The organism is Rhizobium halophilum, from assembly GCF_021648825.1.
Lineage (GTDB): Bacteria > Pseudomonadota > Alphaproteobacteria > Rhizobiales > Rhizobiaceae > Neorhizobium > Neorhizobium halophilum.
Window position 1 is genome coordinate 1 of sequence record NZ_JAKJHS010000012.1, and the last position, 55258, is coordinate 55258.

Sequence of the window (55258 nt, forward strand, 5' to 3'; positions counted from 1 at the left end):
ATCACTACTTCAGCATTGCGTGTTGATGCACCGGCCAGGACGGCCTTGGCCATGGGACAAAAGTCATGAGCAAGTGCAGTGCCGTTGGGGAGAAAAAGAGCAAGCGAGCCACAGAAGCGCTCAGTTTGATTGCCGAGAGCAGGGCTTCGCCCCCAAAGGTCCGCGGCCTCTCGGTTATAGCGAACGAGCCAGCCGTCGTGGTCGCAGATATAGACAGCGCCTGGTATGGCATCGAGTACACTTGGAGCTGCTGCTGTGAGCGCCTCGAATTCCGTGAGCCGCCGCGCCGCGGCAGGAAACTCCTCAACATTGGACATAGCTATTCTATCCCCTCGTGGCCTGACCCAGTGCCAATGCTGCGCGCCCGTCCCGCACCCGAAACTCTGCAAAGGTTGCCGCCCATCAGAAGTGCAACTAAAGCAAACGCGCCGATTGAACAATGGTTCCAGATTATCGGGCTGAAGGAACTTGCTTGGTTGCGAGCGATCGTAGCTGGGAAACCTCTTCAGTACCCGCTTGGGGCACACGAAATTTAGAACCTCGACCTGCATCAACAATGCCCTTATGGGCATCGTCAACTTAACGGCAACGAGCGCAGCCGTAACACCGGCTGAGTTCGTCGGTCATGCTCGGGCGATCTTCGCCCACAGGTTCATCGCCTCCGAACGCAATTCGCGGTGGTGGCTGGAGGAGATGTCGTGGCGGGGGATGTGGAACAGGTTGGCAATCGGGTCATGGATTGAGACGAAGCGTTGCAAATGTCGCGGTGACTTGAAGCGCTTCATGATCCGCTCTCGTCGCCGAACTGGCTGATGGGAATTCTCCGCCCGATTGTTCAGGCCTTTGTGGGAACGGTGCTCGACACCGTGCATGGTCTTCCGCTTTGCAGCGTCGTAAGATCGAAGCTTGTCAGTGATCATCACTCGCGGCGCTCGGCCTTGGCTCTTCAAGAGCTTACGCATCAGACGCTTGGCCGCCTTGGCATTGCGGCGGCTTTGCACCAGTACCTCCAGCACGAAGCCGTCCTGATCGACAGCACGCCAGAGCCAGTGCTTCTTGCCGCGGATCGAAACAACGGCCTCGTCGAGGTGCCATTTATCGCCGAGCCGACCGGAAGAGCGCCGGCGGATCTCGTTGGCGAAGGTACGTCCGAATTTCTCGGCCCAAAGCCGGACCGTTTGATGCGAAACAATGATCCCTCGGGCGGCCAGCAAGTCCTCGACCATCCGCAGGCTCAGAGGAAAACGGAAATAGAGCCACACGGCATGGGCAATGATCTCAGCGGGAAAGCGATGGCGGCGGTAGAGGGGATCACGGTCTGTCATGGCCCTACATCCCACAACGCCATCCACGCTTCGTTAAGTTGACGATGCCGCTTTGGCGCAGGACCGCCTTGCGCAGATGTGTTCCGGGCAAAAACAACGTCGGCCGCAGCGCGTTGCGGTTTTCTGGTCGAGGAAGTCGCCGCTGTCTTTCTGGCCATCATCAAAAGACGCGAAGACAGATAAACAGATCATATGCAGTCAAATGATCCAAAAAAGTATCTTTTTATATTGACCTGTACGATGAGGATGAGATATTTCCTCCCGTACCAAGGAGAATGGCTGGGTAGGCGATATGGCACGGTCTGAATCAGACGCCCTGCTGGAAATCGGGCATTTGCTGAAAGCTGCGCGTAAAGCCCGACAACTGACACAGGAACAGCTTGCCGAGATAGCCGGCATATCGCGTCCCCGGTATCGTGAGATAGAAACTGGAAGAAGTGCTGCGCGCACCACAACCCTTATCAACATCGCCCGCGCGCTCGGGCTCGAATTAATGCTCATCCCGCAGGCGATGGTTCCGGCTGTTGATGCCCTGCTGCGGCCGCACGACGATCTGGATGATCTCCCGGCATTCATTGCTCACCCAGATGAGGGTGAGAATGTCTGAGGTTGCTTCCGATCCGAGATCCATCTCGTCGCTCGACGTGCTGCTTAACGATGTAAAGGTCGGTAAAATCGTTCGGACGCCTGGCGACTTTAACGCCTTCAGCTTCGAGGACAGCTATCGCGCAACCGGCGGCTTTCCAGTGCTTAGTCTGTCTTTTCGCGCAACCACTGGCGGCTTGCGGAAGGACCCGAAACCCGTCGCCAGAGCTTTACCGGCGTTCTTCGCCAATCTGCTCCCGGAAGACAAGCTGCGCGAGGCAATGGAAAGACACCACGCGGGGAGTGTTCGCGCGGGAAACGATTTCGATCTGCTCGTCGCACTGGGTTCGGATCTGCCAGGCGCCGTCCGCGTCGTGCCGAGCGACAGGACGATTTCCCGTCTCGACAATCTGCCCGCTACCAAACCGAAAGCCCGGTTCTCGCTCGCCGGCGTTCAGATGAAGCTTTCGGTCATCAAGAACACGGGGAAGGGCGGTGGACTGACACTGCCGATCGGCGACGAGCAGGGAGCCTACATTGCAAAGTTTCCATCGACCTCGTTTCCCGGCGTGTCGGAAAATGAATATGCCAATCTCGCATTAGCTGAAGCGATCGGGATGGAAGTGCCGGAACGTGAACTGGTCGAGCAGTCGGAGTTTGAAGGCATACCGAAAGAGTTCGAGACGCTGTCGGATGGAAAAGTCCTACTCGTTAAACGCTTCGATCGCGGCGCAAGCGGCCAGCGAATTCATATTGAGGATTTCGCGCAGGTATTCGGCATCTACCCTTCGCGGAAGTACGAAGGAGCTGCATATCCTGATATCGCCGCAGCCCTGAACGTTGCCGTTTCGTCCGACGCTGCGCTCGAGTTCGTCCGCCGACTGGCTCTGGCTGCCATAACCGGCAATGGCGACATGCACCTAAAAAACTGGTCGCTGATCTATCGCGGAGCGGGCAACAAACCAGAGTTTGCGCCTGTTTATGACGTACTCTCGACAATCCCTTACATCCCTGCAGATGCAATGGCGCTGTCGCTTGCCGGCGAGCGCCCCTTCAAGGCGTTGAATGCGCAGCGATGGAAAGCCTTCGCCAATCGTGCGCGGCTGCCGGAAGCAGCCGTGCTCAAAGCGGTGGTCGATACGGTCGAGCGCGTCAACGAAGTTTGGTGGTCGCTGCCGGAACGTAGTGTTGCTCCGGCGAAAATTCTCGAGCGTATCGATATGCATGTAAGGCTGATGACACCGATCCTTGGCACGTGCGCGGAGTAAAGCCGTCCGGCCGAGCGGTGGCGGCGAAGCTCCGCCCTAGCCCGTGCGCCAATTCTCTTGGCGCATCTTCACCCATTGCCAAAGAGTATCCTCAACAATTTGCGATCCCCCCCGTCGGCATGGTGATCGTCGGTAGCAGCCATCCGGTGACCCGAATACAGGCAAAGCGTCTGCGCGAAAGCACCGCGGCGAAGGCCGTAACGGTGATTGATCCCGCGCCGACATCAGCAGATGCCTCAGAAACCCTGCGACGTATTGGGCAGGAACTCGCCGCGACGAATTATCATGGAGAAAGTGCACTCGTCGTCGTGGGTGGCAATACCCTCACCGCCGTCCTCGCCGCGGTCGGTGCTCAATCTCTCGCCTGCCGCGGCGAAATCGGCCCCGGCCTGCCAGTCTCCACCATCTCAGGAGGCCGCTTTGACGGCGTCACGCTCATCACGAAGTCTGGCGGCTTCGGCGGCGCAGAGCTGTTGGCAAAGGTGTGCGGAAGTGCGGCGTAGCAGATGCTGTAGGTGGCGCTTGAGACCGCGCGACCGGCCAAGCCAGCCCTGCTTGTCGACCGAGCTACGTCCTGAACTTGGCAGTGAACCTGGCTGGCAGTAACAAACAGATCCGTTTCTTGTCCGTGGGGACGATAATTTCATTCGACCAGACGAGGACCATCGCCTCAGTGTTGCTGAAGCTGCGTCATTCTGCCAGAAGATGCCGATGGGGACGATCGACTTCCTCGAAGAGGGCATACGCGATGAGGCCCCATCGCCGGTACCGGAGGATCTTGCCTCCACGCTACAAGTTGCACCTGGGGGGCACGCTCTGGAACTGCGCAGGAACTACCTCGACAAGGATGCGACCAGCCAGATTATCAGCTTAAGCATCCTGCCCGCCGAACATTATTGCTATGAAATCACCTTGCGGCGCCAAGCATGATTCTGAGTTGGAACAGGGTCGTCTGTTTCGTATTCCCTCAAGGCGAAGAAGCTCGCTGGGCAATCCACGGACCGCATGCAGACGCTCAGCGGCGGTCTCGCGACCCTAGGAGATCACTGGATGCTATGCTGATCCGTTGAGCGGCGAGGGCGCTTGTGTCTCGGGCTAGTCGGCGTTTTGTATTTGCGAACCCAGCACAGTCCGCAAACCGGCTCCTTGCAGCCACTCCCTCAAGCGTCGCCCTTCGCGGACGACGCCAGCTTGGCTTCCCACATCAGGTCGAGCTTTGCTCGTGCCTCCCAGGTTGCTCCGACGTTTCTTACCCGGGCATTTTCTCGAACTTCGGAATGTCGGGATCGAGATAGTCCCAAAGATAGCCAGCTGATGCCCACGAAACCATCTGCGGCTTATAGCGGCTCGGATCGTCGAGGCTGCCGGTGCGAAGGGCAAAGAGTTCGGGCGCATCGGGAAAAGAGATGTAGAGCGGGGATCCGCAGGTCGCACAGAAGGAGCAGGATTTCCGCGTGCCTCCTTCGCCACTTACTAGCCAATGGCTCGCCTTGCCGTCCACCGTCACCGCGGCAGCCTCAAACGTAAGGTATGATGAATGGCCGGTTCCGCTTTGCCGCTGGCACTGCCGGCACTGACAGTCTATCATGACGATAGGCTCGCCGAGAATCTTATAGCGAATGGCTCCGCAGGCGCATCCGCCTGTATAGGCGTCACTCATGTCGTTTCTCCCGCAATGGATTATGTTGTTAAAGTCAGCTAGGACGGAGGCCGCCTGTGCGGTCCCGTTATGCGATGGCTGGTCGCGCTTCCACTTGCGGGAAGGGCTTGAAAGTCAATGCGATCAGGAAAGCTCCAAGACCCAGGCCGCAGGCGCCCAGATAAAGCCATGTATAGGTGGCGAAGGTGTCGTAGATCAGGCCTCCTGCCCAAGGGCCGAGTGCCATGCCGAGCCCGCCGGCCATTCCAGTGCCGCCAATGATTGTGCCCATCATCCTCTGCGGGAAGTTCTCCCGTGCCAGCACTGCGTAAAGCGGCATGACCCCGGCATAGACGAAGCCGAACATCGCTGCGACCGCGTAGAAGCTTTCCAACTGACGCACAAAGAAGAAGAAAAACGCTACGACCGCCTGGGCCAACAGCCCGAGGGCAAGGATGTTCTTGGCGCCAAACCGATCTCCCATAACGCCAAATGCTACCCGGCCGCCGAGACCAGCAAGACCTTCGACGCTGTAGATTGTGACAGCCGCGACGAGCGGGATGCCACAGCTTACGGCATAGCCGACCGTATGGAAAATTGGCCCGGAATGGGTGGCGCAGCAGAAGAAATTGGTCAGCATCAGTACGATGAACGGCCACGACTTCATAGCAGTGCCAACGGACATCGGCGCACTTGCCCCGCTTCCTCCCGCGAGCAGTTGCTCTTCCTGGAGCGCGGGCGGCCGACGGATAAAGAGGGCGAGTGGTATCATGGTGATTGCAGCAAGGCCGGCAATGACGAGCATGGAGAGCCGCCAGTTGTAGTGGGAGACCAGCCAAGCTGCGAAAGGCGACACTGTCATCGGCGCCATGCCCATTCCGGCTGATGCAAGCGACACCGCAAGGCTGCGTTGGGTGTCGAACCAGCCCATCACCGACGCCATCAATGGCGGCAGGATCGCCGCGATCGACAGGCCGACCACAAGCCCGAAGATCAGCTGGAATTCAAACGCCGATGTGGTGCGACTAGTCCAGGCCAGGCTGATTGCCAACACTGCCGATCCCATCAGAACAACGGGCCGGGCGCCGATGCGGTCAGATAGCGAACCAAACGCCATGCTGCCGAGCGCCATTGCGAGGAAGGCGACGGTCATGGCGGTGGATATATCAGTAACCGACCAGCCAGTGTCCTTCACAATCGGGTGGATGAAGACCGGCAGCGTGAACATGGATCCAATCGCCATGCAGCCAAGCAAACCACCAGCGGCAACGATGACCCAACGATAGGTGTCTTCACGCATGCTGTTTCTCCTCTGACGGTTCGGCTGGCGTGCCTTTGCGCTTCGCTGCTGACAACCTTCTGCTCAGTACCCTCGTCCGGCTCGATCGACTCCGCTCAACGTGCCGGCATGTCCTCTTCAGCCGCGATGCCCGCCAGCCGTTCTAGGCACACCTTCCAGCCCTTTCCCAGGCCCTCGTACGCGCTGACGTTTCTCGACAGGAGAAAACCGGAATGGACGAGCTGAAGACGCGTGCCGCCTTTCGTCTCCGACAGCGTCCACGAAACCATCGTGTCGAGCAGCGAGCCATAGCCGGAATTACCTTCGTCGCCACCTTTCCAAGAATAGGAGAACCGCTCGTTCTCCTTCACTTCAATCACTTCGCACCGGATCGTTCCGTCCCAGGCGCCAGCGGGAGTCGTTTGAAAGGTAAACCTGGTACCGACCACCGGCGCAAATCCCTTGGGCTCCATCATCCAGCGAGCGATTAACGAACCCGTCGTCAACGCCTTCCATAGGACGGAGGGTGCGTGAGGAAAAACTTCGTCCAACGCAATGTCGTGCGGTACGGCCTTGTGCATGGCATCCATCATGGGTCCATCTCCTTCAAAAGGTCTCTCAGATTGTCGAGCCGCTCGTCCCAGAACTCGCTGTAGTAGCTCATCCAGTCAAAAAGCGGCTGTAGGCCCTGCGGCTGGACGCGGTAATAAACGTTGCGCCCTTCCGGTCGCTCGTTCACGAGGCCCGCGTGTTTCAATGACTTTAGATGCTGCGAAATTGCGCCTTGGGTCACTCCGCTGCCACGGGTGAGTTCAACGACCGTTATTTCCTTGGATTTGGCGATACGCTCAAAGACCGTCCTGCGGGTCGGATCGGCAAGTGCGCGTATCACCGTGCTGATGTCTGTTGTCACAACCATAGGAAATCAATAGTCGTTGCTAATAGAATAGTCAACACTAATAATTTGCGGGAGGCGGTTTTCTTTCCGTGGCAATAATTTTAGCTACGCAAAGGCGGCACGACGTCACGTAAGATCCAGGGGCTCTTCGGTTGGATGGTAGCCTCTTGGCTGAAACTGCTGAACCACACAGCAGATTGTGTGCCATCTAAAATGGCGGCACCACAGCACTGCCCCGCGGAATGCTCTGTTCTGCCTAGTTCGACGTCAACGGGCTGAGGTTATCGTCGCGCCTTGAACGTCTTGCATGGCGTGAGATCACCCACTCGCTTTCCCCTTCCACCACTTCGGAATTCGGTATTTCCAGTCCATTCTCGCTGGGCGCTTTGCGATTAGATCGAGCTCACTCTTCGTCGTGGCCACCTGATCAGAAAGTCGACGCCGAGGTTACTTTTGAAGCGCTCCGGTAGCGGATTGGCTGCCATTTCTGGTAGTCTCCGCTGGAGCGCTCCCTCTTGTTCTTCCTGACTACCGCCGCCGGGTCGAAAGCTCGGTGCCCCTTAGCAGATCTCCATTCAGCGAGTAAAAAAGATCAGGGCGTCACTCGGCTAACTGCGTCATCTTGACTTCTACGGGAGTGCAGCGGTCGCCCGCCAGAACGCTCTGCGCCACAGCGATTGTGGCCACCGCTGCCGCGCCTGCGGCAACTGAGCACCAGAAACCGTTGTGAGCACCGAAAGTGTCAACGACCCAACCAGTGACGAAAGCGCCCAGCGCCATGCCGATACCAATACCCGTCATCACCCAAGTGACGCCCTCGGTCAGCATGGAAGCTGGCACCCGCCGTTCAATCAGGCCGAACGACGTGATGAAGGTAGGTGAGATCGCAAGGCCGCTGACAAAGACAGCGACTGCGAGCAGCGCCACCGTATCTGCGAGCAACAAGGGGAGCGTGGAAACGGCAACGACGCTGATAGCGATCAGCAACTGTCGTTGCAGCGCCATGCGGGGGTTCAAGGCTCCCAGAACTAGCCCGACCACAAATGACCCAAGCGCATAAACGCCGATTACAAGACTTGCGGCGTTGGGTTGGCCGAGTTCTTTGGTGATTGCGACGGTACTGACCTCAACGGTTGCGAAGATCGATCCCACGAAGATGAGCGCAAGCGTGATGACTTGCACCGGCCGCTGGCGGATCGCAGATCTGCTTGGGCGGTTGTGCGGAACTGCCCTCACCTGGGGTTCTGTGGCGCGCTGAAGGATGAAGGCAGTGGTGCCGATCCCGAGACAGGCCGTACTTAGAAGCATTCCTGCCTCGGGAAAGAGCGCGACGGCTAAACCGACGGAGAGAGAGGCACCGGCAATGTAGACCAACTCATCGGCCGCGGATTCAAGAGCATACGCAGTGTTCAGCTCAGGACGATCGCGGAAAAGTTCCGTCCATCGCGCTCGCACCATTGCGGACATGCTGGGCATCGCTGCGGCCAGGAAGGCGGTAACGAAAAGGACCCAAACGGGCCATTGTTGATTGGTGGCAACAATCAGCGTGAGGAAAGCGGCGACAGACAAAGTGGTCGTCGGAACGACAACGGCCGTTTGTCCGAGGCGGTCGATGAGCCTGGAGATCTGCGGCGAGACGAGCGCGTTGGTCAGCGCATAGGTGGCCGACACAGCCCCCGCCAACCAATATTCACCATGCGTCTGAGACAACATAGCAATGATACCAATCGGCGCCATTGCAATCGGCAGGCGTGCAAGGAAGCCAGCCGCCGAGAAACCCTTGGCTCCGGGGGCTCTGAAGATTTCGGCATAAGGATTTGCCATGGGATGCTCCTTCGGCAACAAAATTATGTCTTACATACACGACGTATGTAAGATGTATTTGCATACGAGACGTATGTCAACTACGATATCTTCAAAGTCTGAGATGGAGTCTGATGGCCAAAGCTCGTTCCGAGATGATCGCCGAAACCCGTGCGAAGCTGGTAGCCGCCGCGCGACATGCCTTTGGGACAGTGGGATACGCCAATGCCTCAATGGATGACTTCACCGCAGGAGCCGGCCTCACTCGCGGCGCGCTCTACCATCACTTCGGCGACAAGAAGGGACTCCTGCAGGCCGTCATTCAGCAGATCGATGCGGAAATGACGGCGCGGCTGCACAAGGTTTCGGCCAAGGCGCCGACCCGGTGGCAGGCCTTCGTCGACGAATGCGTCGCTTATATCGAGATGGCGGTGGAACCGGAGATCCAGCGCATCCTGTTTCGCGACGGTACTGCCGTCCTCGGAGATATCTCCCAATGGCCAAGCACCAACGGCTGCATTCAGGCGCTCGCTGACGCGCTGCGACAGCTCCAGACAGACGGCGAGATAGGCGCAGACATCGACATCGACGTTACCGCACGGCTGATCAACGGTGCCAGCGCTCACGCGGCGCTGTGGATTGCCAATTCCGACGATCCGCAAGCGACTTCGAAGCGGGCGGTGGAAGGCTTCCGCACACTGCTTGAGCGCCTGAAAACTTAACCCCCTTCCGCTCAGTGCAGGTGCTTCAGCTTGTCGGGATTGCGCATCACGTAGATTGCCGTCACCTTGCCGTCCTCGATATCGAGGGCCGTGGTCTGCAGCTCGCCGTCCGCCTCGCGGGTAATGAAGCCCGGCAGGCCGTTCACCATGGCCACCCGCACCAGTTCCCAGCCGCCTTTCTCAAAGAAGCGCACCAGTGAACGCTGGACCTTCATGACGTCGTCGATGCCGAAGAGCAGCCGCAGTGCTGCTGGGCGCTTGCCGCCGCCGTCGGAATGCAGGCTGACGTCGGCTGACAGCATGGCAGACAGCGCGGTCATGTCGCCGCCGCGCGATGCAGCCAAGAAGGCTTGGGCGATCTCCAGTCCACGTTTCCTGTCGACCTGGAACCGGCTGCGCGCCTCGCGCACATGCGCGCGTGCCCGCGTCGCGAGCTGCCGACACGCTGCCGGTTCACGACCGACCGAGGCTGCCACCTCCTCAAATTCCAGGCCGAAGACATCGTGCAGCAGGAAGGCAGCGCGTTCCAGAGGCGAGAGGCGTTCCAGCGCCAGCATCAGTGGCAGCGTGACGTCCTCCTCTTCCTGCTCCTCCACGACGGGATCGGGAAGCCAGGGGCCGATATAGGTTTCCCGCTTCTTGCGCGCCGACTTCAGCTGGTCGAGGCAAAGCCGCGTGATGGTGCGGCGCAGGAAGGCCTCCGGTTCGCGGACCTCTGTCCTGTCGGCCCTCATCCAGCGGATGAAGGCCTCTTGCACCATGTCCTCGGCATCGGCCACCGAACCCAGCATGCGATAGGCGACGCGCATCAGCTTGGGGCGAAGCGGCGCAAAGCTTGCCGCCGCATCCTCGTGGCCGACGCTCTCCATCAGGCCACTGCCTTCGCTGTGTCGGGAATGGCAGGCGTTTCCACCCACAGCCCAAAGCCAACCGCCAGCCGATTCCAGCCGTTGATGACATTGATCATCAAGGTGAGTTTCACCTGTTCCTCCTCGCTGAACTCGGCTTCCAACGCCTGGGATGCAGCCTCCAGCGCAGGACCTTCCGAAAGGCGCGTCAGGGCGTCGGTCCAGCCGAGCGCGGCCCGTTCGCGATCGGTATAGCACGGCGCCTCGCGCCAGGCCGAGAGCAGATAAATCCGCTGCTCGGTCTCGCCCTTGGCGCGAGCCTCGGAGGTGTGCATGTTGATGCAGTTGGCGCAGCCATTGATCTGCGAGGAGCGGATTTTCACCAGTTCGATCAGGCTGGTTTCAAGGCTTGCGGCGGCATCCATCGACATGCCCATCCACTTCTTCATGAGAATGGGCGCTGCGTCAAAGGGATCAAGTCTCGGCGTCATCGTCGTTATCCTCTGTTGGGGTGACGATGACATGACGATGAAGGATGGTCTTGTGTGACATGGGAGTGAGGATTTTTCACCAATCAGCACCACAGAGCCTCAACCCAATCCGGCTGCACGGCCGGCAGAGTGTGCGCAGTAACCATTTCTAAGATAGGTGGGTGCCGTACCCCCAGAATCTGATGCATTGCCCGTGTCTATGCTTCCGTCCCCTAGCTAGCGGATCACCACAAGACCCGCGGCTCCGGCCATAACTGCTCCAGTCGCTCGGTTTACGCTGTAAACAGTGCTGCTTCCGATGAAGTTTCGAGCTCGGGCGGCGAGAACAACGTAGGCCGACGGGGCAAGGGAGTAGACGGCGACAAGTACCGTCTCGAAGACAATCAAATCTATCAAGCTACACGAGCCACCACTGCAGCAATTGTAGGCCCGGGAGAAGCGGTTGCGAGAACAACTGCAAACGCAAACGTCCAGCAGAGACATGATTGTTTCAGTCATTCCCACCACCTGGCCTCTTGCTGCAGGTCGGCGTTGCGCGACCTGCCTTGCGACCCGGTGTCCCGAAAAGTCAGCAATGGTTAGATAGGCGGTTCCGCCGACTGCGTTCGGTAGAGCTTCACATCGACGTATCGAGGCACGAACTTCGGCCCCTTGGCGACCTTGCCAAGCGTCCAGAGACTGTTGATCCCGCCAGCATTCAAAAACATTGATGCGCGCCTCATCGACAGAGTCTGCACTGATCACAAAGTCGAGACAGCCTTCGGCTTTCCGAGCTTTTTCGACAAAGCCGGAGAAGGCGGCAACGATCGCGTCGCGCTCATTGAGGCTGTTTGCAGTGGAATAGCCGGCAATGATGATCATTGATCTTTCCCCGGGATTTCGACGCAGTGGGTCGTACGCATCCGACAGATGCCCCTGCAGTTATGTCTTGGCTGCTTCGGGCAGAGGGGCGGCCTGCCCGGGAGATTTCGCGTATCCCAAGGCTTCGACGATTTTTCCATCCCGCACACGCATCAGGTTTACGCCGCGAACAGAATTGCCGTCACCAAAATTGAAGCGCCACCGAATATTTGCGCGATCCTCCATCGTAACCGTTTCTTCGAGTTCAAAATATGCAGCGGCATCTGTGGCGACAGCATTCCAGAAGCCAATGCAGGCTTGGTACCCTCATAGCGGGTCCCATTTTGGAGCCGGCTGGATCGATTCCATGACACAATCTGGGGCGATTAGATCATTCAGGAGCGCAGGGTTGTGCTCGAGGAACGCTCGGTTAAAGCGGTGCATGATGTCTGCTGTGGTCTGTACTCGCATTTTATCTCCTCTTCGGTAAATCGGCATGTAACTTTCAGGGAACAATCAAATCAAGCCGGGTTAGCGCCTCCGACGGCTCGTGTGCCAAGGCGGGTTAGAAAGCCGCGGATCAAATCGACCACCTCATCAAGGTTTGTTTCCAGGAGCCAGTGCCCTCCATCTAGTAGATGGAGTTCTGCGTCTGGCAGGTCGCGGAGGTAAGCGCGCGCGGATTGCTCCGGCATGTAGTGGTCATGCGGTCCCCAGACGATCAGTGTTGGGGGTCGATGTTGGCGCAGGTAGTGGCGATGACGCGGAAACCATTGCCGGTTCGCTTTGAGATCAAAGAGCAATTGTGCTGCCGCGTCCTTCCTTTGCTCCGTCATTTGCGACCACTGCAATTCCCACAGGTCGGGCGGGATCAGCGCAGCAAGCTCGTCTCTCACATTGTTAAGGAACTCATCACGGAAGTTCTCGTAGGTCACTGCCTTGCGAAGTTCGGCGAGCATCTGGTCGTCCGGAAGCGACCACGTCTTTTCAATGTCGGCGTATTTTGGTCCAAGGGCATCTTCGTAAGGGATGTCACCGTTCTGGATAATGATTGCCTCAATCCGGCTCGGCTTCATAATCGCCAGCCGCGCACCGATAGGGGAGCCGAAATCGTGCAGGTACAGGACGAATCGATCGAGCGTGAGTTGATCCACGAAGTCATTGAGCCAACTGGCATAGCCGTCAAAGCTATAGTCGAAGGTGCCGGGCGTTCCGCTATACCCAAAACCTGGATAATCAGGCGCGATCAAGCGCCATCGATCCGCCAGTCTTGGCATGAGATTTCTGAATTCGAAGGACGAACAGGGGTAACCGTGGGGCAACAATATGACCGGCGCTCCTTGCGGCCCAGCCTCTCGGTAAAACGTGTCGATCCCGTTTACCGAAATGAAGTTGTGTCTAACACGCTTGCTCATTTTCTGCTCCTTGAACGCACGGAGAAAAAGAGGGAGAAGACGCGAGGAGCCAATGCCAATGCTCCGAGCAGCCTGCTCATCAGCATGATGTCCTGGCGACCAGCGCGGCCTGAGCCGCAAAGGCGCGTTGGAATGCGGGCCGAGCTTCCCCCCGGAGGACGTAGTTGGCGAGGTTGGGGAATTCCGGCAGAATGGCCACCCCATGCAACCTTCGCAGCACCGTCACCATCAAGAGGTCGCCGGCACTGAACGGCCCGTCAAGCCACTCACCGTCCCCTAGACGGTTTGACAAGCTGCTCAGCCGCATCCGGATGGTCTTCTCGAGGGCCGCCAAGCGTGTCTGATACCAGGGCTCGCTGCGCTCAAGGATACGCACCATGTCCCGATCGAAGATTGGAGGCTCCATTGTGTTCAAAGCTGCAAACATCCATGCTATTGCTCGCGCCCTGGTCGCCCCAGCCTGTGGGAGCAGCCCGGCATTTCGTTCAGCAATGTGGAGGACTATTGCGCCTGACTCGAAGAGAACGAGGTCTGCTTCCTCGTAGGTGGGGATTTGGCCGAATGGCTGAAGCGCGAGATGCGCTGGTTCCTTCATTGCCTTGAACGACAAAAGGCGGACATCGTAAGGCTGCCCGACTTCTTCAAGAGCCCAGCGGACCCGCATATCGCGGGCGAGGCCCCTGCCGCGATCCGGTGAGTGTTCAAAGGCGGTGATGGTTATGGTCATGATCTTGCCCTTTGATTTCCTTGCAATGAAGACGATCGAAGACTTAGACTTCCGACAACTGGCTATGACGTTCAGACCCGCATTTGACGGTTGCTGGACCTTACCGAGACGGAAATGTTCAGTCTGACTTGGTCTCGAGGCTTACCCGTGAGCTGCCGCCATGAAACCTGCTGCGAGGAGGATCAATCCGCCCGCGGCCCCATCTGCCAACCTCTTGCCTCTTTCACTGAGACTTCTGCCGCCCAAGCGAGAAAAGGTTATGCTCAGGATCAAATAGACAACGCCGCACCAGAAAATGAACGCAGCTGACAGTGTAATCGCCTGCAGCGTCACATCACCCTTTTGATCGATGAACTGGGGGAGGACCGCGACGTAGATTAGCATGCCCTTCGGATTGAGAAGGGAAGTCAGGAAGCCACTCATGAGCTGGTTTCGCCGCCTTTGATCGCAAGCGGCAATACCGTGGGGTTGGAGGGCCGATCTGATGAGCTTGAAGGCGAGGAAAAGCAGGTAAAAGATGCCAATCCATCGGATCAACGCAAACAGCATCGGGAACGAAGCTACGGTGGCGGCAAGGCCCACAACGACCATCAGGGAATGCACGACGTATCCCAGCACCACTCCAAGCGTTGCACGAAGACCTGCGGAAGTACCTTCGGACACGGCTTGAGACGCAATGAAGAGCATGCCCGGCCCCGGAGCGCAGATGAGTGGAAGAACCGTGACAGAGAAGAGCAACAGCAGTTCGGTGTTCATGTCGAAGTTGTAGCTGGCGATCAGCGCAATTGGGTTGCTTTGATTGCACAAAAGGTTTGTGTTTTGGCATTCGATGTTAATATCGTTCGCAAATGAAGAAGCCGAACTCGCATAAGCTTGACGGAATCGACAGGCGGATTCTCAAGGCCCTGCAGCGGGACGGGAGGATGCAAAATGTCGAGCTCGCAAAAGAGGTAGGCCTATCGCCTTCTCCCTGCCTCCGCCGGGTCAAGCTGCTCGAAGAAGCTGGGATCATCCGTCGCTATGTTGCTGTCTTAGATCAGGCTAAGGTTGGGCTCGCGTTGTCGCTGTTTTCGCGGGTCTGGCTCACAGCGCAAGATGCCGAGACCATCGAAACCTTCATTGCTGCGATGCGCCGTCTTCCGGAGGTGGTCGACTGCTACATCATGCTAGGGGACAGCGACGCCTTGCTCCGGGTTGTGGTCGCCGATCTGGAAGATTACCGTCGGTTCCAGTCCACGCACCTCACCCGCAAGAACGGCATCCAATCGGTGAAGACTGACCTTCCGAGTGAGGTCGTCAAACAGGGTTTCGCACTTCCTCTTTAAGCTGATACCATGGCGCTGCTGCTGTCAGTACGCAGCTAGCTGCAAAACGAACTTTGAGCTTTGTCCAACGCGGATGCACCACGATAACGGGAGGACTTGTCGGAGGGTTCATGAAGCCAACGAATATTCCACAGGCCGCTAATCTTGCTGTCGGTCCGTATCATAATTCGGTTTTGTCCTTCGTGAATGACCACGTCATCCGCCTCAGCGTGATGACCGAGCCCTTTCACTGGCATCACCACCCCAATTCTGACGAGTTCTTCCAGGTCATCGAGGGGACAATGGCGCTGGATCTTCCGGGCCAAACGCTGCTGATGGAGTCAGGAGATTCCTACACTGTGAAGGTCGGCACACCGCATCGAACGCGGCCGATCGGCGGGCGCTCCGTCAACATCACCTGTGAACGAGCAGATATGAGGACCGTTGAGGAATCGCATATCGAACACCGCGGTTAAAGCGGGCCTGGCGAGTTCGAAGCATCGATTTGGCCTTGGGTGATCTTCATCGTTTGCGAAACAGGAGCATTTTCTCGGGGCTCCGTTGCATCGCGCGTACGTATCGCTTTTTAGCTGTTTCATCGTTCAACTGGCGCGGCCTCACATCTGTCCAGAACAAGTGGCATCTCTCTTGAGAGCGACCTCAACCAACGGCCAATTGGCTAGGCGGCGTCGTGCAGCGAAGAAGGACGCCTGCGACAATTCCCGGAGCCGTTATCCAGATGGTGCCTTATCTCCCGCAACACGAGCTGCGATATCGACGACCAACTCCACAGCCATTGTATCAGGAGACTCCAGCCAGCTTGCGCAGAAGGACAACTGCGGCATCCTCACATCCGAATGGATGAGCTCCAACTTGCGGCTCTTAAGCTCTTCCTTCACCAGCTGATAAGGGATGACGGCTACGCCGATGCCCTCCACGGCAAGATGAACCACGGTTGCCATTGAGGCGCTCGCGTGCAGCTTGATCGCTGGCAAGTCAGGTCGGTTGAACAGAGACTTTACCAGTTCGTATGGCTGCGTTTTGCGCGCGAACGTTATGATCGGAAAGCTGGCCAGTTGGTGCACATTCGCGGATTTTGGTACCTTCAGTGCCGGGCTAGCCACGAAGCCAACCTCATAGTGGCACAGCAAGCGGTTGCGCAGGAGCGGCGCTGTCAGCGGCCCCAGAAGAAATGCGATGTCAATTTCCTGCGCAAGCAGGCGCGTGCGCAACGAGGGAGAGATATCGACCTCGATCTCCAGTGAAAGATATGGGTATAGGCGGTTCACCTCCTTGATAAAATCCGGCAGCCAGGTGTGAACAATTGTCTCTGCCACCCCCAACCGGACTATCCCGCGGATTGCCGAGACATCTCGCAGTGCGGCCATCATTTCCGCACGCATGCCGATTATCTTTTCAGCGTAGCCTAGCACCTGACGACCGCGAGCCGTGGGAGTGATGTTGCGAGCCTCCCGTGTCAGCAGCTTGAAGCCGATGTCGTTCTCGAGCTGGGCGATGCGGTGCGATATGGCCGGCTGGGTGGTGTTAAGTTTCTGTGCCGCACCTTTGAAGCTGCCAAGGGCCACAACCCAGAGGAAGGTTTCCAGCCCCTTAAAATCAACCATCTTGCCTTGCCCCGTCACGATGTCACTAGCCCACAATGATCACCGGCAGACGTTCAAAGCAAGCGGTTGCCTGACCTTTGGCTTTGTGCCCTCACGGTTAAGACGGCGGTCACGGCGACGGAGCTGAGAAGCGCTGCGACAAAGGCGGGCCATGGGCCGATGAACCGGGTTGCGGCGGCCAGAACAAGGCAGAAGCATGCAAGTCCAAGGACGCCGAGAAGACCAGCATGGGCCGTCTGGCTGGCCATCCTGACCCCCTGGTCAAGTCGGAGCGACAAGAGGATAACACAGAAGCCGATGGGGAATGCAAGAATGGTGCCTGAAAGAGAGGCGCCGAGACGCGACGCTGCAAGGGTCACGCATCCAACCAGCGCGCCCGCCGCCAGGCCGCGCAGGATCAGAAGGCTCCAGCGCGTCGGCGAGGGCGGCAGTCTGCCAGGATCTACGAACCGGCGCCCGACCTCGCGCGCGAGGATGGTGACCAGCGCAAAAAGGCCCGACCCCGCCAATGGATAGTGGGGCAGGAAAGCGAACGGGACGGCCAGCGCGCACCAGATCAGAATGGCGCAACTCAGGGCAGGAACGGCACCAAGGCGTGTGGACGCCACGATAAACGCGATCAGGAAGATCTGGGTGGCAGCGAGCGAATAAAGAGCGCCTGACGCGCTGGAGCCCACAAAATCAAGAGGCTGATCGCGCAGCATGAAGAAGAAGCCAGGCGCCAGAACGATTGGCAGACCGATCAGGACCCCGCCGATCCTTGGCCCGAGCCGAGCTGCAATCCCAGTGATCAGGACGACGACGATGGCTGTGGACGAGATCCTGACCAGGAAATCCGTCCATGTGCCGACATCACTCATGCATCCAGAAGAGCTTGCGTCCGCTCGGCGAGTTCCAGCACACGCCAGTCGGCGCCGCCCGGTCCAAACAGCATCAAGCCAGTCGACAGCGTCTGTTGCCCGTGCATGGGAACAGTCGCCGCACAGCCGTCGAGGAAGTTCACCGCCGAAGGATTGCGCAGCATCAACGCATTGAGCCTGTCGAAGTCGGACTCGACCTCGGCAATCAGCGGCGCGACAGTCGGAACAGTCGGCGTGACGAAAGCCTGAAAGTCACGGGCGACGGCCGCGAACTCTTCGATGGCATGTTTGCGTTGAACAACAGCGTTGGACACTTCGGACGCGCCAAATCCTTCAGCCGCACGAATGCGTTTCAGGACGCGCGGATCGCCGACGGTTTCCAGGGTGGCAAGCCGGGCTTTGTGGATTGCATGCGCTTCGGTGGCGACAAGGACGCGATTGACGTTGCCAAAGCCCTCCAGCATCGGCAGATCCACATCAACGAGTTCGAATCCGCGGGCCGAAAGCCGTTCTAGGGCGGTTTCAAAGTCCCGGGAGACCTGCTCATCGAGACCCTCGACCAGGAAGCCGCGCACAACACCTATCCGGGGATTGCGTACAGCAACGGAGGAAGGACGCTGGGTTTGCGACAGCACGGCGTACACCGCCGCGCAATGCGCAATCCTGCGCGCCAGTGGGCCTACGCTGTCAAAGCTCTGGGAGAGCGGAAAGGCGCCGTCCAAGGGCACCGATGTCTGGGTAGGCTTGAAGCCCGACAAGCCATTCAACGCGGCGGGAATGCGAACCGAGCCGCCCGTATCGGAACCGAGAGCGATATCAGCGAGGCCTAGAGCGACCGTCACAGCTCCGCCCGAGGTCGATCCGCCGGTGATACGGAGGGGACCGAGAGCATTCTGCGGATGGCCAAAATGAGGGTTAAGCCCAACGCCTGAATAGGCAAACTCGGACATCGTTGTGCGTCCGAAGGCAATGGCGCCGGCAGCCTTGAGCCGCCGAACAGCCTCCGCGTCCTGACGCGCGACTGGCGCGTCAGCAAGGATCGCCGAGCCGGCGGTCGTCGTGAGGCCGGCCTCGTCGAACAGGTCCTTGACGGAGACGAGAAGCCCGGCGAGAGGCTGCTGCCAGCACGTCAGATCGGCATCGAGCGCCTTTGCCTCATCCATGACCCGCGCAGCATCGAAGCGTGTGAAGATCGAGGTCAGCACCTCAGGCGGAAGTGCCATCACGCGATCCACGGCATGGCGCGTGCGATCCTCGGCGCGGAAGCTGATGCGTCCGCAAGCGGGACGAAGCGGCGAAATGTCTGTCATGGCTTGCCTCAGGAAATGACGGGAAGGGCGCTCATCTCGTAGCAGTGATCGATCGTCCGGCCCAGCCTGTCGTCGACCATCTCCATCCGAAAATAGCGAGACGGGCGCACGCCGCCCGATAGCACCGCGAACGTGCCGCACATCATTGCTGTCCCCGCGTTCAGGCGCAGCGCGCCGGAGGCTGCCGGCGAGGAGGCAACCAGTTCGCCCAGCGGGCGGATCGAGGCGAGCGTGCCGTCCTGGTAGGGTACCCATCTTGAGCCGGCGTCGTCCCGGACGAAGGAGCGGATTTGAATCTCATCAAGATGGCCTTCTACTTCTTCGAAAGGCCACAGGACAGGTGCCACTGGCTTGGCACAGATCTGCTTTGACAGGGCGACGGAGTGCGTTTCCAGGGAGCGGTCCGTGTGGTCGGAGCCGAGCCCCAGATAAAGCCGTGTCCCATCATCGACCAGTACCGGCTCGGCTTCGCCCGAGGACGTTGCGTCCACCGTCTCGATCATCTGGTCGGTGGTAAACAGGCTTGCTGAGACGCGGTAGAAGAGGGGCACGGTGCTGGGTGGCGGGACGCCGATCTCCCACAGTTCTGCGATGTGGTGATTGACAGCGTCGGCATTGCGGCCCGTCCAGCCGGCAATGATGCCGCGGTGGATGTCGATCAATGCCTTGCCGTGGCCTTCGATGTGGAATTCGATTTCATGTGTCATGTGTGATTCCGTGAGATTAAAGGAGTGCGCTCAGGCAGGGGCAAAGAAGAGGGCAATGCGCGGGAAGGCGACGAGCAGCGCCACCATCAGCAGCATCACAAACACGAAAGGAATGACGCCGATCATCACCTCGCCCAGCCTGCCGTTCTTGCGCGCACCCTGCACGACGTAGAGATTTAGGCCCACCGGCGGGGTGATCAGCGCCATCTCGATCAGGACGATCATCAGGATGCCGAACCAGACCTTGTCGAAGCCCAGGTCGGTGATGATCGGAACGACGATGGGGATGGTCGCGATCATCAGCGCAAGTGTCTCGATGAAGAAGCCGAGGGCAATGTACATCAGAATGATCACGAGCAGCATGCCGTAAGGCCCGAGCCCAAGATTGTTCAGAAATGCGGTCAGCTGGCGTCCGAGACCGGTGGCGCCGAGCGCATAGTTCAGGAAATAGGCGCCGACGATGACGAACATCACCATGGATGTGGTGCGGATCGTACCAAGCAGGGCATCGCGCATGTTGGCGGCCGTGATCGCACCATGAAAGGCCGCGATGACAAGGGCCATGGCGACACCGATCGCGGCCGCTTCCGTGGGCGTGGCCCAGCCGCGGTAGATCGACCCGATGATCACGGCAAAGACGAGGAAGACGGGCAAGAGATGCGGCAGGCCGGCGAGCCGTCGCCGCCAGGTGAAGGAGCGGCTCGGTCCGCCCAGTTCCGGCTTGATCTTGCAGATGATGGCGGTGATTAGCATGAATCCAACGGCCATCATGAGGCCGGGCAGGATGCCTGCCATAAACAGTTGCGGCACCGACGTCTGCGTCAGGAAGCCGTAGACGATCAGGTTGATCGACGGTGGCAGCATGATCCCCAGCGTTCCGCCTGCCGCGATAGCGCCGGCAAACAGTTTGGGATCATAGCCCTGTCGTTCCGCCTGCGGCATTGCGACTGTTGCCACCGTGGCTGCCGTGGCAACAGATGAGCCGGAGGTGGCGGAAAACATGGTGGCCGTGCCGATATTGGCGTGGACCAGTCCGCCCGGCAGCCAGGAAAACCAGGTGTCCAGCGTAGCATAGGTCCGTTCCGCAATCCCTGCCCGCACCAGGATCTCGCCCAGGAGAACGAAGAGGGGAATTGCGATCAGCAGAAAGCTGTCAGAAGACGAATAAACCATTTGCCCCAGGCCGCGCATCAGCGGCAGCGGCGAGAAGAACACATCGAGGCCAAAGCCGAGAATGAAGAGAGCGGCGCCGACGGGGATGGAGAGCGCCAGGAGCACAGCAAGGCCGATTGCGACATAGGTGATCATGCCGTCTCTCCTGTTTCGGAGGGAATGCCGGTCAGGTCGGTGACGAGGTTCCACTGCCTGGCCAGGGCGAGAATGACCGAGCAGACAAGCATCACGGCTGACGTCAGGGCCATCCACGCCCACCCGCAAAACCAGATCACCTGCGGGATCCAGAGTTGAATCGACATTGGGGTGTTGGAACGAGAGCCGCGAGCAACCGACTTCGCCAGAACGTCATAGGCGTAGTAGCTGACAAGCAAGGCGACGCAGAGCACGCTCGCCAGCGCGATCACGTCGAACAGGGCGCGACCTGGAGCCGGCAGCTTGGCCTGCACAAGGTCGATGCGCACATGCGCGCGTTCGACCAGGGCATAGGAAAATCCCCAGGTGGCGATGCCGGCCATGACATAGCCGGCAATCTCGTCGGCGCCGCCCACCCGAAAGAAGGGAATGCGGCGGCCGAGCACCTCGGAGAGGATGAGGGCGACGGTGATCATCAGGACCACGCCGCAGATGAGTGCGACCCATCGGTTGAGTGTTTTCACGAGGTGGGCGATTTGCATCGCCGACCCCGCGAAGGACCTTTGTTCAGACATCACGTCGCCCTCGATTCCGGGTTACTGCGCGATCGTGACGTCGAAAGCCGATCCGATGCTCTCGTTCCAGCGCTTGGCCCAGTCGCCGCCGGCACGCTTGGCCCAATCGGGAAGGATGGTCTCTTCCAGAACGGTGACAGCGCGCGCCTTGTCCTCGTCGGACAGTTCGACCAGGGTCATGGATGCGGCCGCACCTGCTGCGCATTCGCCGCCCGTCAGGCAGGCAATGTCACGTTCCAACGCGCCGCCCGCATCCGCCCATGCCTTGGCTTCAAACTCCGTCGCCACCTGTTCCGTGAGGAAGGTCTGGACGGCAGGATCGAGGCCTTCCCAGACGTCGAGGTTGACGGCGGTGATGACCGGATCCCAGCCGCCCAGCGGCAGGTTGACCAGATGGGTCGAGGATTCGAACCAGCCCGAGGCGTAGCCCGAGCCGGCGCCCGTGACGGCGCAATCGATGACGCCGCGCTCGAGTGCGCCGGGCACTTCGGAAAACGCCATCGTCACGCCTTCGGCGCCGAGAGCTTCCAGGAAGAGGGATGTCATGCGACCGGAGCCGCGGATCTTCTTGCCCTTCAGATCTGCAAGGCTGCTGACGTCGGCGTTGCAGAAGACGATCTGCGGCGGATAGGGGGCAATGGCGAGCGCATGGGCGTTGAAGCGGTCGCGCATGATGTCGCGGACCATCGGCTTGGCGGCTTCCGTCATCCGCTGAGCTGATGCGGCGTCGGTGGCGATCAGCGGCACGTCGAGGCCTTCGAGTTCCGGCGCATCGCCGACGGTGTAATCGGCCACGGTCATGCCGATGTCGAACACGCCGTCACCGAGCATCCGGAAGACGTCGCCGCCGGTGACGCCCATCTGGTCGAAGGTGGTCATGTTGACGGTGATCTTGCCGTTGGAGGCAGCCGGAATTGTTTCTTCCCAGAAGTTGCGTTCGAACTTCTGGTAGAGGGGCAGATTGCTCCAGCTGCCCACCACGTTGAGGGTTGTCTCCGGCAATTCCTGAGCGGAGGCGGCAAAGGCGAGCGGAACCATTGCGGCGCCTGCGAGAAGTGTGCGTAGGATGGTTTTCATTTTAGATCCCCTTGTTCTTGTTGATAGTGATCATCGACCGGCGCGTTGCGCCGGCATGCGGTCATGCAATTTCCGTACGGAGGTCCGTGACCAGCATATGGCCTGGAGCATGCGTGATCGCGATTTCCGGCCTGGCGTGCCGGATGGCGGTTTGCGGTGTGACACCGCAGGCCCAGAAGACGGTCACATCGCCTGGGTGAATGACGGGCGCATCGCCGAAATCCGGCTTTGCCAGATCGGAAATGCCGATCTGCGAAGGATCGCCGATATGGACGGGCGCACCATGCGCCTGAGGCAGATGCGACGACAGGATGATAGCACGGATCGCGTCCTGCGGCGTGAAGGAGCGCATCGAGACGACCATGGGACCGGAAAACGGTCCCGATGGCGCCGTCTCGATATTGGTCTCATACATCGCGACATTGCGGCCGGCTTCGATGTGCCTGACCGGGATGTCGGCGCGCAGCAATGCCGTCTCGAACGAGAACGAGCAGCCGAGGACGAAGGTGACGAAGTCGTCGCGCCAGAGTGACTCGATGTCGGTGACGGTGTCGACGGCTTCGCCGTTTCGGAAGACCCGGTAACGCGGCGCGTCGAAGCGGATGTCGAGATCGGCGCCCAGCGACGGCAGGCGCGGATCGCCAGCTTCTGATATACCCAGGATCGGTGCGGGCTTTGGGTTGCGAACGCAGTACCGCAGGAAGTCGCCCGCTAGGGCAGCCGGAAGGATAACAAGATTGCCTTGTTGATAGCCCTCCGCCAGTCCACTTGTTGGTTCTGCAAATTGCCCACTTCGGCAGGCGCGGCGCAGTTCAACGGCGGTACCGTAGCTTGTAGAGATCTGGTGGGCTCTTTCTCGCATTGTGCTTGCTTTTGTCCGCTGCCTACGGTTGGCGTTTCATACGGATATTGAAAGCGAGATAGCGACATTAGTCGAATTTTAAATTTTCATAGGCGTCGATAAATTCCATTCATTCTCACAGAAATATGAGTACCGCCGAGAGCCTCCAGCCCCCACTTGCATGGTAGTACGGTCCATGAAGATCTTCATCATGACGGCAGGGGATCCTCAGCTTGGATGACTTTAGCGGGTTGTCGATCGTTCGTCACTGACCCAGGCAAGAGCGACAGGACCTCGTTAGAACATTGGCAGCTGGCCGATTCCGGCCCCGTCAGAAGCGATCGAAATCCCCGCAGACCGCGCTCGCGTCTCAGTGATGCAACGCATTGTCTCGGAGCTCAGCCTGCGATCGCTCTTCCGCTTCTTTGGTCACCGCGAGATGCAGCGTCACTCTACGCCCGTGAAGATAGCGCGGGCCGGAGACGCACATCACGGCCCGCGCTGCCTTCATTTCAAACCATACCGTTCGATCACGTCCGACAGTTCGACGTGGCCGGTGCACGCCCCACCACCTTCTTTCAGCTGTCCGTTTTCCAAGGCTGTCGCATAGGCGACGGCGGGGTCACTTTCGAGGCGGTTCCTAAGCGCTGCCAGCTTTGGCCAGCGAGCCTTGTCGGCCACCTGATGGAAATCGAGCCAGCGGGCGACGCCGACCAGGACGCCGTCGGCGAGCGTCGGGTGGTCGGCGATCAGAAAGCGGGTGTCGCCCACCATCTCCTCAAGTCGATCGTGACGTTCGACAACCGCATCACCACCCCATGCCCTCAGAAGGGACTGAAGCGCAGGGTCAGGACTTTGCATTTCCATCGCGGCCCAAAGCGGGCTGAACGCGCTGGTGAAGCCGGTATTGATGAAAGCCATTAACTGATGCATGTGGTCTGCTTCGCTTGAAAGGGGATCAAAGCTGATGCGCCTGTCGGCATCTCGCGCTTCCATCCATGAAGCAATCGCCATGGTTTCAGTGACCACATTTCCTTCGTCTGTGATCAATACAGGCGTTTCAACCCGACGATTGAGCCGTCTGTACGAGGGATCGCGCATGCTGCCAAACATATCCACCCGGCAGAGCTTGTATGGGTTGCCCAGCCACTCGAAAGCAGCGACAAGCCCCATAGAACTCCCGGCGGGAAAGCCGTACAATAAGATAGGTTCCACGTTAGGTTCTCCGTGATCTTGGTGGTCACGCTGCGCAGCGAAACCGGACCCTAACGGATGGCTGCACCAAGTAAATTACGCACCTTTTTGTTACCACGAGGCTGACATGAGAAATCTGGTATCCTGTTGTCCGATCGAGGAGGTGATGCAAATCCTCAGCGGCCGCTGGCCGACATTGCTGATCTACTATTTGCAACAGGGCACAAAGCGGTTCAACGACCTTCGTCGAGACAACCCGACGATCTCGCACAAGATGCTGGCGTTTGAGCTGCGCAAGCTTGAGCACGCGGGGATTGTCCTCCGCACGGAATTTGAAAGTTACCCGTTGCGCGTGGAGTACGCTCTCACTCCTGCCGGCAAACGATTGGTGCCGCTGATTGATGCGTTAGGTGATTGGTGGGAAGCGACAGATGGTAATGCTGGCGAACAGGATGGAAACGCCGCAGACATTGTTGATTTCGGCCAGAGCGAACATGTCTGACTCACGCAGGACACTGCTACCCCTGGATTGGTTCGTTCCCTTCGCACCGAAACCACTGGGTTGAGCACTGCCTTTCCTTTGGGATGACGGCTTGTAGATCAGGTTTGGGGCAGATCGCACGCCATGGCTCGGTTCGGGTTCAGCACTTCTTTCGGCCTTGGGAGACCAGCGTCTTGGTCCAGTCGACGAGGGGAACAAGAGCTGTGTGATCGGCGCTGAAATAGGTCACGCGTCCGCTTGGTCGATCACGCACCAGGCCCGCCTGTTTCAGCTTACGCAAGTGAACTGATACGCCCGGCTGAGCGATGCTGGCAGCGGCCGTCAAGGCGACCACTGTCTTCTCGCCATTTCGGCAAAGCTCCTCGAAAATTGCTCGACGTGTCGGATCGGCCAAGGCTTTGAAGAGATCCTCGTTGCAGGACTTCCACATCTTCTTTCTCCATCGCTCAGAAACACATCGTTTCGCGTAGCTTCGTCAAACGGCCCTTCAGATCTTGAGAAGGCCGACCCTCATCTGCATCAAAAGGCTCGTCGCCTCTGGACCTTCTGGAAATGGAGATGTATTCCAAAGTGGAATGAAATTCCATAGGAGGCGGTTGTGAATATTGTACTGGATGGGGCCACGCAGCTTTGTTTCATCGTTGGCGATCCGATCGCGCAGGTGAAATCCCCCGCGGGCGTGACCGAGATGCTGCAGGCGCGCGGGATCAATGCTGTTTGCGTTCCAGGTCATGTCGCGCCACAGGATCTTGACCGCTTCTGGGACGGCATGCTGCGCCTGCAAAACCTGACCGGCGTCATCATTACGGTTCCGCACAAAATCGCTGCCGTCGAGATGGTTGATAAACTGTCAGATCGCGCCGCATTCCTTGGCGCCGTCAACACCATCCGCCGCACGCCTGAGGGTTGGGAAGGAGACATGGTTGACGGGCTTGGTCACGTCGCAGCGCTGCAAAAGGCCGGTTGCGTGCTTGAAGGAAAGCGGGCGCTGGTTGCTGGCGCAGGCGGGGCAGGTAGCGCGATTGCTCATGCACTCGTGCTTGCCGGGGTCTCCACCCTCGCAATCCATGAAACGGATGTGGCGCGGCGCGAAAGTCTAGTGACGCGACTTACCTCGCTCGGCCTTGCACAGATCAGTGCCGGAAGCGCGGATCCGAGCGGTTTCGATGTCGTGGTAAACGCGACGCCATTGGGAATGAGAGAGGGGGATGCGTTGCCCTATGATTATGAGAAGCTGACCCCCGACATGTTCATTGGCGAGGTGATTACCCAGCCCGCAGTTTCGCCGCTCGTTTGTCGAGCAAGCGAGATCGGCTGCCGCGCCATCACCGGAATTGATATGTTTGTTGAGGTCCGCGACCTTATGGTCGACTTCCTCTGCCAACCGAGGTGAGGGGCAAGACAATGAAACGCCGCTACTCGCTTTCCTTCCTCACCGTCGCCGATCTACAGCCTCCCGAGGCTATTAGAGTGGCAGCTAGGACTGGTTACCACGAGGTCGGTCTTCGGCTTTTGCCCGCGGCAGCAAGCGGCGAAGCCCCTTATCCGATTTTCAATGATCGAAGGGTTCTTGCTCAAGCACAGCAGGCGATCGAGGAAACCGGCATCGGTATTGCGGACGTCGAGATTGTCCGGCTCAAGCCGGAAACGGAGATCGCTGAGTTTCTTCCTTTTCTTGAGTGTGCGGCGGCCCTGGGAGCGTCGAAAGTTCTTGTTGCGGGCGACGACACTGACCATTCGCGCCTGACACAGACGTTTGCGGCGTTTGCTGAGCTTGCTGGTCGCTATGGGATGACCGCGGATCTGGAATTCATGCCCTGGACCGGCGTGCGAGACGCCGTTGAAGCCAATGCCATTGTGCAGGCTGCAGATCAGCCCGCTGGAGGAGTGTTGGCAGATGCACTTCATTGGGATCGCACAGGTGGCAGGAAAGAGGACCTTTTGGCGATACCGCACAGTCTCATCCATTATATCCAGATCTGCGATGGGCCATTGGGCTATGATCCCTCCGACAGCGGTCTCATCCGAATCGCCCGCGGCGGCCGGCTGATGCCGGGCGACGGCGGCATCGATCTCGCCACCTTTCTGCGTGTATTACCGAAGGATGTTCCCATCAGCGTCGAAATTGCTTCTCTCGAGCTGAACCGCCGGATGACTGCTGACGAACGAGCGGCAACAGCCTTGCGCAAAGCTAAGGAGGTCGTTGCCAGATCAGAAACTGAATAAGCTCATTTTTGGAATGAAATTCGTTTTTATGTGAGGAGCCTGCTGAAGCCGGGTCTGCGCATGGTCAGTCCATATGCGCTGTGAGGGTGGAGAAGACGGGCGTGCCGCGGGACCTTTTCAAAGGAGAGCCAGGAGATGGCGGGAGCCATGCCAGATATCCGTGTTCCTAAGCCTGCAATGTGGGACTATTCTGCGGTCGCCAGTCGCATCGAATGCGATGTGCTTGTGGTTGGATCGGGCGCCGGTGGCTTGTCGGCTGCGGTGGCCGCCGCTCATTTCGGATTGTCCGTAATCGTTGCCGAAAAGGCTCAGGTTTTTGGCGGGACCACAGCCTTGTCCGGCGGCTGGCTCTGGGTTCCGAATGCTCCGCATGCCGTAGTGGCTGGCAAGGCTGAGGACTTGGACAGGCCCCGCTGCTACCTGAGGCAAATCCTCGGCAACCGCTATAACGAGCAGATGATCGACAGCTATCTCGATGCCGCGCCGCGCATGATCGCGTTCTTCGAACGCGACACATCGGTCAAATTCAACCCCGGGAGCAGCAATCCAGATTTCCATGGGCATGTCTCCGGCGCGGCCACGGGCTGGCGTTCTGTCGTGGCTGCGCCCTATGACGGGCGCGAGCTTGGTGCGTTGATCAAACAGTTGCGTCCACCAATCGCCGAAACCACACTTCTCGGCATGGGCATCGCGTCTGGTGCGGACATGCGCCTGTTTCTAACAGCGAGTCGCTCGGTACGCGCCTTCCTTCATGCCGCAAGGCGCACCGCAAGGCATCTATGGGATCTGGCACTCCATCGTCGGGGCATGCAATTGGTCAACGGCAATGCGCTGGTAGCAAGGCTTTTGCGATCAGCCGCCGACAAGGGGGTGACCCTTTGGGCGCAAGCCCCGGTACGCCAACTGCTGCGCAGCGGGGGCCGGATTGATGGGGCCGTTGTGGAAACCGTCGACGGGCCGAAGGAGGTGAGGGCGAGATGCGGCGTCGTGCTGGCGACGGGCGGTTTCCCCCATGATCATCGCCGACTTCACAACATGCTGGTGCATGTACGGGCGGGAACGCAGCATCACTCAGCAGCCTGCGACAGCAACACCGGCGATGGCCTGCGCCTGGCCGAAAGCGTGGGGGGCCAAATCTCGACTGTGCAGGTGGACGCTGCCGCTTATGCGCCCGTTTCCCTGGTGCCACGAAAGGACGGCACCTGGGGCCGCTTTCCACACCTTGTGGAACGCGGCAAGCCGGGAATCATCGCCGTGACGGCAGCCGGTAAACGTTTTGTCGACGAGGGCGGTCCTTATCATGACTACGTCAGAGAGATGATTGCGGCCATACCGAAGGGCGAACCCGTCGTCTCCTGGCTTATTTGCGATCATCGCTTCCTTCGCCGCTATGGGCTGGGTGCAGTCAAGCCGGCGCCGGTGCCGTTCCAACGATGGCTGTCCAACGGCTATCTGAAAAGCGCTACGACAATCGAAGATCTGGCCCTACGGTGCGGTATCGACCCGTCTGGGTTGCACGCCACCGTTACATCCTTCAACGCGCAGGCCGAAAGCGGGGAGGATCTCGAGTTTCATCGCGGCACCACGCCCTACCAACGGGTGCAGGGCGATCCCGACCACGGGCCAAACCCTTGTCTCGCTCCAATCACCAGAGCACCCTTTTATGCCGTGGAGGTGTTTCCAGGCAGCCTCGGTACATTTGCCGGCATTTCGACTGATCGGCAAAGCCGGGTGCTGGATGAGCGGGGCCAGCCTATTGCCGGTCTCTTTGCCGCCGGCAACGACATGAACAGCATCATGGGCGGACATTATCCCAGCGGCGGGATCACGCTCGGTCCAGCGATGACTTATGGATTCATAGCTGCAGAGACGATGGCAAGAGATAAGGCGGCCGCTGTCCAATATTATGGGAGGAAAGAAGATGTTGGCTGACGCAGTGCCGGGTGTGCCGGATGAAGTCGATCTGCTGGTCTGTGGTGCCGGCGCCGGCGGCATGACAGCGGCTTTGGTTGCGGCACTGGAAGGCTTACAAGTCGTCGTCTGCGAGAAAACCGATCAGGTGGGTGGTACAACCTCGACCTCCGGCGGCACGACTTGGGTTCCCGGTACGCATCTTTCCGATCAGGCCGGCGTGCCCGACACGGTGGCGGCGGCACGCGAATTTCTTAATCATGTGGTTGCCAATCGCTCTGGCGTGCGGCTTCGGGAAGCGTTTCTGCAATCCGGTCCTGAGGCCATCGAAGAGCTGGACCGCTTGACCGACGTGAAGTTCGTGGCAGCCGTTGCTCATCCGGATTATCTTGACGGTCCCGGCTCGGCCTATGGCGGACGCGCGCTTGCACCTTTGGCCTTTGACGGTCGGCTCCTTGGCCGGGAGGACTTTGACCGGGTGCGTCCCCCGCGCCGGGAGTTTCTCGGCCTCGGCGGCATGATGGTCGGCCGCAACGAGCTTGATGGTCTGCTCAATCCATTGCGCTCCAGTGCCAATTTCAGGAGCGCCGTCACGATTGTTTCACGCTACCTTAGAGACCGTGCCAGCTATCGGCGCGGCACGCGGTTGTTGATGGGAAACGCGCTGGTGGCACGTTTGCTCTACAGCCTGCGCAAGGCCCATGTACCGGTGCTGTTTCAAACGAGCGTCAAGGAATTGATCATCGAAGAAGGGCGGGTCGTCGGAGCCGTTTTTGATAGCGCTTCTGGACCCCGGCAGATCCGTGCCCGCAAGGGTGTTGTCTTGGCAACCGGCGGCATCTGCTGGAACCGCAAGATCCGCGAGCGACTGTTTCCTGCGGGCGCACGCGGCTATGCTTTGGCGCCAGTCAGCAATACCGGCGACGGTGCAGATGTCGCTTTGGCTGCCGGCGCCGGGTTCGAAGATGGCGGAGACAGTCCGGCACTGTGGATGCCCTGCTCCTCTTATCACAGAGCCGACGGCTCACGGGCTGTCTGGCCGCATATCATTCTGGATCGCGCAAAGCCCGGATTACTGGCCGTCAATCGAGCGGGCAGGCGCTTCGTCAACGAGTCTGATTCCTACCATGATTTCTCCATGGGCCAGATCCGCGACGGCTCAATGCCGGCGCATCTTGTTTGCGACGCCGCTTTCATGAAACGCTATGGGATGGGGATGATCCTGCCTGGCGCCAAGAACCTGCGACCGATGGTCAGGGCCGGCTATGTAATCGAGGCAAAGACGGTGCTTGAACTTGCCGCAAAGATTGGCGCCGATCCCGATACGCTCGCCAAAACCATAGAGGCGTATAACCAATCCGCCGAAACAGGTGTCGACGAGGCGTTCGGTCGTGGTGGTTCAGTGGTCAACCGATTCAATGGTGATCCCCGTGCACAGCCAAACCCCTGCATCGGTCCCGTCGAAACCGCTCCTTTTTATGCGGTGGCGGTATGGCCTGCCGATCTTGCCTCCAGTGCCGGCCTGTCTGGAGACGAATTCGGCCGGGTTCTCAATGAGGCCGGCGAACCGATGATCGGGCTTTATGCCTGCGGCAACGATCTCGCTTCGATTTTTCGTGGCACCTATCCAGGACCCGGCACGACCTTGGGTCCGGCTGTGGTGTTCGGCTGGCGGGTGGCAAAGCATGCGGCAGGCAAACTGAGTGATCGGCCGAGCCATTTCGGCGCAACGGCCAACGAAAGGACAGAAAATGCAACGTTATGAGATTGCCACGCTCTCAACCGCCATGGGGGCAGCTGCCAAGGCCGCGCCGGCAATCGAGGCCTTCGCCAGAGATGGGACCGGGCGGTTGCTCGGCATCTTCTACGCCGATATCGGGACCCTCAACCGGGTGCTCGTGCTGCGAGGTTTTGATACCGTCTCCGATCATGACGAAGAGCGGGAAAGGACCTTGCGGGCTTCAAGCCCATTTGGTTCCGGGGAATGGTTAACCGGGCTGCAGCTGGAAAGCTATGCACCTTTTCCCTTCCTGCCGCCGGTTCAGATCGGCAGGTTTGGGCCGGCTTATGAGTTTCGGACCTATGTGCTGAAGACCGGCGGGCTGGAGCCCACCATTCGCGCCTGGGAGACCGCAGTTCCGGAACGGACAAAGCTCTCCAGGCTGACGGTTTGCCTATACGGGCTCGATGGAAAGCCGCGGATGACGCATATTTGGCCGTTCTCATCCGTCAACGAGCGCGGTCAGGTCCGGGCCGATTCGGTGGCGCAGGGTGTATGGCCGCCAAAGGGCGGACCGGAGTGGCTGACAACAGACATGCAGTCCACCATTGTCTTCCCCACCGCAAACTCGCCGTTGCAATAGTAGCGACCGGAAGGCTTCTGGTCCCAAGCCGGTTGCAGGACCAAAGCCTTCCATTCAGTTTTATGCGGGCTCCCGGCGCAGCCAGATCGTCTGTGTTGCTTGAAGCGTCTGCTCCTCAACCCTTGCTGTGCAGCCCGGGAAAATAGCGCGAACCAGTGGCCGCCATTCCGATCTCTTCAGCTGCGCTTGTGAGAGGTGCTGCCATTTCTTCCATTCTCTCCGGCGACATGCGCACGGCCGGCCCGGCGATCGACAGGCAACTGATGACCTGGCCATTGCTGCGCACCGGCACGGCCATCGCCGTCATCCCCAATGTGTAGCTGTTGCTGGACACGGCATAGCCGCGCTCGCGGGTTTCTGCCAGAATCCGCAGCAGCTGCGTGATCGTGCGGGGGGCGCCGGGGCCTGTAGGGCGGTCGGGATTGGTAAGACCTTGGCGCGAGACCTTCTGCAACGCCTCGTCATCCGACATTGAGGCAAGCCACGCCTGGCCACCGGCGCTGCTGGCCAGATGGACGATGACGCCTTGTTCTGCGCCGGGATCGTAGCGCAGGCCGCCGGTCGCACCTTGAGCGACGGCCACCCATATCAGGTCTTCTGCATCAATCACCGAAAGCCGCACCAATTCGCCGCTTTTTTGCGCCAGACGGTCAATAATGGGTTGTGCGACATCACCAACGCCGGTTCGTCCCAGGAATCCAACTCCCAGCGCGGCAAGCTTCATGGTCAGAGCATAATCGCCCTGGTCCTGGACCTGCCGGACATAACCAAGCCGGATCAGCTCGTTGAGCGTCCGATGAACACCACTGGCCGGTTGATTGACCTTTTGCGCAATCAGGGACACTGACAAGCCATTGGGCCGCTCTGCAAGAAGCTGGATGATGGTGAGAGACTTCTCAAGCGTGCTCATGCATTTTCCATTGTGGATCGTCATTCCACTTTGGAGGTGCCGCCCGTATAGTCAAGCGCTGTCGGGAAAAATCCGGTGCTCAGACAGGATTGCGTCGATTCCGCCAAAGCGGCGAACAGCTCAAGGGTCGCAAAACAATCTGGTGCGCTGCTGCATTCCCGCCTTGAAACATCGGCTGATCGGTGCGCGGCAGCAGTGACAGGCATCCCGGCTGCGCGCCCGAAACGACCTGCCAGACCGCAACGGCGTTCTCAACCGCTTGGACATAGACGAGAGTAGCGCAGCCGTTGGCAAAAAGTGACGTCCCATCGCGTCTACCAAGACGGATATCGCTTCGGCGGGCGAGGGCCTCTTGGGAGGAGGGCGACATGGCTGTGCGGCAAGAAAGCAGTCGCTCTGCTCTTCGACAAGCACAAAGGCACCGGATATAAACCCCTTCAATGCCTTCAAGCGTGTGCTTGACGTCCATTTATTAGGACCTTCGTTACGTCACGCGAGGTGGCGAGGGGGATGGTCGCGCGGCGCTGCGGCGTTATCCTCAATCGTTCCTCAATTGCCGGGCTGACCGGCCTCTTAAACGCAACGCCTATGGTGCGGCGAAGTCCGGCATCGTCGCAATGACAAGAGCGATGGCCTGCGAATGGGCAAGCGACGGAATCCGAGTTAATGCCGTGGCACCGGCTTTTGTGGAAACGACATTGGTGAGAAAGCTGTCCGAAGCGGGCCGCCTGGACCTCCCGACCCTTCGCCGTCGCACGGCGACCGGTCGCCTTATCCAAGCAGAAGAAGTCGCTGCGGCCGTGAACTTCCTCGCGTCTGCGGCAGCGTCCGGCATCAAGGGTGCTGTCTTGCCTGTCGATGGTGGGTGGACCGCGTTTGCCGATTTCGGCGATGCGTTTCGGTGTAGAAGCTCTTTCCAACTCTTCTCGACTTCCCTGCCAAGATGGTAGGAGCCCCGGCATTCAAGACCGGGCCTCTCCTTCTCCGACTTGGGAGGCCGTCAGGCGGCGGTTTCGATATGGCCGCCAAGAAAGAGCTGGCCGACACGCGGATCCTGCAGGAGCTTGGTCGCCTGGTCAAACATGCGCGTCTGACCAAGTTCGAGCACCAGCCCAAAGTCGGACATAGCGAGGGCTGCCTTGGCGTTCTGCTCGACCATCAATATGGTGACACCCTGGTCGCGCAGCCGTATCAGCGTCTGGAAGACTTCCTGGACGAGATTCGGCGACAGGCCGATGGAGGGCTCGTCGATCAGGATCAGCTTCGGGTCGAGCAACAGGGCCCGGGCGACCTCCAGCTGCTTTTGCTGCCCGCCCGAAAGTTCGATCGCCTTCTGGTCCTTACGCTCGCGCAGCATGGGGAATTGGTCCATCACCTCTTCCATGCGACGCTTGACCCTCGACTGGTCCTTGGCCGTGATGCCGCCGAGCTCGAGGTTGTGAAGCACTGACAGTTGCGGCACGACGTTTCGGCCCTGAGGCACATAGGTGACCCCGCGGGCAATCATTTCGGCGGGAGACTTCCGCGTCACATTTTCGCCGTCGAGCAGGATCTCGCCCGAGTGGATGTTCAAAAGGCCAAAAACCGCCTTGAACACCGTCGACTTGCCAGCCCCATTGGGCCCGATCACCGTCGTGATGGAGGCTTTGGGGATGCTGAACGAGGTGCCGTTGAGAATCGTGATACGGCCATACCCGCCGCTGACGTTTTTGACTTCAAGCATGTCAGCCTCCGAGATACGCGTCGATGACCATCTGATTCGACCGGATTTGATCGGGCGTTCCTTCGGCGATGACCTCGCCCTGTGCCAGCACGATGATACGGGTGCACAGAGACATCACAAACTCCATATTGTGTTCGATAACCACGAACGTCGTACCGTGCTCACGGTTATAGGTGGTCAAGCGGTCTTTCAGGTACCCCAGCATGGTCAAGTTGACGCCCCCAGCTGGCTCGTCGAGCAGTACGATATCTGGACCGGCCATGAAGGCCATGGCGGCATCAACGAGCTTTTGCTGCCCGTAGGAGAGGGATCCGGCTTCGGTGTTACGGTAAGGCGTCAGTCGAAAGAAATCGATCAACTGTTCAGCTTTTGACGTCAAGCCGGCGTCGCCCTTGCTGAACAGGCGTGAAAACATGGTTCCTTCATGCTCCTGGCCCGCTAGGATAACGTTGTCGAGCACGCTCATCTTCGGGAAAACCGAAAGCTGCTGAAATGTGCGCCCGACGCCCATCAGGGAAAGATCCGCAGGCCGCACGCCATCCGTTGCACGCCCTTTGATCGCGCAATGTCCTTCGGTCGGCCTCAACTGGCCGAGGATGCAGTTAAACAACGTCGACTTGCCGGAGCCATTGGGTCCGATCAGACCAAGAATTTCGCCGGGCAACACATCGAAGCTCACATTGTTGACGGCCCGGATGCCGCCGAACTGCTTGGAAATGTTGTGGACCGACAGAACGGGCTTGATGTGCGCCTGGGGCTGCATGGTCATAGCGAAACCCCCTGCTTCAGGTCGTGCCGAGCTTCATGCTTGGGCCTGACTTTCTCGAGAAGCTTTTGACCGAGGCCGATCAGGCCATTGGGCGAGTACACCATCAGCACGATGACGAGCGCGGCGTAAATGATCAGGTAGTATCCTTCGGTGAAACGAAGCAGTTCCGGAAGAAGGATCACCACCGCTGCTCCCAGCATCGGGCCAAAGAAGAAGCCCGAGCCCCCGACCACCACCATGAGCAGGATCTTCAGCGAGTGGATGAGGGCAAAGCTGCCTGGCTCGATGAACTGTACAAGCGGCGTTTGCATCGCGCCAGCCAAACCGCCGAAAGCCGAACCGATTGCAAACGCCAGCAGTGTCTGGCGGCGGATCTTGAGTCCAAGGCTTTCGGCGCGGATCGGATTTTCGCGCAACGCCTTGAAGGCACGTCCCCAGGGCGATCGCAGGATCCACCACAACACGCCGGTCGATAGAAGAAAACAGACCAGGGAGAAATAGTAGAACGGGAGGTTGCCGTCTGTGCTGATGCCGAAGAAGGAGGGGCGCGGCATTCCGACAAGCCCGAATGAACCGCCGGTAATCTCCTCTTCATTGCGCAAGACGAGAAAGAGCAGTGTATTGAAGGCTAAGGTGACGAAGGCGAGGAAGTGATGCTGGACGCGCAAGGCCGGATAGCCAAGCGCAAGTCCGACCGCAAAGCTGCTCACGATCGAAATGAAGGCCGCCAGGCTCCAGTGGACCCCGTTCAGCGTCATCAGCGCGGTGATATAGGCCCCGATCCCCATGAAGCCGGCCTGCGCCAGACTGACCTGGCCCGCATAGCCAAGCGTCAGGTTCAATCCCATCGCGGCAATCGAGAACACCAACCAGGAGCAGAGCGTATAGATGATGTAGTTGCCCTGGCCCAGGGGAGCGACGACGAGTGCTGCAATTGCAAGCGCAAGAAGGGTGATCCTGGAGCGGGTCATACAGTTCTCCCTTCCGGGGTGCCGAGCAAGCCCTGTGGGCGCAGCAGAATAATGGCGATGAGCAGGATGAGCGGCATGGCCGAGCGGTATTCCGAGGAGACATAGACTGCGGAAAGATTGTCGATGACGCCGATCAGCAGCCCGCCAACCAGAGCTCCACGGATCTGGTTGAAGCCGCCAACAATGGCGGCGATGAAAGCGACGAGACCAAGCGTTTCGCCATTGGAGAATTTGGCAAGATAAATCGGCGAGATCAGCACCGAAGCGATGGTTGCAAGCGCTGCGTTGATCAAGAACGTGTACAGGACCATCCGCTTGACGTTGACGCCGAGGACTTCGGCAACGGCGGGATTTTGGGCAGTTGCCTGCATGCAGCGGCCCGTGCGCGTGCGGTTCAGGAAGAGCTGCAGGCTGCCGATGGCAAGCATCGAGACGATCAGATTGCAGATATCCTGGACCGATACGCTGGCGCCTGCGACGTTATAAACCGTTTGCGGGAAAATGGCTGGAAAGGGCTGGGCAGTTGCGCCGTAGAACTCCTTGACGCTCTCCTTCATCAACAAGCCAAGTGCAATCGTGGCGATCACGAGCGGCAGTGTCCCATGGGGAAGCATCGGCTCGACGATCAGCCGCTTGAAGGCGACGCCGAGGATCAACAAAGCCAAAGCAAGTCCGAAGACGATGGAGAGCCACAATGGCAGGCCAAATACGGTCATGCCGATGAGGACAAAGAATGCCGGGAGCATGACGAACTCGCCTTGGGCGAAGTTGATCGTTTGCGACGCTTGCCAAAGCAGCGTGAAGCCCACAGCCGCGAGCGCATAGATGGAACCGGCGGCAAGTCCGGAGATGAGAAGCTGTAATAGCTCGGCCATAATGTCGTCCTAAGGGCTCTTGTCGGCTTTGCGAGGGCGTTGAGGGTCACCCCAGCGGCGGCTCACAGCCGCTGGGGTGACCGATCCGCGATCAATTGGGGGGCAGAACGGCCTTGACGACCTGTTTGCCGTTCTCGACCTGTACAAAGAAGCTCTCGCGCGACATTTCTCCCGTCTCATCCCAGCTGACGTCCATGAGCACGCCCGGGCAGTCGGCGGCTTTCAAGGTCAGGCCGTGCATTTTCTCGGCAATCGCCTGACTGTCGGGCTCACCCACCATCTCGGTCACGCATTTGAGAGCATAGGCTGCGGTATAGCCTTTGATCGCGTTATGGTCTGGTGTGTAATTGAACTTGGCCTTGAACTTCTCCACCATCTCGGTCATTGCCGGGATATTCGCGTCTGGTGTCAGACCGACATGACCCATTGCGCCATTGGCAGCCTCTCCTGCCAGCTCGATCACCTTGTGTCCGATCAGCGTGGTTTCGCCCACCAGCGGGATCGTCACGCCCTGCTTGCGTGCCTCCCTAAGAAAGCGCGCGCTTTCCTCCTCGGTGACGTAAACAAAGGCTGCATCGGCCTGAGCACCTTTCAGCTTGACGATGTCAGCCGAAAAGTCGCTTTGGGCCTGTTCGGTTGGAATGTCAGCAACGATCTCAAAACCGTGGTTTTCTGCTTCCTTCAGGAAAGAGGTATGGCCACCTTTGCCAAATTCTGTGTTTGCCCAAACGATGGCAACCTTCTTCACCTTCATCTCGTCGGCCATGTATTTCGCCATCTTCGGCACGCCTTTTTGCGAGCCAAAGGCGGTGCGGAAGATGTAGGGATTGTTCATCGATGTGATCGAAGGCGCTTCGGAACCGGTGAACTGGGGGATGCCAGCCTGGCGGGCGACCAGCATGTTCACGACCGTTGACGAGGAGAAGACTGTTCCCATGATGGCATAGACGCCGTCGTCGATTGCCTTTTGTACCATCGCGCGTGAGACCTGCGGATCGGTCTGGCTGTCATACTCGGTGACCGCGATCTGTTCGTTCAGCACGCCGCCGGCGTCATTGATTTCTTCAAAACCCATCTTCACGCCATCGCGAAAATTGGTGCCAGCCGCGGCACCAGGGCCAGACAGCTCCACAATGGAACCGACCTTCAATTCGGCCATCGCCGGCGCCGCGGCGAGCGTCGTGACGAGTGCCGTTGCATACACGAGCTTGTTGATCATCTTGTTATCCTCCCGAAGTGATCATCTGAAAAGAACCGACGTGCGACCACGCGTCGCCGTTCGGCACCTCGACCGCAGAAATACCTGCGGCTCCATCGTTTGTCCTGATTGTCCTCCTCCCTAGCGCGCCTGTGACAAGCTTTACCCCCGATTACTCTCGCTCCTCAGCGACGCGGTGGAAAGGCCGGGAACCGTGTTTTCTGTTCTCGCTTACGGCAGGTGTGCCTGTCGAGCGCACTACGCCTCCTCCTGGTCCGGTTACGTTAGTCAGCCGGCTGCCAACTCGAAAATGGACAATGCGATCTATTCATTAGACGATTGCCCTTCGCTGACCCAGCCCCTGAAGTTCCGTGAGGCTTTGGGCAATACCGGCGGCAATCCCAGTCACGGGTTGCGGACCAAGAAAAGCTGGAACGGGATCGGAGGAGAGATCTGCTGGAATGCTCAACGCCTTGCCATTGATGCTGATCTGCGACCAGTCGGACTGCCGACAAAGCTCGCCAACAAAAGCGTCCATTTCGGCCGTCTCGCCGGCCATAGTCAAGGCCGTCGCGCCTTCCAAAGGCGCGGTCATTGCTGCCGCCAGCATGAGGCCGACGTCGTCGACATAGACAAAGCCGACACGGCCGGAAAACCGTATCTCGGCCGGCTCACGCCGGACACAGGCGGAAATTGCAATAGAGGGGCCAGCTGCGATACCTGAGCTGATGCCGGGGCCATAAATTATGTAGGGGCGAAGGGCGAGGCTTGAAATGCCATGATCTGCAAAGAAAGCGCGCGCCACCCCCTCCACAGCAAGCTTGGTTGCGCCATAGATCGTCATGGGTCGAGGGTGAACTCCATCCTGTGGCCCAAACACGCCCGCCGTGCTTAAAAAAGCTACGGGCAGGCGGCGCTGTTTTGCTGCCTCAAATACATTGATGCTACCAATGAGGTTGACCTTGGCGGCCAATGCAGGGTCGCGGGCACAGTCCAGCGTCATCAAGCCCGCAGGATGGATGATGCCGTCACATTCCTCGACTGCAGCCGCGACGGCTGCCGGATCTGAAATATCTCCGCAAGTGATCTCCACAGACGCGGCGCTCGCCAGGCGCTCCGGGCGCGGCGAAAGATCGAAGACGCGAACGCGGTGTCCTGCCGCCTGAAGCGCACTGACGGTGCGTGCACCCACAAAGCCAGTGCCGCCTGTTACGAGTATCCGCCTCATCAGCTCTGCCTTTTTGATCACTGCCGTTACTGCCTGCGAGAGCAATATCCGAGGCTCCCTCATGAAGCTCCGGCGCTGGTGTGTCGAACGAGCGAAGCCTGTCCACGCGCAGTAATGCAAAAAACGGAATTACATTCAAGATTAAACTTTAATTCTGATTTTGGTTTTGTATGGTGGTCGCGCTAGGGAGGAGAAAGAGTTGGACACGATCGGCATCGCCGTCATTGGCGCAGGCGCAATCGGCCGCACCCATATCGATACATTGGCAAAGATGCAGAAGACAGGTCAGGGGCACCTCGCCTTGGCAGCTGTGGTGGAACCCGGTCCGCAAGGCCAGGCTTTGGCCAGCGCCCACGGCGTTCCGTGCTTTTGCGACGTCGCAGCTCTTATCGATGCGAGGGCCGCGCAAGCTGCCATTGTTGCCACGCCAAACGAGACGCATCTACCAATTTCCACGATGCTGCTGACATCGAATTTACCGGTCCTGTTGGAAAAGCCGGTCGCCGAAAGTCTCGAATCTGCGCTTGCCCTCATTCGGATTGTTGACGAGACCGGCGTACCGCTTCTGGTTGGACATCATCGGCGCCACAATCCGATCACCAAGGCTGCCCGAGACGCCATAAGGTCCGGCCGGATCGGCAACCTTGTGCTGGCAACCGTCACCTGCTCGCTTGCCAAAACTCCGTCCTATTTCGACGCTGCATGGCGCAGGACGCCTGGAGCGGGAGGGCCGCTGCTGATTAACCTTGTGCATGAGATCGACCTGCTGCGTCACTTCTTCGGCGAAATTGCAAACGTGCAGGCCATCTCCAGCAATGCGCGGCGCGGCCACGCCGTTGAAGATACGGCCGCAGTGATTGTGACCTTTGTGAAGGGAGGCGTTGCGACCTTGGGTATATCGGATGCCGCTAGCGGTCCTTGGGCTTGGGATCTGTCGGCGGGGGAAAATCCGGCAAGGTTTCCTGCACACGATATCAGTGCTCACCATTACGCGGGAAGCAAAGCGGGACTCTCCCTGCCAGACCTGACCCTATGGGAGCCGGACGATGAGCCGGACTGGACGCGCAAACTCAAGACGACACGTTTGCCCCTGCAGGCAGCAGATCCTTACATCGAGCAACTGCTTCATTTTGTTCAGCTCATCCGCGAGGGCGGGATGCCGCTGGTCGATGTGCGCGATGCGACGGCAAACCTGATCGTTCTGGATGCCATCCGAACAGCCGCCACCAAACGGCAGGAGGTAGCGGTGGATTTACGGGCGCTGGGAGGGTAAGTCGGGCCCACGCAGGCTGGTCCCAGCGGAGCGGAGGAAGTTGCTGTTCCGGGTCGACTCCCGAAAGCGCAACGACGTCATGCTCAAAGCCGCAGCATCTCAGCATCATCCGGCCGCTTGGCGTCTCGGCTCACGGGCTTGACGCTAGACAATCGCCCCTTGGACCAGAAGATGGCGGCGCACATCCTCAGCGACAGGTTCTGTCCCCTGGGCGCGGGTCGCCGCGGCAACGCCGGCTGCGTGACCCGTGGCAAAGGCGGTGCCCATGACGCGAACCGAGCCGTAGGCGGCACTGTCGGCACCGGTGACACGGCCGGCCAGGTAGAGGTTGTAAATATCCGCTGACTGTACCGCGCCCAGCGGTATATCGGCAAAGCCTTCTCCCCCAATGTCGACAAAGCGCGCGCGGCCAGGAGCTTCGTGCACTTCCATGGGCCAGGCAGCACGTCCCACGCCATCGGGTCGCCGCAGGCCTTTTTCCAGCATCGACCCCGTGATGTCCTGGCGAGACAGGGGTCTTCGACTTTCTCGGATGCCGATCTGGGGGCCTGTTTGCGCCAGATAGGCGTGTTCGAAGCCCGGCATTTGTTTCAGCATAGCGAGATTTCGCCAAGCTTGGCGTCTTGCCTCGCGCTCAACCGACGTCAGGCTTTCTCCCGACAGTCCGTCTGTCTCTAGGTCAATCGTCATCCACCAGACATCTTCGGAAATCGGAAGCCTTGACAGGACGCCTCCATCGGCGCGCGGGATAGGCGTGTCGGCGGTGACATTGTAGCGATTGACGATCTCTGCCATGCGAGCACGGTCGAACTCGGCGCCCTTGGCAACGCCCCCGATCCTGACGGGCATGGAGGCAGGTTGCACGTAATCCCCTCGCAAGCTGTCAACCGTTAAGCGCGTTCCCGACATCGAAGACAGGCCCGCTTCGCCGCTTGCGTCAATAAAGGCTTTGGCGTCGAGGTCAACGGTGCCCGCATGATCGCAGACCGTAACGGCAGCCAGACGATCATGATTCCTACCCACTGCCGTCAAACGACTGTGGAGCAGCACCCGCACGCCCGCCTTTTCGCAAAGCCGGTCGAAAGCGAATTTGACCGCCTCGGGGTCCAGCATGACGATCCAGTTGCCGCTGCGAGATACCACAGGCGAGACAGGTTGACCAACTGCGGCTAGTTCGGAAAGGAGATCGGCGCCGACGCCGCGCACTGCCGCGATCGGCTCGGGGCTTTTTTGAAAGAAGCCGCAATACGCCAGCACCAAGGAGTTTGCAGCAGCTCCGCCAAGAAAGCCGTAGCGTTCTACGAGTGTGACACGTGCGCCAAGCCGGGACGCCGCGACCGCTGCGCTTACACCGCCCGCGCCGCCTCCCACCACAACGATATCGGCCTGTTCTTGGCGTGACTTAAGCATGGTGAGCTTCCCACGCGTGGAAGGATTGAAGCGCAAGGACTGCGAGGGAGAGAACGTCGGGGCCAATCATGGTTTGCTCCTGCCAAGAGCAACGAATAGGTCATGCGGCGTCATTGACGCCAATACATAAAGTGCCGCAGTGTATAAACAAGATTTATGGAGGAGCGACGTCAGCCATGCTCAAGCCAAAGCCAAAGCTGAAAGAGCGGCATCTGGAGATTTTCCGGGTCGTTATGGCGACGAACTCGCTCACTGCGGCGGCGCGGCATCTGGGCTTGTCTCAGCCTAACCTTTCGATCGCTATAAAGCGGCTGGAGGATCAACTGGGCGTCGCCTTGTTTGCGCGCATATCCGGACGCATGGTGCCGACCGAAGAGGCTCTGTTGATCCTCAAGGAGGTGGAACATGTTCACCAGCAGTCGGAAATGCTGTCGGATGTTGTGTATGCAATTGCGCAGGGCAAAGGGTCGACGTTCCGGTTTGGGGCGACGCCCAGTCTCGGCATGCGCCTGCTGCCCAAGGCGCTGCGTCAATTGCAGTTGAAGGGCACCGCCAGTACCTACTACTGCGATTCCCTGTCGCAGCGCGATATTCGCGATTATCTCCTGTTTGGGCAAGGTGCCTGCGTGGCGACCATCGCTGAAGTCGAGGATCCCCTGCTCGAGACGGTAAAGATCGGCGAGGCGAAACTGGTGTGCGTCGTTCCCGCACACCATGCATTGGCATCAAGGAGCTCGGTTACGCCAAGGGATCTCGCCGGTGAGACATTGATTTCCTTTGCAGCTGCAACAACCCATGGCTTATATATCGACGAGACCTTCCATCGCTGGGGCGCAGTGCGGGAAACCTCGGTTTTTGTTCATTTTGTCGAGGCGGCTTTGGCCTATGTCGCCGAGGGTATCGGTATTACTATCCTTGACACATTTTCCGCGATGGACTGCACAGCAAATGGTCTGGTCGCCATCCCCGTCGAAAACAGCGTCGCAATTCCTGCCTATGTCCATTCCTGCCGTTTGCGTCCTCGCCCTTCTGCTGCTGGCGTCTTGATCGAGGAACTGCGTATCCTGGCTGCTTCGGCCAGCAGCAGTTGAGGAGATAAAAACGGTGGACGACAACACGGCAGCGCTATTTCCGGGCTTTTCGGAAAGGTTGATCGACGCAGAAGGTGCGCGTCTGGCGGTCTTGGAAAATGGTCAAGGCCCCGCCGTTCTGCTGCTTCACGGCTACCCACAGACACGGGCGGCGTGGCATCGCATTGCACCGCAACTGGCCGAGCGCTGCCGAGTCGTGGTTCCTGACCTTCCCGGATATGGCAGAAGCTGCATCACCGGGGAGCCGACAGGCGCAGGATCGAAGCGTAGGATGGCCGCCAGCCTTGTCACCATGATGAAAGCGCTTGGTCACGACAGGTTTGTGGTCGTAGGTCACGACCGTGGTGGCCGGGCTGCTTATCGGATGGCCCTCGACTTTCCCGCCGCGGTTTCGGCATTGGTGTCCGTCACCGTCGTCCCGACACCCGATATGTGGGAGGGAGCCAATAAGGGTTTCGGAATGGGTGCCTGGCATTGGTTCATGCTGGCGCAGCCGGAGCCCCTGCCGGAAAGGCTCATGAGCGGCGATCCGCAGTTCCTGCTCGAAAATACGCTGACGAAGATGGCCGGCAACCTTGCACATCTCCATCCTGTGGCACTTGCCGACTACCGTGCCTGTTTTGATAATCCTCAGGTGCGCCATGCCATGTGCGAAGATTATCGCGCAGGCGCAACCACCGATGAAGTCGATGACCTCGCGGACCGGGCGGTCGGGCGGCGAATTGCTGTGCCGGTGCTGCTCTTATGGGAAGCGGGCCGGCGCTACGGCGACGGACGTGAACCTTTGGATATTTGGCGTGACTGGGCCGATCATATCGAGGGCGAAGGGCTGGAAGGGGGACATCTGCTTCCCGAACTTGCGTCACAACAGGTCTTCAATCGGATCGTGGACTTTATGGTGAAGACCGGCCATGTCGGTTGAACCTTTCCATGACGAGGGCATGGCATCCGCCGAAACATCTCTGAGCCTGCGCCAGATCGAAGTATTTCACGCTGTCATGGCGGCGCGATCAATCACCGGCGCATCCAAGGTGCTCAACGTGTCACAGCCGGCTTTGAGCCGGACCATCAGGCGGATCGAAGACCTCCTCGGAATTGCCCTGTTCATGCGCGACCGCAACGGGCTTGTGCCGACCTCCGAGGCGCTTGAGATATACGCAGAAATCGACCCTGTGCTACGCCAACTGACCGGGCTGGGAGGCCAGATCCGGCGTATTGCGAGAGGTGAAACAGCCGTATTTCGGATTGGTTCGACCGCCAGCGTGGCGCGCGCGCTGGTACCGCAGGCGCTGCGGGTGCTGTCGCAGGAGGTGCCGGGAATCGAATTGTTCTTCGACGTCCTTCCTGTTGATCAAATCGAGGACTATCTCACTGCCGGACGCGGCGAGGCAATCGTGACTATTGCGTCACCCAGACATCCGCTGATTGCCGTGGAGCCGGTTGGACATGCCGATCTCGTCGCCGTCATACCGCGCAGCTTCGGACTTTCCCAACACAGTGTGATCAAAGCAACCGATCTGGCCGGAACCGATTTTGTCGCCTTCGCAGCCGGTGGCGCCCATCAGAGGGTGGTCGATAGCTTTTTGGCTGGCGCCAAGGTGCAGGTGAATACGCGAGCGGTTGCCCGCTTCTCAGATACGGCACTAGCGCTTGCGAACGAAGAAATGGGTGTTGTGCTGGTGGACTACATGACAACCCTTGGCCCCCTTGGCAGCAATCTGGTGGTGAGGCCGATCGAACATGCCCCAAGATTTGAAATTTCGGTGCTCTGGAACCGTCGCCGTCCCCACTCCGCCAGCCTGGCGAGGTTCATTGCGATCTTGAACAGGAAGCTTAACGACTTGCCACCTTTGATCTGAAGTGTGGATCCCGGATCATGCTCGACCTGCTCATGTCTTGAGGGCATGGGAGGGATCATCATTGGCGGTTGTCATTGGTAATCGGCAATGGCAGGTAAGAGGCTTGACGCCGGCAGGCGTTATCCATTGGAGGAGCACGCAAATGCAATTCACATTGAACCGCCGTCAGGCGCTCTGGGGCATGGGCGCAGTGGGTGCCGCCGCAGCTTTCGGTCTGCCCGCTCGCGCCGCAACACGCAATCTGGCTGTGTTGCATCTGGCCAGCCATGCGCCAAGCTTCATTGCCTTTGAGCGCGGATACTACAAGGACGCCGGCCTCGACATCGAACTGAAGTTCTTTGAGGCGGCGCAGCCCATGGCTGTGGCGATTGCTTCGGGCGACGCCGATTTCGGCGTAACGGCCATGAGTGGAGGACTGATCAGCCTGGCGCAGAAGGATGCGGTGAAAGTGATCGGCGGCGCGCTGACGGAGGAGAAGGGCGTGACCGGCGCAATCGTGCTGGCCTCCAACAAAGCCTACGATGCCGGTCTTACAGATCCATCGAAGCTTGCGGGCAAGACATTCGGCATCACCACCGCCGGTTCGTCCTTCCACTTCATGGCGCACAAGATTGCCCAGGGCAATAACGTCAAGCTCTCCGACATTGAGCTGCGTCCACTGCAGAAGCTTGGCGCCATCATTGGCGCCCTGTCAACCGGCCAGATCGATGCCTGGGCCATCCAGCCAAGCGTCGCTAAGAAGATGATCCGTGAAGGTGCCGCAAAGCAGATCGGTCTCGTGTCAGATTATGCGCCCAACTACCAGGTGACGACGGCGTTCACATCAACCAAGAACGCCAAGGATGAGCGGGCGATGACGGAATCCTTCGTCACGGCCTATTCCAAGGCCATTGCTGATTATAATGCTGCTTTCGTGGACAAAACAGCAGACGCTGATGAAGTCGACGCCCTGGCAAAGATCGTTCACAAATATGTCGAAAGCGACAGTCCCGCAGAGGTCGCCAAGCAGAACCTGATCGATGGCGCGATGCGTATCAACGAAGGACTGGCCCTGTCACTAGACAGCTGTGTGGAACAGCTTGAATGGTTTAAGGCCGAGGGCATGGTCAAGGATGCCATCACGAACGAGCAATTGTTCGACACGAGCTATGTGAAAACGATCTGATCATCACGATCGGGTGCGGAGGCCAGCGGCCTCCGCCGGGAGGTGGTATGGACCTTAGACTCAACAACGTAAGTCACTATTATGGCGCTGTCGAAGTCCTCAAGGGCATATCGTTGGATATACCGCAGGGGCAGATCGTCTGCCTGATCGGCCCTTCGGGCTGCGGGAAATCCACCCTTCTGCGATTCCTCGGTGGACTTGAGCGTCCGACCAGCGGCGAGGTCCTTCAGGTGGGCAATGCGCCCGCTGACTCACTCAACCCACTTACCTACGTCTTCCAGCACTTCGCACTGCTGCCGTGGCGCACCGTCGAAGGCAATATCAAGCTTGTTCTCGAGGATCACGGCCTTGGCCGAAGTGCGATGGACGATATCGTCACCGACGTCCTGGAACGGACCAGGCTTGCCGAGTTCCGGACGGCCTTCCCCAAGCAACTGTCGGGGGGCATGCGCCAGCGCGTAGCCATCAGCCGCGCATTGGCCGTGCGCCCGGCTGTAATGCTGATGGACGAGCCTTTGTCGGCCCTCGACAGCCAAACGCGCGAACTGCTGATGGATGACCTGGTCTCACTGTGGACGAGGCAGCCTTTCACATCGGTGTATGTCACCCATAACCTCAACGAGGCCGTGCGCCTTGGCCATCGCGTTGTGGTTCTGTCGCGCCGGCCTGGCCGTATCCGTGAGATCGTCAACATCGACATTCCCCTTTGTGACCGCCATCTTGGCAGTCACCTCCTGGAAGCCAAGCAGCAACAGCTTTGGGACCTGATGCGTGATGAGGCGATGGCGGCGGACAAGGAGCTCGTCAATGTCTGATCTTGCCACAGGACCTGTCAGCGTAGCTGCGCTTGCTGACGCAAAACAGGACACCCCTCAAACAAAGGTGGTCAACTTTCGCGGCGGCGGGTTTGCCCCCATGCCGGTTCGAGGAATCGGCTTGATGGTTTTCCTTGTCCTGATCGCGCTTGCGGAACTGGGCACGCGCAGCGGCTTCATTTCCAATTTGACTTTGCCCCGGCCATCAGCAGTGCTCGATACTTTTTGGCAGCTTTTGGAAACCGGCCTGTTGTGGAAGCATCTCATTCCTTCCATGCAGCGGCTTTTCGTGGGTGCTTTCCTTGGCATTTCGGTCGGCATCACGCTTGGCGTCATGATTGGCCTGTTCAGTTACATGCGTGCCGGGTTGGTACCTCTCGTCGCTGCACTGTTTCCGATCCCGAAGATCGCCCTATTGCCGCTCTTCGTCATCTGGTTTGGCATCGACGAGATGTCGAAATACATGCTGATCGCTTTTGGTACTTTCACTCCAACCGTTGTAGCAACCTATGGCGCCGTCGATAACGTCGATCGCACGCTGATCCGGATGGGTCAAAGTTTTGGGCTCAGCTGGTGGTCAATCGTGCGGAAGATCGTTCTTCCCGGAGCATTTCCAGCGATCCTTTCAGGCCTTCGGGTTTCGATTTCGATCGCAATCATCCTTCTGGTGGCTGCAGAAATGCTGGGTGCCCAATACGGCGTCGGGTCCTACATCCTGGAGGCAGGTTCGCTTTATGATCTGGAGAAACTGTTTGCTGGCGTGACGATCTTGTCGGTTCTGGGCTTGATTGTAAGCTTTGCGATCGGCCGCATTGAAGTGCATTTTCTCAGCTGGCGCGGATAAGACGCAGGCCCATCTCCAGGAGTGAACCATGCTCGCACTGCAGAAGGTCCGACCTGCCGCGGGCCTGGAATTTCGTACTCTTGAGGAACCCGCACCGCAGGCGGGGGAGGTGGTGGTTCGTGTGGCATTTGCCGGCATCTGCGGCACCGATATCCACATTGCCGCTTGGACCCCTGGATATGGGGCCATGGAAAGCGCCATGCCTGTAACGCTGGGGCATGAGTTCGCCGGCACGATCGAGCGCGTTGGACCAGGTGTCGCATCCGACGCGGTGGGGACGCGCGTCACAGCGCGGCCCTCTGTCACCTGTCGCCGGTGCGCTGCCTGCCTTGCTGCCGACGAAGACAACTGCAACAATAGAAAAGGCGTTGGCATAGCACGCAACGGTGCCTTTGCCGCCCTGGTGAGGGTGCCATATCGAAATTGCCATACGGTACCCGAAGGTGTCGACCTGGAGATCGCGGCGCTGACGGAGCCGATGACTGTTTGTGCCGAGGCCGTCGCGACTGCGGATGTTCGCGCCGGTCAAGCGGTGCTGGTCATGGGACCAGGCTTCATCGGTCAAGGGATTGCGCTACTGGCTCGGGCCAGGGGTGCCACGGTTGTTGTTGCCGGACGTGATGATCAGGCGCGACTTTCAACCTTGGCCAAGGCCGGATTCATGCATCTGATTGACACAAAAGAGACGGCGCTGGAGGACGCGCTGAGGCATTATGGACCCTTTGATGCGATCATCGAGGCGGCGGGTGTGCCCACGCTGGTGAACGCGTGTCTGCCATTTCTGAACAAAAGAGGTAATTTCACTGTTGTCGGGATCCATCCCAAACCGGCGGAAATTGATTTGACGCAGCTGGTACGCATGCATCAGCAGATTCGAGGTTCTTACCGCGCTCCGTCTCAGACTTGGGATGAGATGCTGCTCTTTCTTCAGCAAAACCAGCAGGTGATGCACGGCCTGATTTCCCATCAGCTTTCGCTCCAGGAGGCCCTCCACGGGTTCAAGCTGGCTCAGGAGCGTGTCGCATCAAAGGTTATGCTGCGGCTTGGAGCGGGATTATGAGACCGGCCTTTCTGTCGCTCTGGAACGACTATCCTGTGGCCTTTGCTGAGGAGTACGAGACCTGGCACAATTGCGAGCATGTGCCCGAAAGGCTGACCCCTCCAGGGATCCGTTCAGCCCGTAGATACGGATTGTCGGAAGATGAAAAGGTCAATCGCTACTTCACACTGTATGAACTGAACGACCTCGCGGCGGTTCAACATCCGGCCTACCTTGATCTAGTACGTCGTCCAACACCCTGGTCGCAGAAAATGCGCCAGCATTTCTCCAATGTTTTACGCATCCCTGCAGAGACGACGGCTTTCGGTGGCAGAGGAATGGGTGCCTACGTCTGGGTGCAGGCTCTTGCTGTCCATCGCGACCATGCTGCCGCTGCGTCAGTGAAGCTAGGGCTGGTCCTTCACGGCTTGGTTCGCGCTGGCAAAGTTCTTGCCTACAGGATTGGTCTCGCCGAACCCAACCAAGAATATGAGGTTTTTGCGCAAGTTGCGCAACTGGATCCAGACCTGCTCAATGTCGTCGTGGTGATCGAAAGCAGCCGCCGTGACGCCCTCGACCAACTCCAGCCAACGATCCAGAATGCAGTTCGGGATACACTGCAGCCGCAAGCGACTCTTCGTAGGGAACGGTTGTTTAAGTTTCTTGCGTCCTTTTGTGAAGCGGAAGTACCTGCGGACCGCACGCAGATTTTGGCCGCAGAGGCGATGAGATCGCGGTTTGAGGAAGTCTGCTAGCGTTCTCGCATCCAAGAGCGACCCCCTTGGGCCGATGGGATCCCCCGCATTCGTCCTGTCAGAGATGGTAATCAGACCAAACGAGGCAAATCATCGCATTGTTCAGAAGATGTAACTTTGGGAACGTCACGGGACGAAACGTCGAACGAGGAGCAATGAACGGTAACGCGGTGTGTAGTGCTACTTTCTACCTGGTGTTGGGCCAACTGGCCGCTTCCTTTTGAGGGCTCGCAAAGCAGGTGAAAAGACGTAGCTGGCAATGGGTATAAGAGCAGTCCCGATCGCCAGCCCCACAAGTCCATAGCCGGCGGACTCTACCGCCCATGCGACTACAGCCGAGGCGTTCGGAACCGCGTGCGCAGCTACTTCGGCCCAATCATGTATGAAGTGCCCTATTCCGGGTAGCCCGAACCCCTCCAGCCCGTGGACAATGATGCCGCCGCCGACCCAGATCATAGCGGCGGTGCCCACCACACTCAGGATGGCCATCACGACCGGCATGGATTTCACCAAGCCTCGGCCAAAGCTGCGGGCCAATCCAACATTGTGGGTGGCGAGCGCCAGCCCGAAATCGTCAGCTTTCACGAGCAGGCCAACCACGCCATAGACTGCCAAGGTTATGCCGAAGGCGACAATCACCAAGATGACCGCCTGCGACAACAAGCTCTCGTTTGGAAGCTCTGCAAGGGCGATCGCCATGATCTCGGCGGACAAAATGAAATCGGTCTTGATGGCACCTGCTACTTTCTCGTCTTCCAGGGTCTTGGGATCCACCGCAACCGAAGCGAGATGCGTTTCGTGCTCATGAGCCTGGTGGGGGAACAAGACGTGATAGACCTTTTCGGCACCTTCGTAGCAAAGGTAGGCACCGCCAATCATCAGCAGCGGCGTGATGGCCCATGGCAGGAAGTAACCTAGTGCAAGGGCAGCGGGCAGCAGGAACAGAAGCTTATTCTTGATCGAACCCTTCGCGATCTTGAACACGATCGGCAGTTCACGATCGGCAGAAAACCCTTGCACATAGCGAGGGGTGACGGCGGCGTCGTCGATCACTGCGCCTGTGGCCTTGATACCAGCCTTCATTGCCATTCCGGTCACGTCGTCCACGGATGCCGCCGCTACTTTCGCCAGACCGGCGACGTCATCAAGCAGACCAAGCAAGCCGATGCTCAAGGCCATTTCTCCTCAGGTTTCCTACGGAGCCATGAACGTTCTGCCACTGCTGCTGTTCCGTGCGTCCAAAGTCCCCTCGCTGCGGAATGCAGAATTGAGGCACACTGCCATGGCCATGAAATGAGCATCTGACGTTTTTGGAGCAGCCAGGACCCATCTCTGGTGGGTAACCCATCAGTTCCAGTTTCAGGGCGTGCTGTTCCAGTTCCTTGAGACTGGCAGTGGTTGTCGCCGCCCACCCAGGCGCTCAGCGGGTGGCGTACAAAGGCTAACAGGCACAAGTTGGAAGCCGCCAGAGCCGAACTTGTTTATTCTGTTTCTCCAGGCCGAGCAGATCACTTGGACAACCGCCCCCTCTTTGAGCTGCTCCAACCCATCAACATGGCCGACAGGAATGATGTGCCGGGCAAATGCTTAAAAGACAAACTCGACCGATGTCAGCGGCCAGCAGCCGAGCGTCCACTCAATCGGCCGCCTGCCGGCGTCGTGATTGATCGCGTTGATACGAAAGACCGGAGTGCCGGGGGTCAACATTAGGAAATCCGCCTCCTCGGAGGAGGCGAAGCCACCGCTGACGCGCGTCTCTGCGCGGTGATACTTGCCGATCCCATGCGCGTTGAAGACGTCGGTGACGGACTGCTGCTTCCGGTACGCCATCTCGAAGTTGGGGAACGGGCGCGCGGGAAAGATCTTTGTGTTCACATAGAGCGGCTGACCGTCGGCCGTGCGGGTGCGGCACAGCCGGATGATTTCGTCGCCATCGGCGAGGTTCAGCTTCTTCGCGATTGCAGTCGTTACCATCTCGCGACAGAGCACCAGGGTCTGGGTGACGATCACCCGACCGCGGGCGTTGAAGTTTTCCAGGAATGGCCGGTCGTCACGCACAGTGAAGACGGAGGGAAGGCTGCGGACGAAGATGCCGACGCCCTTGCGCGCCGTCAGCTGCCCTTCGCGCTGCAGCTGCTGCAAGGCGCGCCGAAGCGTGATGCGGGTAACGCCGAGCTTTTCGGCCATATGGGTCTCGCCCGGCAACTGGCTACCCGGCGCCAGGAAGCCCGTTTCGATCAGACCGAGAATGTGATCATAGATCTGCTGCCAGATCGCAAGGTCGCTGCGCGGTCGGAAGACGACGCCTCCAAAGCCGGCAAGAATGTCGCCGCTTCTCTCCAGAGCCTGCGTCGAGTGCGTGTTCGTCTTCATGCGGAGGCCTTGATCCGCATCGGTAGTTCCTGGTTCATTGCTGAGTAACTCATCCTGCCGGCGACCATGGTGGCCATCACCTGCGGATGGGAAGGATCGGTTGCGTCCACGAGAATGACGTCCGCCCTCTGGCCCGGCAGCAATTCGCCCCGATCAGCTAGTCCGGCCGCCTTTGCCGCATTAGCCGAGACCAGAGGCCAGCTGGTAGCAAGGCCGGCCAGATCAGTGCCCCCCAGCTTGAAGGCCGCATGCAGCGGGGAAGGGTAATGATAGTCGCTGGTCAACACCGTGCAGAGCCCATCGCGCACAGCCTGCGTCGCATCGAGCGCGCCGTTGTGGCTTCCGCCGCGCACAACATTCGGTGCGCCGAGCACGACCTCTTCTCCGGCGGCACGCGCCGACACGGCCGTTTCGCGCGTCAGCGGGAATTCGGAGGTGACGGCACCAAGGTTGCGGAATGCCTCCCGCTCTTGCGGAGAGGCTTCGTCGTGGGCAAGCAGTACATTGCCGGTAAGCTTTGCCGCCGCCGCCAGTTCCGCGATCGCTGTCGGAACCTCGTCGCGGCGCGCCCAGACGCTGTCAAGCAGTTCGCGGTATCGCTCCTGGCTTAGGCCGGATCGCGAAGCCATCTGGCCGATCTTGCGCGCTATCGTGCCTTTGAGGATGGTACCCGTCGTATGGTCGTTGAGCGCGACGATCGGTTTCGGATCGAGCGACAGCCACTGCATCACCGTCGGCAACTGGTCTAGTGCAAAGGTCTCCCACCGCAGATGCAGCCGCGTGTCGCAGCGCAGGCTCGCGCGGATCTTCATCAGCGTTTCGACGAGGTCGATCGCCGCCTCCACCGATCGCAGGCCCGGCTCCCAGGAGATGGTCACGCCATGAAAGGCGGTGGTAATCCCATTGGCGACGAGCTGCCGGTCAGTGTCGCGCAGCGCCAGCGCCGTGTCGAAGCGCACCCCCGGGCGAGGCATCAGCTGCCGCTCGAAACCATCACCGTGAATGTCGACGATGCCGGGAAGGACGAGAAGACCGTCAGCCGCGATCGCCCTTGCCCCGTCGGCAGGGGCCGTCGCCAATCGGCCCTCCGAGATGTGGATGTCGGTCTTGCACAGTCGTCCCGCCATAAGCGCGCGGCCGCCCCTGATGGTCCAGTTCATCTGCATTCCTTAAGGGTGGTTGGTGGTAGGTGAAGTGTCATGTGGACGTCATCTGCTGTCTATACAGGTAGCCCGTCGCAGCCATCCTGTCTACACAGCAGAGGGAAAAAATCATGATCCACAAACTCGCCGCCGCATTGGCCGTCACGCTTGCCACGGCCATGCCTGGCCTTGCCGCCGAACCGGTGAAATTCGCCGTCACCGACATCGAGGGCCTGGAGGCCCTGCAGCAGGAATTCGGAGCCTTCGAAACGGCGCTTGAAGAGGCGACCGGCCTTGAGATCGAGCTTTATCCGGTTGCGTCGCGCACCACCGCCGTCGAGGCGCTGAATGCCAATCAGGTTGACCTGGTGCTCACCGGTCCCGCCGAATACGTCGTGATGAAGGAGCTCAGCCAGCCGAAGATCGTCGTGGCCTGGCAGCGTCCGGACTATTTTGCACAGGTCGCGGTTCTGGCCGATGGTCCAATGCGCACTCTGGAAGACTTGAAGGGCAAGAAGATCGCCTTCGGTTCGGTCGGCTCGACCTCGCAGCATCTCGGTCCTGCCCAGGCGCTAGCTGATTTCGGCCTCAAGTACGGCAGCGACTATGAGCCGGTGATCATCTCGCGCAACGTCGCCGCCGAAGCCCTGATCCGTGGCGACATCGCCGCGATCGGCCTCAACTTCGGCCATCTTGCCTCGGTGCGCGAAGCCTTCCCGGACAAGGCCTTTTCCGTGATTGCCCGCGGCCGCGACCTGCCGAACGACATTCTCGTCGCCCGCCAGGACATTTCCGACGAAGTCTTCACCGCCGTCCGCGATGCTTTTGCTGAAAAGGGCAACGATCTGATGCAGGCCGTGCTGAAGGGCGACGACAATCAGAAGTTCAAGGGCGGCTTCTTCCTCACCGACGTGAAGGACAGCGACTACGACTATGTGCGTTCGATGTACCGCACGATCGGCGTCGACACCTTCACCGACTTCGTCAACTGACGCCACTTTCTCCACCAAAGACCCGAGGCAGCCGGATGCACTCCGGCTGCCTTCGCCACGCACGATAGCAGAGACGGTAGCTGGACAGACATGACGAGCGAGATCATCCGCGCATGCGGCCTGACGAAGAGATATTCGGACGGAAAGACGGTATTCTCCGGCATCGGCCTTGACGTTTTGCCGGGCCAGCGGGTGGCTCTGATCGGCTCGAACGGCGCGGGCAAGTCGACGCTCCTCAAATGCCTGATCGGTCTCCTGCCGCTGGATGGCGGGGAGGTGACCACGCTCGGCGAAAACATCGGGGCGTCGGCATCCCCACGCCAGCTGCAGCGGCTGCGCCGCCGCATCGGCGTCGTCTTCCAGCATCACGGTCTGGTGGCGCGGCAATCGGTTTTGACCAATGTCGTGCATGGAAAGCTCGGTCTCGCGGGCGGTTGGCATGCCTGGCACCAGAGCATCGCGCGCCAGGAATGGCGCCGGGATGCGCAGGCGGCGCTGGCCCAGGTGGGGCTGGATCATAAGGCTGAGGCGCGCGCCGACGAACTTTCTGGCGGTCAGGCGCAGCGGGTCGCGATCGCCAGGGCGCTCGTCCGCAAGCCGCAGTTGCTCATTGCCGACGAACCGGCCGCCAGCCTTGATCCGGCGTCGGGCCGAGACGTCATGGCGCTCTTCTCGCAGCTTTCGAGGGACAGCGGCATCACGCTGATCTGCACGACCCATGACATGGATCATGCTCTGGAATACTCGGACCGCATCATTGCCTTGAAATCCGGCTCTGTCTTCTTCGACCAGCCGACTGGCAACGTGACCCGCCGCCACCTGCAGGAAGTTTTTCATGCGTGACGCAACGCTCCTTCCGACGCGCATCACGCGCCTGTCGCCGGTCACCTTCGCGCTTCTTGTGGGAGCAGGGGCCTTGCTGATCGTTTCCTTTCAGCAGGTGGCACCATCGCCAGCACAGCTTGCGCAGGGCGGTCCCCGGATGGCGGAACTGGTCGCGCGCATGCTGCCGCCGAACCTTGAGGCAAGTTTTTTGCAGCGTGTCTTTTGGCGGATGATCGAGACCTTTCAGATCGCGATGGTGGGCACCGCGATCGGGGTCATCGTTAGCCTGCCGGTCGCATGGCTCTCGGCCAAGAGGATATCGCCTGCCGGGCTTTCACGGCATGTGTTCAAGATGATG

At 59.3% G+C, this 55258-nt stretch carries 59 protein-coding genes and 2 pseudogenes (1 of these 61 cut by a window edge); 26 read left to right on the forward strand and 35 right to left on the reverse strand.

Features of this window, described 5'->3' with window-relative positions; genetic code table 11:
* Both LXM96_RS18350 and LXM96_RS18355 read right to left on the reverse strand, forming a co-directional pair.
* Positions 1-317 (reverse strand): annotated as a pseudogene (locus LXM96_RS18350) (histidine kinase); the annotation flags it as partial.
* 306 nt (positions 318-623) lie between these two features.
* Positions 624-1325, reverse strand: coding sequence for an IS6 family transposase (locus LXM96_RS18355; RefSeq protein WP_240000018.1), 702 nt, complete (start codon positions 1323-1325; stop codon positions 624-626).
* Positions 1326-1617: 292 nt separating this feature from the next.
* On the opposite strand from LXM96_RS18355, the gene LXM96_RS18360 reads away from it, so the two are divergent.
* From LXM96_RS18360 to LXM96_RS21905, 4 genes and pseudogenes are all read left to right on the forward strand, one after another.
* The gene (locus tag LXM96_RS18360) at positions 1618-1932 is read left to right on the forward strand and encodes a helix-turn-helix domain-containing protein (protein WP_240000019.1); all 315 of its coding nucleotides are present in this window, start codon (positions 1618-1620) and stop codon (positions 1930-1932) included.
* Positions 1925-3178 (forward strand): type II toxin-antitoxin system HipA family toxin, encoded by a 1254-nt coding sequence (locus LXM96_RS18365; RefSeq protein ID WP_240000020.1) that lies wholly within the window; start codon positions 1925-1927, stop codon positions 3176-3178. The genes LXM96_RS18360 and LXM96_RS18365 overlap by 8 nt, the downstream gene beginning before the upstream one ends.
* Positions 3179-3324: 146 nt before the next feature.
* Positions 3325-3681, forward strand: a complete 357-nt coding sequence (locus LXM96_RS18370) for a nucleotide-binding domain containing protein (RefSeq protein ID WP_240000021.1) — start codon at positions 3325-3327, stop codon at positions 3679-3681.
* A gap of 127 nt (positions 3682-3808) precedes the next feature.
* Positions 3809-3937: pseudogene (locus LXM96_RS21905) on the forward strand (mandelate racemase/muconate lactonizing enzyme family protein); the annotation flags it as partial.
* Between the two features lie 490 nt (positions 3938-4427).
* Here the strand turns inward: LXM96_RS21905 and LXM96_RS18380 are convergent.
* The 5 genes from LXM96_RS18380 to LXM96_RS18400 all read right to left on the reverse strand — a co-directional run bounded on the left by LXM96_RS18380 (position 4428) and on the right by LXM96_RS18400 (position 8818).
* A complete protein-coding gene (locus LXM96_RS18380) occupies positions 4428-4838 on the reverse strand; it encodes a GFA family protein (protein ID WP_240000023.1) in 411 nt (136 codons plus the stop codon).
* Positions 4839-4905: 67 nt separating this feature from the next.
* Complete coding sequence (locus LXM96_RS18385) at positions 4906-6117, reverse strand: MFS transporter (RefSeq protein WP_240000024.1); 1212 nt, start codon at positions 6115-6117, stop codon at positions 4906-4908.
* Positions 6118-6212: 95 nt separating this feature from the next.
* Positions 6213-6689: an SRPBCC family protein gene (locus LXM96_RS18390; RefSeq protein WP_240000025.1), complete on the reverse strand. Its 477-nt coding sequence runs from the start codon at positions 6687-6689 to the stop codon at positions 6213-6215.
* Positions 6686-7015, reverse strand: a complete 330-nt coding sequence (locus tag LXM96_RS18395) for an ArsR/SmtB family transcription factor (RefSeq protein ID WP_240000026.1) — start codon at positions 7013-7015, stop codon at positions 6686-6688. Before LXM96_RS18395 ends, LXM96_RS18390 begins: the two co-directional genes overlap by 4 nt.
* 579 nt (positions 7016-7594) lie before the next feature.
* Complete coding sequence (locus LXM96_RS18400; RefSeq protein WP_240000027.1) at positions 7595-8818, reverse strand: MFS transporter; 1224 nt, start codon at positions 8816-8818, stop codon at positions 7595-7597.
* Positions 8819-8931: 113 nt separating this feature from the next.
* Here LXM96_RS18400 and LXM96_RS18405 point away from each other — a divergent pair, with 113 nt between their 5' ends.
* Entirely contained in the window at positions 8932-9519 is a 588-nt protein-coding gene (locus LXM96_RS18405; protein ID WP_240000028.1) for a TetR/AcrR family transcriptional regulator, read from the forward strand.
* Between the two features lie 11 nt (positions 9520-9530).
* Here LXM96_RS18405 and LXM96_RS18410 read toward each other — a convergent pair whose 3' ends face one another.
* The 7 genes from LXM96_RS18410 to LXM96_RS18440 all read right to left on the reverse strand — a co-directional run bounded on the left by LXM96_RS18410 (position 9531) and on the right by LXM96_RS18440 (position 14596).
* The gene (locus tag LXM96_RS18410) at positions 9531-10388 is read right to left on the reverse strand and encodes a sigma-70 family RNA polymerase sigma factor (protein WP_240000029.1); all 858 of its coding nucleotides are present in this window, start codon (positions 10386-10388) and stop codon (positions 9531-9533) included.
* Complete coding sequence (locus tag LXM96_RS18415; protein WP_240000030.1) at positions 10388-10858, reverse strand: carboxymuconolactone decarboxylase family protein; 471 nt, start codon at positions 10856-10858, stop codon at positions 10388-10390. The genes LXM96_RS18410 and LXM96_RS18415 overlap by 1 nt, the downstream gene beginning before the upstream one ends.
* Positions 10859-11074: 216 nt before the next feature.
* The gene (locus tag LXM96_RS18420) at positions 11075-11719 is read right to left on the reverse strand and encodes a putative quinol monooxygenase (RefSeq protein ID WP_240000031.1); all 645 of its coding nucleotides are present in this window, start codon (positions 11717-11719) and stop codon (positions 11075-11077) included.
* 60 nt (positions 11720-11779) lie between these two features.
* The gene (locus LXM96_RS21770; protein WP_317208276.1) at positions 11780-12010 is read right to left on the reverse strand and encodes a nuclear transport factor 2 family protein; all 231 of its coding nucleotides are present in this window, start codon (positions 12008-12010) and stop codon (positions 11780-11782) included.
* 209 nt (positions 12011-12219) lie between these two features.
* Entirely contained in the window at positions 12220-13113 is an 894-nt protein-coding gene (locus LXM96_RS18430) for an alpha/beta fold hydrolase (RefSeq protein WP_240000032.1), read from the reverse strand.
* A gap of 79 nt (positions 13114-13192) precedes the next feature.
* Positions 13193-13840 (reverse strand): glutathione S-transferase family protein, encoded by a 648-nt coding sequence (locus tag LXM96_RS18435; RefSeq protein WP_240000033.1) that lies wholly within the window; start codon positions 13838-13840, stop codon positions 13193-13195.
* 141 nt (positions 13841-13981) lie between these two features.
* On the reverse strand, positions 13982-14596 hold the full coding sequence (locus LXM96_RS18440) for a LysE family translocator (RefSeq protein WP_317208274.1): 615 nt from the start codon (positions 14594-14596) through the stop codon (positions 13982-13984).
* Positions 14597-14688: 92 nt separating this feature from the next.
* Here LXM96_RS18440 and LXM96_RS18445 point away from each other — a divergent pair, with 92 nt between their 5' ends.
* Together LXM96_RS18445 and LXM96_RS18450 are read left to right on the forward strand one after the other, a co-directional pair.
* Positions 14689-15165, forward strand: a complete 477-nt coding sequence (locus LXM96_RS18445; protein WP_262913759.1) for an Lrp/AsnC family transcriptional regulator — start codon at positions 14689-14691, stop codon at positions 15163-15165.
* 110 nt (positions 15166-15275) lie between these two features.
* On the forward strand, positions 15276-15620 hold the full coding sequence (locus tag LXM96_RS18450; RefSeq protein WP_240000035.1) for a cupin domain-containing protein: 345 nt from the start codon (positions 15276-15278) through the stop codon (positions 15618-15620).
* A gap of 255 nt (positions 15621-15875) precedes the next feature.
* Here the strand turns inward: LXM96_RS18450 and LXM96_RS18455 are convergent, their stop codons facing one another.
* The 9 genes from LXM96_RS18455 to LXM96_RS18495 all read right to left on the reverse strand — a co-directional run bounded on the left by LXM96_RS18455 (position 15876) and on the right by LXM96_RS18495 (position 24662).
* Positions 15876-16769 carry a LysR family transcriptional regulator gene (locus LXM96_RS18455; protein ID WP_240000036.1) on the reverse strand — a complete coding sequence of 298 codons (894 nt, stop codon included), beginning with the start codon at positions 16767-16769 and terminating at the stop codon, positions 15876-15878.
* A 53-nt stretch (positions 16770-16822) separates the two neighbouring features.
* Positions 16823-17629, reverse strand: a complete 807-nt coding sequence (locus LXM96_RS18460) for a hypothetical protein (RefSeq protein WP_240000037.1) — start codon at positions 17627-17629, stop codon at positions 16823-16825.
* Positions 17626-18939 carry an amidase family protein gene (locus LXM96_RS18465; protein WP_240000038.1) on the reverse strand — a complete coding sequence of 438 codons (1314 nt, stop codon included), beginning with the start codon at positions 18937-18939 and terminating at the stop codon, positions 17626-17628. The genes LXM96_RS18460 and LXM96_RS18465 overlap by 4 nt, the downstream gene beginning before the upstream one ends.
* Positions 18940-18947: 8 nt before the next feature.
* Positions 18948-19646 (reverse strand): DUF2848 domain-containing protein, encoded by a 699-nt coding sequence (locus LXM96_RS18470; protein WP_240000039.1) that lies wholly within the window; start codon positions 19644-19646, stop codon positions 18948-18950.
* A 30-nt stretch (positions 19647-19676) separates the two neighbouring features.
* The gene (locus LXM96_RS18475) at positions 19677-20954 is read right to left on the reverse strand and encodes a TRAP transporter large permease (protein WP_240000040.1); all 1278 of its coding nucleotides are present in this window, start codon (positions 20952-20954) and stop codon (positions 19677-19679) included.
* Entirely contained in the window at positions 20951-21529 is a 579-nt protein-coding gene (locus LXM96_RS18480; protein ID WP_240000041.1) for a TRAP transporter small permease subunit, read from the reverse strand. The genes LXM96_RS18475 and LXM96_RS18480 overlap by 4 nt, the downstream gene beginning before the upstream one ends.
* Positions 21530-21550: 21 nt before the next feature.
* Positions 21551-22606, reverse strand: a complete 1056-nt coding sequence (locus tag LXM96_RS18485; protein WP_240000042.1) for a TRAP transporter substrate-binding protein — start codon at positions 22604-22606, stop codon at positions 21551-21553.
* A 61-nt stretch (positions 22607-22667) separates the two neighbouring features.
* Positions 22668-23468, reverse strand: coding sequence for a putative hydro-lyase (locus LXM96_RS18490; protein WP_240000043.1), 801 nt, complete (start codon positions 23466-23468; stop codon positions 22668-22670).
* Between the two features lie 486 nt (positions 23469-23954).
* Positions 23955-24662, reverse strand: coding sequence for a glutathione S-transferase family protein (locus LXM96_RS18495; RefSeq protein ID WP_240000044.1), 708 nt, complete (start codon positions 24660-24662; stop codon positions 23955-23957).
* 106 nt (positions 24663-24768) lie between these two features.
* On the opposite strand from LXM96_RS18495, the gene LXM96_RS18500 reads away from it, so the two are divergent.
* A complete protein-coding gene (locus LXM96_RS18500) occupies positions 24769-25143 on the forward strand; it encodes a winged helix-turn-helix transcriptional regulator (protein WP_240000045.1) in 375 nt (124 codons plus the stop codon).
* 139 nt (positions 25144-25282) lie between these two features.
* Here the strand turns inward: LXM96_RS18500 and LXM96_RS18505 are convergent, their stop codons facing one another.
* Entirely contained in the window at positions 25283-25573 is a 291-nt protein-coding gene (locus tag LXM96_RS18505; protein WP_240000046.1) for an ArsR/SmtB family transcription factor, read from the reverse strand.
* A gap of 168 nt (positions 25574-25741) precedes the next feature.
* Between LXM96_RS18505 and LXM96_RS18510 the strand changes: the two genes are divergently transcribed.
* The 5 genes from LXM96_RS18510 to LXM96_RS18530 all read left to right on the forward strand — a co-directional run bounded on the left by LXM96_RS18510 (position 25742) and on the right by LXM96_RS18530 (position 31643).
* Positions 25742-26536, forward strand: a complete 795-nt coding sequence (locus LXM96_RS18510) for a shikimate dehydrogenase family protein (RefSeq protein WP_240000047.1) — start codon at positions 25742-25744, stop codon at positions 26534-26536.
* Between the two features lie 11 nt (positions 26537-26547).
* A complete protein-coding gene (locus tag LXM96_RS18515) occupies positions 26548-27369 on the forward strand; it encodes a sugar phosphate isomerase/epimerase family protein (RefSeq protein WP_240000048.1) in 822 nt (273 codons plus the stop codon).
* A gap of 147 nt (positions 27370-27516) precedes the next feature.
* On the forward strand, positions 27517-29301 hold the full coding sequence (locus LXM96_RS18520) for an FAD-dependent oxidoreductase (protein WP_240000049.1): 1785 nt from the start codon (positions 27517-27519) through the stop codon (positions 29299-29301).
* Positions 29291-31045: an FAD-dependent oxidoreductase gene (locus LXM96_RS18525; protein WP_240000050.1), complete on the forward strand. Its 1755-nt coding sequence runs from the start codon at positions 29291-29293 to the stop codon at positions 31043-31045. Before LXM96_RS18520 ends, LXM96_RS18525 begins: the two co-directional genes overlap by 11 nt.
* Positions 31032-31643 carry an NIPSNAP family protein gene (locus LXM96_RS18530; protein WP_240000051.1) on the forward strand — a complete coding sequence of 204 codons (612 nt, stop codon included), beginning with the start codon at positions 31032-31034 and terminating at the stop codon, positions 31641-31643. The genes LXM96_RS18525 and LXM96_RS18530 overlap by 14 nt, the downstream gene beginning before the upstream one ends.
* A gap of 115 nt (positions 31644-31758) precedes the next feature.
* Here the strand turns inward: LXM96_RS18530 and LXM96_RS18535 are convergent, their stop codons facing one another.
* Positions 31759-32553 (reverse strand): IclR family transcriptional regulator, encoded by a 795-nt coding sequence (locus LXM96_RS18535; protein ID WP_240000052.1) that lies wholly within the window; start codon positions 32551-32553, stop codon positions 31759-31761.
* Between the two features lie 629 nt (positions 32554-33182).
* Between LXM96_RS18535 and LXM96_RS18540 the strand changes: the two genes are divergently transcribed.
* Positions 33183-33503, forward strand: coding sequence for an SDR family oxidoreductase (locus LXM96_RS18540; protein ID WP_240000106.1), 321 nt, complete (start codon positions 33183-33185; stop codon positions 33501-33503).
* A 50-nt stretch (positions 33504-33553) separates the two neighbouring features.
* Here LXM96_RS18540 and LXM96_RS18545 read toward each other — a convergent pair whose 3' ends face one another.
* The 6 genes from LXM96_RS18545 to LXM96_RS18570 all read right to left on the reverse strand — a co-directional run bounded on the left by LXM96_RS18545 (position 33554) and on the right by LXM96_RS18570 (position 39317).
* The gene (locus LXM96_RS18545; RefSeq protein WP_240000053.1) at positions 33554-34276 is read right to left on the reverse strand and encodes an ABC transporter ATP-binding protein; all 723 of its coding nucleotides are present in this window, start codon (positions 34274-34276) and stop codon (positions 33554-33556) included.
* Position 34277: 1 nt separating this feature from the next.
* Positions 34278-35021, reverse strand: coding sequence for an ABC transporter ATP-binding protein (locus LXM96_RS18550; RefSeq protein ID WP_240000107.1), 744 nt, complete (start codon positions 35019-35021; stop codon positions 34278-34280).
* Positions 35022-35041: 20 nt separating this feature from the next.
* Positions 35042-36016, reverse strand: a complete 975-nt coding sequence (locus tag LXM96_RS18555) for a branched-chain amino acid ABC transporter permease (protein ID WP_240000054.1) — start codon at positions 36014-36016, stop codon at positions 35042-35044.
* Positions 36013-36891 (reverse strand): branched-chain amino acid ABC transporter permease, encoded by an 879-nt coding sequence (locus tag LXM96_RS18560; protein WP_240000055.1) that lies wholly within the window; start codon positions 36889-36891, stop codon positions 36013-36015. Before LXM96_RS18560 ends, LXM96_RS18555 begins: the two co-directional genes overlap by 4 nt.
* A gap of 91 nt (positions 36892-36982) precedes the next feature.
* The gene (locus tag LXM96_RS18565) at positions 36983-38110 is read right to left on the reverse strand and encodes an ABC transporter substrate-binding protein (protein ID WP_240000056.1); all 1128 of its coding nucleotides are present in this window, start codon (positions 38108-38110) and stop codon (positions 36983-36985) included.
* 310 nt (positions 38111-38420) lie between these two features.
* Positions 38421-39317 carry an NAD-dependent epimerase/dehydratase family protein gene (locus tag LXM96_RS18570; RefSeq protein WP_240000057.1) on the reverse strand — a complete coding sequence of 299 codons (897 nt, stop codon included), beginning with the start codon at positions 39315-39317 and terminating at the stop codon, positions 38421-38423.
* A 199-nt stretch (positions 39318-39516) separates the two neighbouring features.
* Between LXM96_RS18570 and LXM96_RS18575 the strand changes: the two genes are divergently transcribed.
* Complete coding sequence (locus LXM96_RS18575; RefSeq protein ID WP_240000058.1) at positions 39517-40590, forward strand: Gfo/Idh/MocA family protein; 1074 nt, start codon at positions 39517-39519, stop codon at positions 40588-40590.
* A 144-nt stretch (positions 40591-40734) separates the two neighbouring features.
* Here LXM96_RS18575 and LXM96_RS18580 read toward each other — a convergent pair whose 3' ends face one another.
* Entirely contained in the window at positions 40735-42000 is a 1266-nt protein-coding gene (locus LXM96_RS18580) for an FAD-dependent oxidoreductase (RefSeq protein ID WP_240000059.1), read from the reverse strand.
* A gap of 176 nt (positions 42001-42176) precedes the next feature.
* Between LXM96_RS18580 and LXM96_RS18585 the strand changes: the two genes are divergently transcribed.
* The 8 genes from LXM96_RS18585 to LXM96_RS18620 all read left to right on the forward strand — a co-directional run bounded on the left by LXM96_RS18585 (position 42177) and on the right by LXM96_RS18620 (position 49568).
* A complete protein-coding gene (locus tag LXM96_RS18585; protein WP_240000060.1) occupies positions 42177-43091 on the forward strand; it encodes a LysR family transcriptional regulator in 915 nt (304 codons plus the stop codon).
* 13 nt (positions 43092-43104) lie between these two features.
* On the forward strand, positions 43105-44013 hold the full coding sequence (locus tag LXM96_RS18590) for an alpha/beta fold hydrolase (protein WP_240000061.1): 909 nt from the start codon (positions 43105-43107) through the stop codon (positions 44011-44013).
* Positions 44003-44950 (forward strand): LysR family transcriptional regulator, encoded by a 948-nt coding sequence (locus tag LXM96_RS18595; protein ID WP_240000062.1) that lies wholly within the window; start codon positions 44003-44005, stop codon positions 44948-44950. Before LXM96_RS18590 ends, LXM96_RS18595 begins: the two co-directional genes overlap by 11 nt.
* A 142-nt stretch (positions 44951-45092) precedes the next feature.
* Positions 45093-46115: an ABC transporter substrate-binding protein gene (locus LXM96_RS18600; RefSeq protein WP_240000063.1), complete on the forward strand. Its 1023-nt coding sequence runs from the start codon at positions 45093-45095 to the stop codon at positions 46113-46115.
* A 47-nt stretch (positions 46116-46162) separates the two neighbouring features.
* A complete protein-coding gene (locus LXM96_RS18605; protein ID WP_240000064.1) occupies positions 46163-46930 on the forward strand; it encodes an ABC transporter ATP-binding protein in 768 nt (255 codons plus the stop codon).
* 100 nt (positions 46931-47030) lie between these two features.
* A complete protein-coding gene (locus tag LXM96_RS18610) occupies positions 47031-47774 on the forward strand; it encodes an ABC transporter permease (RefSeq protein ID WP_240000108.1) in 744 nt (247 codons plus the stop codon).
* A gap of 28 nt (positions 47775-47802) precedes the next feature.
* Positions 47803-48834 carry a zinc-dependent alcohol dehydrogenase gene (locus tag LXM96_RS18615; protein WP_240000065.1) on the forward strand — a complete coding sequence of 344 codons (1032 nt, stop codon included), beginning with the start codon at positions 47803-47805 and terminating at the stop codon, positions 48832-48834.
* Positions 48835-48965: 131 nt separating this feature from the next.
* Positions 48966-49568 carry a hypothetical protein gene (locus tag LXM96_RS18620; RefSeq protein ID WP_240000066.1) on the forward strand — a complete coding sequence of 201 codons (603 nt, stop codon included), beginning with the start codon at positions 48966-48968 and terminating at the stop codon, positions 49566-49568.
* Between the two features lie 180 nt (positions 49569-49748).
* On the opposite strand, the gene LXM96_RS18625 is transcribed toward LXM96_RS18620, so the two are convergent.
* From LXM96_RS18625 to LXM96_RS18635, 3 genes are all read right to left on the reverse strand, one after another.
* The gene (locus LXM96_RS18625; protein ID WP_240000067.1) at positions 49749-50741 is read right to left on the reverse strand and encodes a DUF808 domain-containing protein; all 993 of its coding nucleotides are present in this window, start codon (positions 50739-50741) and stop codon (positions 49749-49751) included.
* 414 nt (positions 50742-51155) lie between these two features.
* Positions 51156-51941, reverse strand: coding sequence for a phosphonate metabolism transcriptional regulator PhnF (gene phnF / locus LXM96_RS18630; protein WP_240000068.1), 786 nt, complete (start codon positions 51939-51941; stop codon positions 51156-51158).
* Positions 51938-53101 (reverse strand): alpha-D-ribose 1-methylphosphonate 5-triphosphate diphosphatase, encoded by a 1164-nt coding sequence (locus LXM96_RS18635; protein WP_240000069.1) that lies wholly within the window; start codon positions 53099-53101, stop codon positions 51938-51940. Before LXM96_RS18635 ends, phnF begins: the two co-directional genes overlap by 4 nt.
* A 113-nt stretch (positions 53102-53214) precedes the next feature.
* On the opposite strand from LXM96_RS18635, the gene LXM96_RS18640 reads away from it, so the two are divergent.
* The 3 genes from LXM96_RS18640 to phnE all read left to right on the forward strand — a co-directional run.
* Positions 53215-54075 carry a PhnD/SsuA/transferrin family substrate-binding protein gene (locus LXM96_RS18640; protein WP_240000070.1) on the forward strand — a complete coding sequence of 287 codons (861 nt, stop codon included), beginning with the start codon at positions 53215-53217 and terminating at the stop codon, positions 54073-54075.
* 90 nt (positions 54076-54165) lie between these two features.
* Positions 54166-54918: a phosphonate ABC transporter ATP-binding protein gene (locus LXM96_RS18645; protein ID WP_240000071.1), complete on the forward strand. Its 753-nt coding sequence runs from the start codon at positions 54166-54168 to the stop codon at positions 54916-54918.
* Positions 54911-55258, forward strand: partial view of a phosphonate ABC transporter, permease protein PhnE gene (phnE, locus tag LXM96_RS18650; protein WP_240000072.1) — the 5' end (the start) only. It continues 450 nt past the right edge of the window; 348 of the gene's 798 nt are visible here — the first part of the coding sequence; it begins with the start codon at positions 54911-54913; its stop codon lies beyond the right edge, outside the window. Before LXM96_RS18645 ends, phnE begins: the two co-directional genes overlap by 8 nt.

What these genes read in the sequence shown, in the direction of transcription:
- LXM96_RS18355 (WP_240000018.1), bottom strand. Translation starts at nt 1,325, where the DNA reads ATGACAGACCGTGATCCCCTCTACCGCCGCCATCGCTTTCCCGCTGAG.
- LXM96_RS18360 (WP_240000019.1), top strand. Translation starts at nt 1,618, where the DNA reads ATGGCACGGTCTGAATCAGACGCCCTGCTGGAAATCGGGCATTTGCTG.
- LXM96_RS18365 (WP_240000020.1), top strand. Translation starts at nt 1,925, where the DNA reads ATGTCTGAGGTTGCTTCCGATCCGAGATCCATCTCGTCGCTCGACGTG.
- LXM96_RS18380 (WP_240000023.1), bottom strand. Translation starts at nt 4,838, where the DNA reads ATGAGTGACGCCTATACAGGCGGATGCGCCTGCGGAGCCATTCGCTAT.
- LXM96_RS18385 (WP_240000024.1), bottom strand. Translation starts at nt 6,117, where the DNA reads ATGCGTGAAGACACCTATCGTTGGGTCATCGTTGCCGCTGGTGGTTTG.
- LXM96_RS18390 (WP_240000025.1), bottom strand. Translation starts at nt 6,689, where the DNA reads ATGATGGATGCCATGCACAAGGCCGTACCGCACGACATTGCGTTGGAC.
- LXM96_RS18395 (WP_240000026.1), bottom strand. Translation starts at nt 7,015, where the DNA reads ATGGTTGTGACAACAGACATCAGCACGGTGATACGCGCACTTGCCGAT.
- LXM96_RS18400 (WP_240000027.1), bottom strand. Translation starts at nt 8,818, where the DNA reads ATGGCAAATCCTTATGCCGAAATCTTCAGAGCCCCCGGAGCCAAGGGT.
- LXM96_RS18405 (WP_240000028.1), top strand. Translation starts at nt 8,932, where the DNA reads ATGGCCAAAGCTCGTTCCGAGATGATCGCCGAAACCCGTGCGAAGCTG.
- LXM96_RS18410 (WP_240000029.1), bottom strand. Translation starts at nt 10,388, where the DNA reads ATGGAGAGCGTCGGCCACGAGGATGCGGCGGCAAGCTTTGCGCCGCTT.
- LXM96_RS18415 (WP_240000030.1), bottom strand. Translation starts at nt 10,858, where the DNA reads ATGACGCCGAGACTTGATCCCTTTGACGCAGCGCCCATTCTCATGAAG.
- LXM96_RS18420 (WP_240000031.1), bottom strand. Translation starts at nt 11,719, where the DNA reads ATGATCATCATTGCCGGCTATTCCACTGCAAACAGCCTCAATGAGCGC.
- LXM96_RS18430 (WP_240000032.1), bottom strand. Translation starts at nt 13,113, where the DNA reads ATGAGCAAGCGTGTTAGACACAACTTCATTTCGGTAAACGGGATCGAC.
- LXM96_RS18435 (WP_240000033.1), bottom strand. Translation starts at nt 13,840, where the DNA reads ATGACCATAACCATCACCGCCTTTGAACACTCACCGGATCGCGGCAGG.
- LXM96_RS18440 (WP_317208274.1), bottom strand. Translation starts at nt 14,596, where the DNA reads ATGAACACCGAACTGCTGTTGCTCTTCTCTGTCACGGTTCTTCCACTC.
- LXM96_RS18445 (WP_262913759.1), top strand. Translation starts at nt 14,689, where the DNA reads ATGAAGAAGCCGAACTCGCATAAGCTTGACGGAATCGACAGGCGGATT.
- LXM96_RS18450 (WP_240000035.1), top strand. Translation starts at nt 15,276, where the DNA reads ATGAAGCCAACGAATATTCCACAGGCCGCTAATCTTGCTGTCGGTCCG.
- LXM96_RS18455 (WP_240000036.1), bottom strand. Translation starts at nt 16,769, where the DNA reads ATGGTTGATTTTAAGGGGCTGGAAACCTTCCTCTGGGTTGTGGCCCTT.
- LXM96_RS18460 (WP_240000037.1), bottom strand. Translation starts at nt 17,629, where the DNA reads ATGAGTGATGTCGGCACATGGACGGATTTCCTGGTCAGGATCTCGTCC.
- LXM96_RS18465 (WP_240000038.1), bottom strand. Translation starts at nt 18,939, where the DNA reads ATGACAGACATTTCGCCGCTTCGTCCCGCTTGCGGACGCATCAGCTTC.
- LXM96_RS18470 (WP_240000039.1), bottom strand. Translation starts at nt 19,646, where the DNA reads ATGACACATGAAATCGAATTCCACATCGAAGGCCACGGCAAGGCATTG.
- LXM96_RS18475 (WP_240000040.1), bottom strand. Translation starts at nt 20,954, where the DNA reads ATGATCACCTATGTCGCAATCGGCCTTGCTGTGCTCCTGGCGCTCTCC.
- LXM96_RS18480 (WP_240000041.1), bottom strand. Translation starts at nt 21,529, where the DNA reads ATGTCTGAACAAAGGTCCTTCGCGGGGTCGGCGATGCAAATCGCCCAC.
- LXM96_RS18485 (WP_240000042.1), bottom strand. Translation starts at nt 22,606, where the DNA reads ATGAAAACCATCCTACGCACACTTCTCGCAGGCGCCGCAATGGTTCCG.
- LXM96_RS18490 (WP_240000043.1), bottom strand. Translation starts at nt 23,468, where the DNA reads ATGCGAGAAAGAGCCCACCAGATCTCTACAAGCTACGGTACCGCCGTT.
- LXM96_RS18500 (WP_240000045.1), top strand. Translation starts at nt 24,769, where the DNA reads ATGAGAAATCTGGTATCCTGTTGTCCGATCGAGGAGGTGATGCAAATC.
- LXM96_RS18505 (WP_240000046.1), bottom strand. Translation starts at nt 25,573, where the DNA reads ATGTGGAAGTCCTGCAACGAGGATCTCTTCAAAGCCTTGGCCGATCCG.
- LXM96_RS18515 (WP_240000048.1), top strand. Translation starts at nt 26,548, where the DNA reads ATGAAACGCCGCTACTCGCTTTCCTTCCTCACCGTCGCCGATCTACAG.
- LXM96_RS18520 (WP_240000049.1), top strand. Translation starts at nt 27,517, where the DNA reads ATGCCAGATATCCGTGTTCCTAAGCCTGCAATGTGGGACTATTCTGCG.
- LXM96_RS18525 (WP_240000050.1), top strand. Translation starts at nt 29,291, where the DNA reads ATGTTGGCTGACGCAGTGCCGGGTGTGCCGGATGAAGTCGATCTGCTG.
- LXM96_RS18530 (WP_240000051.1), top strand. Translation starts at nt 31,032, where the DNA reads ATGCAACGTTATGAGATTGCCACGCTCTCAACCGCCATGGGGGCAGCT.
- LXM96_RS18535 (WP_240000052.1), bottom strand. Translation starts at nt 32,553, where the DNA reads ATGAGCACGCTTGAGAAGTCTCTCACCATCATCCAGCTTCTTGCAGAG.
- LXM96_RS18540 (WP_240000106.1), top strand. Translation starts at nt 33,183, where the DNA reads ATGGCCTGCGAATGGGCAAGCGACGGAATCCGAGTTAATGCCGTGGCA.
- LXM96_RS18545 (WP_240000053.1), bottom strand. Translation starts at nt 34,276, where the DNA reads ATGCTTGAAGTCAAAAACGTCAGCGGCGGGTATGGCCGTATCACGATT.
- LXM96_RS18555 (WP_240000054.1), bottom strand. Translation starts at nt 36,016, where the DNA reads ATGACCCGCTCCAGGATCACCCTTCTTGCGCTTGCAATTGCAGCACTC.
- LXM96_RS18560 (WP_240000055.1), bottom strand. Translation starts at nt 36,891, where the DNA reads ATGGCCGAGCTATTACAGCTTCTCATCTCCGGACTTGCCGCCGGTTCC.
- LXM96_RS18565 (WP_240000056.1), bottom strand. Translation starts at nt 38,110, where the DNA reads ATGATCAACAAGCTCGTGTATGCAACGGCACTCGTCACGACGCTCGCC.
- LXM96_RS18570 (WP_240000057.1), bottom strand. Translation starts at nt 39,317, where the DNA reads ATGAGGCGGATACTCGTAACAGGCGGCACTGGCTTTGTGGGTGCACGC.
- LXM96_RS18580 (WP_240000059.1), bottom strand. Translation starts at nt 42,000, where the DNA reads ATGCTTAAGTCACGCCAAGAACAGGCCGATATCGTTGTGGTGGGAGGC.
- LXM96_RS18585 (WP_240000060.1), top strand. Translation starts at nt 42,177, where the DNA reads ATGCTCAAGCCAAAGCCAAAGCTGAAAGAGCGGCATCTGGAGATTTTC.
- LXM96_RS18595 (WP_240000062.1), top strand. Translation starts at nt 44,003, where the DNA reads ATGTCGGTTGAACCTTTCCATGACGAGGGCATGGCATCCGCCGAAACA.
- LXM96_RS18600 (WP_240000063.1), top strand. Translation starts at nt 45,093, where the DNA reads ATGCAATTCACATTGAACCGCCGTCAGGCGCTCTGGGGCATGGGCGCA.
- LXM96_RS18605 (WP_240000064.1), top strand. Translation starts at nt 46,163, where the DNA reads ATGGACCTTAGACTCAACAACGTAAGTCACTATTATGGCGCTGTCGAA.
- LXM96_RS18610 (WP_240000108.1), top strand. Translation starts at nt 47,031, where the DNA reads ATGCCGGTTCGAGGAATCGGCTTGATGGTTTTCCTTGTCCTGATCGCG.
- LXM96_RS18615 (WP_240000065.1), top strand. Translation starts at nt 47,803, where the DNA reads ATGCTCGCACTGCAGAAGGTCCGACCTGCCGCGGGCCTGGAATTTCGT.
- phnF (WP_240000068.1), bottom strand. Translation starts at nt 51,941, where the DNA reads ATGAAGACGAACACGCACTCGACGCAGGCTCTGGAGAGAAGCGGCGAC.
- LXM96_RS18635 (WP_240000069.1), bottom strand. Translation starts at nt 53,101, where the DNA reads ATGAACTGGACCATCAGGGGCGGCCGCGCGCTTATGGCGGGACGACTG.
- LXM96_RS18640 (WP_240000070.1), top strand. Translation starts at nt 53,215, where the DNA reads ATGATCCACAAACTCGCCGCCGCATTGGCCGTCACGCTTGCCACGGCC.
- LXM96_RS18645 (WP_240000071.1), top strand. Translation starts at nt 54,166, where the DNA reads ATGACGAGCGAGATCATCCGCGCATGCGGCCTGACGAAGAGATATTCG.